At 71.6% G+C, this 57,671-nt stretch carries 50 protein-coding genes (2 of these 50 only partly in view); 35 read left to right on the top strand and 15 right to left on the bottom strand.

Translation table 11 applies throughout. The features are described 5' to 3' along the window. Both ACFYPR_RS19795 and ACFYPR_RS19800 read right to left on the bottom strand, forming a co-directional pair. Positions 1-21, bottom strand: the start of a protein-coding gene (locus ACFYPR_RS19795; RefSeq protein ID WP_387261413.1) for a response regulator transcription factor. Its footprint begins 639 nt before the window's first position; only the first 21 of its 660 coding nucleotides appear in the window; the start codon lies at positions 19-21; its stop codon lies beyond the left edge, outside the window. Positions 22-322: 301 nt separating this feature from the next. Next, positions 323-3,586, bottom strand: a complete 3,264-nt coding sequence (locus ACFYPR_RS19800) for a BTAD domain-containing putative transcriptional regulator (RefSeq protein ID WP_387261415.1) — start codon at positions 3,584-3,586, stop codon at positions 323-325. Between the two features lie 555 nt (positions 3,587-4,141). Here ACFYPR_RS19800 and ACFYPR_RS19805 point away from each other — a divergent pair. The 7 genes from ACFYPR_RS19805 (at position 4,142) to ACFYPR_RS19835 (ending at position 8,751) form a co-directional block, all read left to right on the top strand. Beyond that, the gene (locus tag ACFYPR_RS19805) at positions 4,142-4,651 is read left to right on the top strand and encodes a hypothetical protein (protein ID WP_387261418.1); all 510 of its coding nucleotides are present in this window, start codon (positions 4,142-4,144) and stop codon (positions 4,649-4,651) included. 10 nt (positions 4,652-4,661) lie between these two features. Continuing rightward, positions 4,662-5,204 carry a MauE/DoxX family redox-associated membrane protein gene (locus tag ACFYPR_RS19810; RefSeq protein WP_363939740.1) on the top strand — a complete coding sequence of 181 codons (543 nt, stop codon included), beginning with the start codon at positions 4,662-4,664 and terminating at the stop codon, positions 5,202-5,204. After that, complete coding sequence (locus ACFYPR_RS19815) at positions 5,171-5,734, top strand: hypothetical protein (RefSeq protein ID WP_354855524.1); 564 nt, start codon at positions 5,171-5,173, stop codon at positions 5,732-5,734. Before ACFYPR_RS19810 ends, ACFYPR_RS19815 begins: the two co-directional genes overlap by 34 nt. Further along, the gene (locus ACFYPR_RS19820) at positions 5,731-6,090 is read left to right on the top strand and encodes a hypothetical protein (protein WP_354855523.1); all 360 of its coding nucleotides are present in this window, start codon (positions 5,731-5,733) and stop codon (positions 6,088-6,090) included. The genes ACFYPR_RS19815 and ACFYPR_RS19820 overlap by 4 nt, the downstream gene beginning before the upstream one ends. A 92-nt stretch (positions 6,091-6,182) precedes the next feature. After that, positions 6,183-6,755, top strand: coding sequence for a hypothetical protein (locus ACFYPR_RS19825; RefSeq protein WP_354855522.1), 573 nt, complete (start codon positions 6,183-6,185; stop codon positions 6,753-6,755). A gap of 215 nt (positions 6,756-6,970) precedes the next feature. After that, positions 6,971-7,681, top strand: coding sequence for a ThuA domain-containing protein (locus tag ACFYPR_RS19830; protein WP_354855521.1), 711 nt, complete (start codon positions 6,971-6,973; stop codon positions 7,679-7,681). Further along, positions 7,651-8,751, top strand: a complete 1,101-nt coding sequence (locus ACFYPR_RS19835; RefSeq protein WP_387261423.1) for a Gfo/Idh/MocA family protein — start codon at positions 7,651-7,653, stop codon at positions 8,749-8,751. The genes ACFYPR_RS19830 and ACFYPR_RS19835 overlap by 31 nt, the downstream gene beginning before the upstream one ends. Before the next feature lie 63 nt (positions 8,752-8,814). Here the strand turns inward: ACFYPR_RS19835 and ACFYPR_RS19840 are convergent, their stop codons facing one another. The 4 genes from ACFYPR_RS19840 to ACFYPR_RS19855 form a co-directional block, all read right to left on the bottom strand. Continuing rightward, positions 8,815-11,169 carry an AbfB domain-containing protein gene (locus tag ACFYPR_RS19840; protein WP_355066553.1) on the bottom strand — a complete coding sequence of 785 codons (2,355 nt, stop codon included), beginning with the start codon at positions 11,167-11,169 and terminating at the stop codon, positions 8,815-8,817. 313 nt (positions 11,170-11,482) lie between these two features. Further along, complete coding sequence (locus ACFYPR_RS19845; RefSeq protein ID WP_354855518.1) at positions 11,483-11,941, bottom strand: peptidoglycan-binding domain-containing protein; 459 nt, start codon at positions 11,939-11,941, stop codon at positions 11,483-11,485. Positions 11,942-12,070: 129 nt separating this feature from the next. Continuing rightward, a complete protein-coding gene (locus ACFYPR_RS19850; protein ID WP_387261427.1) occupies positions 12,071-14,308 on the bottom strand; it encodes an ATP-binding protein in 2,238 nt (745 codons plus the stop codon). 293 nt (positions 14,309-14,601) lie between these two features. Continuing rightward, positions 14,602-15,585: an NAD(P)-dependent alcohol dehydrogenase gene (locus ACFYPR_RS19855; RefSeq protein WP_387261430.1), complete on the bottom strand. Its 984-nt coding sequence runs from the start codon at positions 15,583-15,585 to the stop codon at positions 14,602-14,604. A gap of 102 nt (positions 15,586-15,687) precedes the next feature. On the opposite strand from ACFYPR_RS19855, the gene ACFYPR_RS19860 reads away from it, so the two are divergent. From ACFYPR_RS19860 to ACFYPR_RS19890, 7 genes are all read left to right on the top strand, one after another. Further along, a complete protein-coding gene (locus tag ACFYPR_RS19860) occupies positions 15,688-16,404 on the top strand; it encodes a TetR/AcrR family transcriptional regulator C-terminal domain-containing protein (protein WP_354855515.1) in 717 nt (238 codons plus the stop codon). A 154-nt stretch (positions 16,405-16,558) separates the two neighbouring features. Further along, on the top strand, positions 16,559-18,013 hold the full coding sequence (locus tag ACFYPR_RS19865; protein ID WP_387261434.1) for an alkaline phosphatase PhoX: 1,455 nt from the start codon (positions 16,559-16,561) through the stop codon (positions 18,011-18,013). Between the two features lie 76 nt (positions 18,014-18,089). Beyond that, complete coding sequence (locus tag ACFYPR_RS19870) at positions 18,090-18,437, top strand: DNA polymerase ligase N-terminal domain-containing protein (RefSeq protein ID WP_387261436.1); 348 nt, start codon at positions 18,090-18,092, stop codon at positions 18,435-18,437. 485 nt (positions 18,438-18,922) lie between these two features. Next, on the top strand, positions 18,923-21,520 hold the full coding sequence (gene lanKC, locus ACFYPR_RS19875) for a class III lanthionine synthetase LanKC (RefSeq protein ID WP_387261439.1): 2,598 nt from the start codon (positions 18,923-18,925) through the stop codon (positions 21,518-21,520). Positions 21,521-21,525: 5 nt separating this feature from the next. Beyond that, a complete protein-coding gene (locus tag ACFYPR_RS19880; RefSeq protein ID WP_013734295.1) occupies positions 21,526-21,645 on the top strand; it encodes a SapB/AmfS family lanthipeptide in 120 nt (39 codons plus the stop codon). Positions 21,646-21,720: 75 nt separating this feature from the next. Further along, a complete protein-coding gene (locus ACFYPR_RS19885) occupies positions 21,721-23,448 on the top strand; it encodes an ABC transporter ATP-binding protein (RefSeq protein ID WP_387261442.1) in 1,728 nt (575 codons plus the stop codon). Next, positions 23,445-25,220 (top strand): ABC transporter ATP-binding protein, encoded by a 1,776-nt coding sequence (locus ACFYPR_RS19890; protein ID WP_355066545.1) that lies wholly within the window; start codon positions 23,445-23,447, stop codon positions 25,218-25,220. The genes ACFYPR_RS19885 and ACFYPR_RS19890 overlap by 4 nt, the downstream gene beginning before the upstream one ends. A gap of 27 nt (positions 25,221-25,247) precedes the next feature. On the opposite strand, the gene ACFYPR_RS19895 is transcribed toward ACFYPR_RS19890, so the two are convergent. The 3 genes from ACFYPR_RS19895 to ACFYPR_RS19905 all read right to left on the bottom strand — a co-directional run bounded on the left by ACFYPR_RS19895 (position 25,248) and on the right by ACFYPR_RS19905 (position 27,268). After that, positions 25,248-25,832, bottom strand: a complete 585-nt coding sequence (locus ACFYPR_RS19895; RefSeq protein ID WP_354855509.1) for a response regulator transcription factor — start codon at positions 25,830-25,832, stop codon at positions 25,248-25,250. A gap of 120 nt (positions 25,833-25,952) precedes the next feature. Further along, positions 25,953-26,558, bottom strand: a complete 606-nt coding sequence (locus ACFYPR_RS19900; RefSeq protein ID WP_354855508.1) for a response regulator transcription factor — start codon at positions 26,556-26,558, stop codon at positions 25,953-25,955. Positions 26,559-26,758: 200 nt separating this feature from the next. Further along, positions 26,759-27,268, bottom strand: coding sequence for a hypothetical protein (locus tag ACFYPR_RS19905; protein ID WP_355066544.1), 510 nt, complete (start codon positions 27,266-27,268; stop codon positions 26,759-26,761). A gap of 909 nt (positions 27,269-28,177) precedes the next feature. Between ACFYPR_RS19905 and ACFYPR_RS19910 the strand changes: the two genes are divergently transcribed. Together ACFYPR_RS19910 and ACFYPR_RS19915 are read left to right on the top strand one after the other, a co-directional pair. After that, the gene (locus tag ACFYPR_RS19910; protein WP_354855506.1) at positions 28,178-28,762 is read left to right on the top strand and encodes a winged helix-turn-helix domain-containing protein; all 585 of its coding nucleotides are present in this window, start codon (positions 28,178-28,180) and stop codon (positions 28,760-28,762) included. 1 nt (position 28,763) lies between these two features. Beyond that, positions 28,764-30,050 (top strand): MFS transporter, encoded by a 1,287-nt coding sequence (locus ACFYPR_RS19915; protein WP_387261446.1) that lies wholly within the window; start codon positions 28,764-28,766, stop codon positions 30,048-30,050. A gap of 206 nt (positions 30,051-30,256) precedes the next feature. Here ACFYPR_RS19915 and ACFYPR_RS19920 read toward each other — a convergent pair whose 3' ends face one another. Next, a complete protein-coding gene (locus ACFYPR_RS19920) occupies positions 30,257-31,342 on the bottom strand; it encodes a hypothetical protein (RefSeq protein WP_363939415.1) in 1,086 nt (361 codons plus the stop codon). 187 nt (positions 31,343-31,529) lie between these two features. Next, positions 31,530-33,023 carry a DUF1996 domain-containing protein gene (locus ACFYPR_RS19925; RefSeq protein WP_387261449.1) on the bottom strand — a complete coding sequence of 498 codons (1,494 nt, stop codon included), beginning with the start codon at positions 33,021-33,023 and terminating at the stop codon, positions 31,530-31,532. A gap of 257 nt (positions 33,024-33,280) precedes the next feature. On the opposite strand from ACFYPR_RS19925, the gene ACFYPR_RS19930 reads away from it, so the two are divergent. From ACFYPR_RS19930 to ACFYPR_RS19950, 5 genes are all read left to right on the top strand, one after another. Next, positions 33,281-33,931, top strand: coding sequence for a TMEM175 family protein (locus tag ACFYPR_RS19930; RefSeq protein WP_354855502.1), 651 nt, complete (start codon positions 33,281-33,283; stop codon positions 33,929-33,931). A 152-nt stretch (positions 33,932-34,083) separates the two neighbouring features. Further along, entirely contained in the window at positions 34,084-34,497 is a 414-nt protein-coding gene (locus ACFYPR_RS19935; RefSeq protein WP_355066540.1) for a DUF6069 family protein, read from the top strand. Positions 34,498-34,534: 37 nt separating this feature from the next. Continuing rightward, positions 34,535-34,888: a YciI family protein gene (locus ACFYPR_RS19940; RefSeq protein WP_354855500.1), complete on the top strand. Its 354-nt coding sequence runs from the start codon at positions 34,535-34,537 to the stop codon at positions 34,886-34,888. 20 nt (positions 34,889-34,908) lie between these two features. Beyond that, on the top strand, positions 34,909-36,108 hold the full coding sequence (locus ACFYPR_RS19945) for an RNA polymerase sigma factor (protein WP_354855499.1): 1,200 nt from the start codon (positions 34,909-34,911) through the stop codon (positions 36,106-36,108). After that, positions 36,105-36,683 (top strand): dihydrofolate reductase family protein, encoded by a 579-nt coding sequence (locus ACFYPR_RS19950; protein WP_387261452.1) that lies wholly within the window; start codon positions 36,105-36,107, stop codon positions 36,681-36,683. The genes ACFYPR_RS19945 and ACFYPR_RS19950 overlap by 4 nt, the downstream gene beginning before the upstream one ends. 88 nt (positions 36,684-36,771) lie before the next feature. Here ACFYPR_RS19950 and ACFYPR_RS19955 read toward each other — a convergent pair whose 3' ends face one another. Next, a complete protein-coding gene (locus ACFYPR_RS19955; RefSeq protein ID WP_355066537.1) occupies positions 36,772-37,188 on the bottom strand; it encodes a hypothetical protein in 417 nt (138 codons plus the stop codon). Between the two features lie 137 nt (positions 37,189-37,325). Between ACFYPR_RS19955 and ACFYPR_RS19960 the strand changes: the two genes are divergently transcribed. The 10 genes from ACFYPR_RS19960 (at position 37,326) to ACFYPR_RS20005 (ending at position 47,414) form a co-directional block, all read left to right on the top strand. Further along, positions 37,326-38,249 (top strand): NBR1-Ig-like domain-containing protein, encoded by a 924-nt coding sequence (locus tag ACFYPR_RS19960; protein ID WP_387261455.1) that lies wholly within the window; start codon positions 37,326-37,328, stop codon positions 38,247-38,249. 199 nt (positions 38,250-38,448) lie between these two features. After that, positions 38,449-39,306, top strand: a complete 858-nt coding sequence (locus ACFYPR_RS19965; protein ID WP_387261458.1) for a peptidoglycan-binding protein — start codon at positions 38,449-38,451, stop codon at positions 39,304-39,306. 33 nt (positions 39,307-39,339) lie between these two features. After that, positions 39,340-40,224 carry a peptidase inhibitor family I36 protein gene (locus ACFYPR_RS19970; protein ID WP_387261461.1) on the top strand — a complete coding sequence of 295 codons (885 nt, stop codon included), beginning with the start codon at positions 39,340-39,342 and terminating at the stop codon, positions 40,222-40,224. A gap of 6 nt (positions 40,225-40,230) precedes the next feature. Beyond that, positions 40,231-41,154, top strand: coding sequence for a peptidase inhibitor family I36 protein (locus tag ACFYPR_RS19975; protein WP_387261464.1), 924 nt, complete (start codon positions 40,231-40,233; stop codon positions 41,152-41,154). Between the two features lie 151 nt (positions 41,155-41,305). After that, positions 41,306-41,962, top strand: a complete 657-nt coding sequence (locus ACFYPR_RS19980) for a GntR family transcriptional regulator (protein ID WP_355066601.1) — start codon at positions 41,306-41,308, stop codon at positions 41,960-41,962. 84 nt (positions 41,963-42,046) lie between these two features. Beyond that, positions 42,047-43,849, top strand: a complete 1,803-nt coding sequence (gene atzF, locus ACFYPR_RS19985; RefSeq protein WP_387261467.1) for an allophanate hydrolase — start codon at positions 42,047-42,049, stop codon at positions 43,847-43,849. 38 nt (positions 43,850-43,887) lie between these two features. Then, the gene (locus ACFYPR_RS19990) at positions 43,888-44,577 is read left to right on the top strand and encodes a cysteine hydrolase family protein (RefSeq protein ID WP_387261470.1); all 690 of its coding nucleotides are present in this window, start codon (positions 43,888-43,890) and stop codon (positions 44,575-44,577) included. Between the two features lie 9 nt (positions 44,578-44,586). After that, complete coding sequence (locus tag ACFYPR_RS19995) at positions 44,587-45,276, top strand: cysteine hydrolase (RefSeq protein WP_355138460.1); 690 nt, start codon at positions 44,587-44,589, stop codon at positions 45,274-45,276. A gap of 12 nt (positions 45,277-45,288) precedes the next feature. Further along, positions 45,289-46,926 (top strand): regulator, encoded by a 1,638-nt coding sequence (locus ACFYPR_RS20000; RefSeq protein WP_355066529.1) that lies wholly within the window; start codon positions 45,289-45,291, stop codon positions 46,924-46,926. Positions 46,927-47,027: 101 nt separating this feature from the next. Continuing rightward, positions 47,028-47,414, top strand: a complete 387-nt coding sequence (locus ACFYPR_RS20005; protein ID WP_354855488.1) for an AtzH-like domain-containing protein — start codon at positions 47,028-47,030, stop codon at positions 47,412-47,414. A 79-nt stretch (positions 47,415-47,493) separates the two neighbouring features. Here the strand turns inward: ACFYPR_RS20005 and ACFYPR_RS20010 are convergent, their stop codons facing one another. After that, positions 47,494-47,775: a hypothetical protein gene (locus tag ACFYPR_RS20010; protein WP_387261474.1), complete on the bottom strand. Its 282-nt coding sequence runs from the start codon at positions 47,773-47,775 to the stop codon at positions 47,494-47,496. Between the two features lie 1,447 nt (positions 47,776-49,222). On the opposite strand from ACFYPR_RS20010, the gene ACFYPR_RS20015 reads away from it, so the two are divergent. The 3 genes from ACFYPR_RS20015 (at position 49,223) to ACFYPR_RS20025 (ending at position 53,782) form a co-directional block, all read left to right on the top strand. Then, positions 49,223-50,689, top strand: coding sequence for an endo-1,4-beta-xylanase (locus ACFYPR_RS20015; RefSeq protein WP_354855486.1), 1,467 nt, complete (start codon positions 49,223-49,225; stop codon positions 50,687-50,689). 171 nt (positions 50,690-50,860) lie between these two features. Then, positions 50,861-52,645 (top strand): hypothetical protein, encoded by a 1,785-nt coding sequence (locus ACFYPR_RS20020; protein ID WP_387261477.1) that lies wholly within the window; start codon positions 50,861-50,863, stop codon positions 52,643-52,645. Between the two features lie 54 nt (positions 52,646-52,699). Then, complete coding sequence (locus tag ACFYPR_RS20025) at positions 52,700-53,782, top strand: glycosyltransferase family 2 protein (protein WP_355138472.1); 1,083 nt, start codon at positions 52,700-52,702, stop codon at positions 53,780-53,782. 42 nt (positions 53,783-53,824) lie between these two features. Here the strand turns inward: ACFYPR_RS20025 and ACFYPR_RS20030 are convergent, their stop codons facing one another. Then, entirely contained in the window at positions 53,825-54,760 is a 936-nt protein-coding gene (locus tag ACFYPR_RS20030) for a hypothetical protein (protein WP_387261480.1), read from the bottom strand. A gap of 168 nt (positions 54,761-54,928) precedes the next feature. Between ACFYPR_RS20030 and ACFYPR_RS20035 the strand changes: the two genes are divergently transcribed. Continuing rightward, positions 54,929-55,957, top strand: a complete 1,029-nt coding sequence (locus tag ACFYPR_RS20035; RefSeq protein ID WP_387261483.1) for a DUF1731 domain-containing protein — start codon at positions 54,929-54,931, stop codon at positions 55,955-55,957. Here ACFYPR_RS20035 and ACFYPR_RS20040 read toward each other — a convergent pair. After that, positions 55,947-57,671, bottom strand: the 3' portion of a protein-coding gene (locus ACFYPR_RS20040) for a cellulose binding domain-containing protein (RefSeq protein ID WP_387261486.1). The gene runs 9 nt beyond the window's last position; 1,725 of the gene's 1,734 nt are visible here — the last part of the coding sequence; the start codon falls outside the window, past its right edge; its stop codon occupies positions 55,947-55,949. The genes ACFYPR_RS20035 and ACFYPR_RS20040 overlap by 11 nt on opposite strands.

Genomic DNA, 57,671 nt, shown 5'->3' on the forward strand with positions numbered 1-57,671 from the left:
CTCCACGAGCAAGATCCGCATCGCCCCGCCTGTCGTCGTCACGGCGCCCACCCGGCGCGGGGCGAGAGCGGGATCGCCGGCGGCCAGGGCGGCCGGCGACGTCGTCGACGCACCTCGTCAGTCCCGAACGACGGGGGGACGTTCCGCCGCGAATAACAGCCGACAGCGCTGAGCCGGCGCTGATTTCTGGCTGAGGCGGTGATCGGACGGGCGGACGTCGAGCGCGCGAGGCATGGTTGCTCCGCCCGGAATACTGGTCCTTGAGGGACTCGCAGTCGAGGCGTCGCGATCGAACTTGAGAGAGTCTTGACCGGCGTCCCGGCTAGCCGAGCGGTGCCGCCTCGGCGGCGCCGATCTCCCGGAACAGCTCGTGTGCCGCCCGCCATCGGGTCTGAGCCGCCGACGGACGGCCCAGCGCCGCGTACGCGCCGCCGACGGTCATCAACGTGCGGGCGTACGCGAGACGTTGCCCTGCCCGGCGTTGGACGCGCAGCGCCGGACGGCCCTCGACGAGGCACCCCGCGGGATCGCCGAGGCCCAGTCTCGCGGCGGCGAGGCGGCTGCGCGCCTGACCGGCCACCAGCCGGTACCCACCGGCGCGGGCCGCCGCCATCGCACCGGTGGCGTGCTCGTGGGCGCTGTCGAACTCCTTGCGGGCCGCGCTGAGATCGGAGAGCAGCATCAGCGCCTCGACCCGGGCGCGCTCGTTGCCGGTCCGATCCGCCAGGTCAAGCACCAGATCGAGCCGGCGGCCCGCCTCTGCCAGTCGGCTCTGCCGCAGCAGTACCTCGGCGAGCGCGGTCTGGGTGACCACCTCCAGTCGGCCGTCCGCCAGTCCCTGGACGATGTCGAGGCCGAGGTGGAGCACCTCCTCGGCCTCCGCGTAGCGTCCCGCGTCACCGTGCACGCGGCCGAGCGTGGTGAGCGAAGCGGCCTCCTCGTGCCGGGCGCCGATCGTCCGGCCGACGCGCACCGCCTCCTCCGCTGCCGTCCGCGCCTCGTCGAGCCGGCCGAGCTCCCGGGCCACCAGCGCGAGGTTCTCGCTGGCCACGGCGGCGCCCAGATGTTGGCCGGTCGCCCGCAGCAACCCCATCGCCAGTTCGCCGTGCCGTGCGGCCGCGGCCAGCTCGCCCACCTCCTCGCAGGCGGCCGCCAGGTTTGCCAGGGTGCCGGCCTCGGCTCGGCGGTCGCCGATCTCCCGATCGATGACGAGAGCCTGCTCGAACCGGCTGATCGCGGCCCGGGGCCGGCCCAGCTGAGCCAGTGCGATACCGATGCTGCAGTGTGCCGCCGAGGCGCCGACCTGCCAATCGGCTCGGGCGGCGAGCGCCGCGACCGCCTCGTACTCGGCGCGGGCGGCGCGCAGATCGCCGGTACGCCAGTTCAGCAGTCCCAGGCTTTGTCGCATCACGGCCTCGCCGCGCAGGTCGCCGTCGCGGCGGGCCGCCTTGAGCCCGGTCCGGGCGATCGACCGCCACTGGCTCAGCGGCGTCCGCATGCGGAGGAAGTCGTACAGGGCGTGGGCGAGTTGCCACGCCATCCGGTCTCGGCCGTCGGCAGCCGCGTGTTCCAGCGCCGCCACCAGGTTCGCCGTTTCCGCACCGAGCCATTCGCGGGCGGGTGCCTGATCGTCGAGCTCAGGGATCCGTACGCCGGTTGGCGGTGGATCCGGCGGCAGCCGTAGCCGCGACGGGCCGTTCAGCGCGGCGCTGGCCCGGGCGACAGCATGCAGGTAGAAGTGCAGCAGCCGGTGCACGGCGGCGGCATTGTCGGCCGCGTCGCCATGTTCGGCGGCGAGCTGCGCTCCGTACTCGAGCAGCAGGTCGTGGCTGACGATCCGGGCTGCCCGGGTGATTCGGATCAGGTGCAATCGGGCGAGGGTGTCGATGAGCGGTTCGAGATCGTCGCAGGGCAGGCCGGTCAACGCCGCGGCCGCGGGTACGGCGAGGCCGGACGGTGCCGGCACCAGTCCGAGCAGCCGGAACACCCGACCCGCTGGGGCCGGGAGCGCCTGGTACGACAGCTCGAACGCGGCCCGGACGGCGGTGCTGTCGTCACCCTCGACCCGCAGCTGCGCGACCCGGCCCCGCGCGATCAGCTCGTCGAGGTGCCTGCGCACGCTCACGTGCGCCCGGTCGGCCAGGCGGGCGCCGGCGATGCGCAGGGCCAGCGGCAGGTGCCCGCAGATTTCGGCCAACTCCCGAGCAGCGGCCGGGTCGGCGTTGATCCGCTCGGCCCCCGCGGTGCCGACGAGCAGTTCCACCGCGTCGGCGGCAGGTAGGACGTCGAGAGTGAGCCGAGCGGCACCGTCCCGGGCGACCAGGCCGCTGAGCCGGTCCCGGCTGGTCACCACCACCAGGCAGTCCGGGCCGCCCGGAATGAGTGGCCGCACCTGGTCGGCGTCGGCGACGTTGTCCAGTACGAGCAGAACGCGCCGACCGGCGAGCGTCGAACGGTACAGCGCGACCTGCGCGTCCGGCTCGGCCGGTATCCGGTCGGCGGTGACGCCCAGCGCGTCCAGCAGCAGCGGCAGCGCCTCACCGGGGGTCCGGCGTGGACGACTGTGGAACCCGCGCATGTCCACGAACAGATGTCCGTCGGGGAAATGGTGGTGGACGTCGTGCGCCCACCGCACCGCCAGGCTGGTCTTCCCTGCCCCCGCTGGGCCGCAGACGACGGCGACCGGTGCCGCCCGCTCCTTCAGCACCTCGTCGAGGAGGGCCAGTTCGCGTCGGCGGCCGACGAAGCCGGGTGTGGCCGCCGGCAGTTGCCGCGGCACCACGCCCGTCGGTTCCCGCACCCGCTGCCCCGCGGGTTCCGCGGCGGGCTCGGCGCCGACGAGCATTGCGCGATAGGCCCGCTGGAGCTCCTCGCCCGGCTCGATGCCGAGCCTCTCGACCAGGTTCTCGCGGACCCGACGGAACAGGGTCAGCGCGTCGACCCGACGGCCGCACCGGTGCAGCGCGATGAGCACAGCCAGCGCCAGACGCTCCCGGGCCGGGTTGTCGGCTATGAGGTCGGACAGATCGTCGACGATGTCACCGTACCGGCCCAGCCGGAGATCGAGGTCGGCTCGCAGCTCAACCGCCGCGAACCGCTCCTCGTTCAGCTGCGGGGCGACGAGTTCGTCCAGCCACGGGCCGGCGACGTCCGCCAACGCCGGCCCCCGCCATCGACGCAGAGCGCGGTCGACCAGCTCACGAGCCTGCTGCGGCTCGCACGTGCGCGCGGACCGCAGTAGATCCCGAAAGTCGTGCAGATCCACCGCGGACCGGTCGACGGCGAGCCGATAGCCGGTCCCCACCCCCACCAGCTCGGCTGTGCGTGGCGGCGGGTCAACCGAGTTGAGCAGGGCCCGTAGTCGGGAGACGCAGCCCTGTACCGCGTTACGAGCCGATGCGGGCGGTGCCGTGCCCCACAGTGCCGTCACCAGGCGGTCGATGGGAACGATGTTTCCGCACTCCAACGCCAGCATGGCCAGCACGGTGCGTTGCTGCGCGGCCGACGGGCCCAGCCAACGGGTGCCGTGCCACACGCCGACCGGACCCAGCAGCCGGATCTGCAGGCCGTCCTCCGCTTGGTCCACGCCCGGTCCGATCCGTAGGAATCCACGACGCTGGAAATGATCTCACCATCGACACGCAGCCGACGGCCCATCGACGCCCACCCCTGAATCAGCCGTCCGTGTCGTCGGTCACGCTCCTGCCGAGGCGTCTCAACGCCCTTCGGGACCTGGAGTCCACAACGGACAAGCCCGGCGCGGTGCGGCCGCCACTTGTCGTGGCTGCTTCGGTCAAGATCTGTTCAAGAACATCGCTGGGACCTGGACCCCTGAATTGTTCTCTTGAAACGGTGATGGGAGTGATCCAGAGCAGCGTCGATGTCCGGAGACACATCGATGCTCCCCATCGTCCGGACGCCATCGTCACCACCTCGGGAGGCACCGTCGTGTCAGGACCATTCGGAGCGCACTGGGGGCGCGCCGGGGGTCGATCAGCAGCACGGTCGAGGCGACCCCCGCGGGGTGGTCGACCGAGCAGCCCCAGTCCGCCGCGGCGTCGCTCCGGACCCGCGGGTTCTCGCTCGATTCGGGCGCCGATACCGGTAGATCGTCCTCAGGGACCAGATCCGAGGAGTACGCATGAATCAGGAAAAGGGACTATCGCGGCGGCAGATCCTCCGCGTTGGTGCCGTGGTGGGATCGACCGTCGCCGTGGTGGCCGTCTCGGGCGAGTCGGCATCGGCCGACCCGGGGACGGATGCGGCACAGGCCGGCTCGCGCGGTGAGCTGGCCCGCGTGTCAGCGGTGGCGGCCGGCGGCGCCGTGGTGGGTACGCCGAAGGTGGCGAACCGCACCGCGATCCGGGCGGCGGAGCGTGTTCCGTTCGCCGGCTTCCCGGACGGGATCGCCCCACGACCGGGTGACCTGGTCACCGTGACCGACCTGTGGCCCGGCCTCGCCGTGGCCGCCGTGCCGGTGGTGCACTGGGTGACCGGAGTGCCGAAGCGCGACGGCAGCGGCTATGCGGTCGCGGGCCAGCGGCTGGCCGCCTCGCCGTTGCTCGACAAGCGGACCGCACGGCGGGTGCGGGTCTGCGTCCTGGACACGGAACTGGCCGACGCCCAGGTCCTCGCGGTCGTCCCGGCCTGAGCTGGTGCCGATGATCGACGCAACGGTGCGGATCGTCGCGGCAGCTGTCCTGCTCTACACCGCGGGTCAGAAGCTCGCCGCGCCCATCGCCTTCCGTCGCACGCTCGTCGCGCTCAGGATGCCGCGTCCGCGCGTGCTGGCACTGCTGGTCAGCGGCGCGGAGCTGGTCACCGCGGTCCTCCTGCTGACCGCACCGCGCGCCTGGGTGACAGCGGGCCTCGTGATCGCGCTCGGCGCGTCGTTCGCAGGTGCGGCGTCGATCGCTCTGGCACGGGGCGCCTCGGTGCGCTGTGCCTGCTTCGGCGGCACGTCCGAGGCGAAGCTGGGTTGGACGCAGCTCGCGCTGCTCCCGATCTGGCTCGCCGTCGCCTGGACGGCGCACCGCGACTCATCGGATCTGCTCGTCGGTCCGGACGCCGTCGCGGTGACGGCGCTGGTGCTGTGCCTGGCGACCGTCGTCCGTCAGCTGTTGCCTCTGGCCCTGCGGAGCTGGAGCTACCTCAAAGTGTTGGAGAGTCAATGGGCTTCCTCTGGGTCGTCGTCGCCGCATTGAGCGTGCTGATGGGGATCTGCGTGTTGGCGCTGATCGACCAATATCAAACCCTCGAACTGATCCGTACGTCCCTCAAGCTCGAAGACAACCCGTCGCCGATCCCGATCCCGATGGACGACTCGATCAGGCCCTCCCTGGTCGGGCTCCCGGCACGGCTCGACGCGCAGCCGCATCTCGCGCTGCTCTTCCTGTCCGTGTCCTGCACGACCTGCCGGTCAATCGCGGAGGGCCTGCGCCGCAAGGACCTGGAACTGGTGTGGATCGTCCTGCAGCAGGCGCATTCCGAGCAGGAGGGCCGCGCCTGGCTCGAAGGACTGAACATACCAATCGACCGGGCGACCATCGACGTCGAGGAAAACGTCGCGCGGGCGATCGGCATCGACACCGTCCCGTCGGTGGTCCTCTACCGCTCGGGTGAGGCCTTCCTGGCCCAGACACTGCCGTCATTCCGGCAACTGCAACCGCTGTTGAACGCCCGCACCGTCCCGTCCCGCCTGCCCGTCGCCAAGGAAGGAACCGTACGGCTATGACCAATCAGATGGAGTGCGTGACACCGACCGAGACGGCGGTGCTCACCGACCGCCGTCGTAGCCGCCGATTCGCGCTCATGGGCGCGGCGTCCGCGGTCGTCGCCGGCCTGGCCACCGTACTGAAGGCATCCCCGGCGGTGGCCGACTGCCTGGGATCGCCCTGCTGCTCGCTGGCCAGCTGCACCCGGTGCCACTACGCGGTCGAACCCGATCGCTACACCTGCCCGTCGGGCTATTACCGCACGTTCTGGACCTGCACCAGCGGCAGCCGCACGTACGGCTGCGGTGAGTGCAGCAAGAGCAAGACCTCGTGCTGGTCCGGTCCGTTCGCCTGCTCGATCTGGTACGTATGGTAGTTCTGTGGACGATCGTGCTCGCCGTGGTGGCGGGCTTCGCCCAGCTCTTCAGCCCTTGAGGCCAATCCTTCATCGGAGTCATCCGCCCCTTCGTGCAAGGGGACTCGTCCCGTCTCGTCCGAAGCGGTCTGCGCTTCGTCGCCGTACTGTCCGTCGCGCACATCGCCATGGCGGGCTTCGTCACCGCGTCGCTGTACCAGGTCGGCACCCTGTTCGCCGGGCGGCTCGATGCCCAGCTCACCGTGGGGCTGTGTCTCGTGGCGGCACTGGTGGCGGCGGCCTTCGACGTACACGCGATCCGGACGGATTCGTACGCCCCCGGGCTGCGCCGACAGACGTCCAAGGAACTGGGCCATCGGGAGAACATCCCGTGGTGGGTTCCGCCGATGATCTGGGGTCTGGACACCGGGCTCATGTGGAGCACGTTCCGGGTGTCGGCGACGACCTGGGTGCTGCTGGTGGCGGCGCTGCTCAACGTCGCTCCGCAGTGGAGTGGTCTGGTGTTCGGTGGCGCGTTCACCGGTCCACTGGTCGTGGCGATTCTCGCCGGTCATGGAAGCGTGAGTGACCTGGGGCGTCCCGGGCCACGGCGGCTGGTGCAGTCCGCGGCGGTCGCCACGGCGTTGCTGCCGGCCATGGTGGTGGTCGTGTCGTCCGTGATCTGAGGTTCGGCCGGGGCCCGACGTGGGCCCCGGCCGAACCGGCGCGACCCCGATGACGGTGCGTCCGCCCGTCCGCCCCCCGCGACTGCTCCGCTACTCCGGCCCCGGCCCGCGACCACGGGTACGGTTTCTGTGCTCGACAGGTACGGGCACCGACGGCATGTCGCCGGGGCGGGAACGTCCGGCCCGGTGGCGACGGAGCGTGGAGGGGAGCGAGGGTGGCGCAGCCGAGAGCACTCGTGGTTCGGGGCGGCTGGGAGGGGCACCAGCCGGTCAAGGCGACGGAGTTGTTCATTCCCTTCCTCGAACGCAGCGGCTATGCCGTACGGGTCGAGGAGTCGACCCAGATCTACGCCGATGCCGCCGAGATGGCCGACACCGACCTGGTCGTGCAGTGCATGACGATGTCGGAGATCACCGCTGACCAGGTGGCGGGCCTGAGCGCCGCGGTCATCGCCGGTACGGGTTTCACCGGCTGGCACGGCGGGATCGTGGACGCGTTCCGCGCGTCGTCGGAGTACCTGCATCTGGTGGGCGGCCAGTTCGCGACCCACCCGGGTAAGGAGCCGTGCGAGCGCCACGGCGGCCCGGAGGACAACTTCCTGCCGCACACGGTGCGCATCACCGACCTCGGCCGGGAGCACCCGATCACCGCGGGGATCGAGGACTTCGACCTGGTCACCGAGCAGTACTGGGTGCTGCACGACGACCTGATCGACATCCTGGCCGTCACCACCCATCCCACGCAGGCGTGGCATCCATGGCACCGGCCGGTCACCTCGCCGGCGATCTGGACGCGACGCTGGGGTGCCGGGCGCATCGTCGTGACGACACCGGGGCACAGCCTCGACGTGCTGGAGGACGCGAACGTCCGTACCGTCATCGAGAGGGGGATGGTGTGGGCGACCCGCACCGCGTCGGCATCGTAGGTCTCGGGGTCATCTCCCGTGCGTACCTCGACACCCTCGCGAACCACCCCGCGGTGAGCATCGTCGCGCTGGCCGACCTCGACGCCTCCCGGTCGGCCGCGGTCGCGGCCACGATCCCCGGCAGCGAGGCGTTGAGCGTCGAGGGTCTGCTCGCCCGTCCGGAGGTGCAGACGGTTCTCAATCTCACGATCCCCGCGGCGCACGCCGAGATCTCACTCGGCGCGATCGAGGCGGGCAGGAACGTGTACGTCGAGAAGCCGCTGGCCGTGACGTTTCCGGACGGCCGCTCGATCATCGAACGGGCCTCCTCGGCTGGCGTCCACGTCGGGTGCGCGCCGGACACCGTCCTCGGCACAGGTACGCAGACGGCACGGGCGGCGATCGACGGCGGGCTCATCGGACGCCCGCTGTCGGCGACGGCCGTCATGGTCACACCGGGACACGAGCGCTGGCATCCCCACCCCGACTTCTACTACGCCCCGGGCGGCGGCCCGTTGCTGGACATGGGGCCGTACTACATCTCAGCGCTCGTCCACCTGCTGGGGCCGGTTCGCGCGGTCGTCGGAGCCGCCAGCCGCCTGCGCGCCGAGCGTGTCATCGGCTCGGGCCCGCGAAACGGCCAGCGCGTCCCGGCGGAGGTGGACACCCACGTGACCGGTGTGCTTGAGCATGCCAACGGTGCTCTCTCCACCATCACCACGAGCTTCGACGGCGTCGCGACGACGGCCGCGCCGATCGAGGTGCACGGGGAGACCGGCACGCTCGCCGTACCCGATCCGAACATGTTCGACGGGGACGTTCGCGTCTTTCCGCTGGGCGGCACCGAATGGCGCGTTCTTGAACCACTGGCCGGTTACGTCGAGGGCTCCCGCGGCATCGGGCTGATCGACCTGGTCACCGCCGACGGCCAGCGCCCGCCCCGCGCCGGCGGCGACGTCGCGCTGCACGTACTCGAAACGATGACCTCGCTGCTCGCCTCGGCGGCCGAGGGCCGGCGGGTCGAGCTGACGACTGTGGCGCAGCGGCCGGCACCGGTTCCGCTCACTCCGGTCAACGACTGGAAGAAGTGACCCGGTGCGGGCCGGCGGCTCTCCGCCGGCCCGCACCGTTGGTCAGAGCACGGTCCGCCGCCGTCAGGGGGCCCAGGGGGCGGCGATGTTCCAGGTGCTGTCGGCGGCCCAGAGGGTGGGCCGGTTGTAGGCGTCACCGCCCGTGCCGTTGCTGAGCCAGACCTCCGAGTTGTAGTGCCGGAGGTACTTCCCGCGGAAGTTGTACGACTCCAGCGAGACGCCGCTTCCGGTCAGCCCCACCCGGGCGCACCAGGTGGCGTCGGCCCGCAGGAGCGCTGACCCGTCGTTCGGCGAGTTGCGGACCCGGGAGTCCTGGTGCCGCAGGTACTGACCGGGATAGTTGACCGACTCGAAGGAGTAGCAGGCGCCGTCGGCCAGGCCGGGCCGGATGGTGTACGTCGCGTCGTTCTTGAGCAGCGCCGAGCTGCCCGCGTCGACCACCTCGGTGTACGCCAGGCTGTTCTGGTGCCGCAGGTACCGGTTGGTGTAGCCGGGGGTGGTCACCTGCAGTGAACGCCGGGTGTTGACCGGCAGGGCGACGGGGGCGGAGCTGCCGATCGTCCGGGAGGCGTTGACGAGGGCGGTGTTGGCCGCGCGGACGCGGGCCTGGTCCATCTTGACCACCTGCCGGTCGTAGGTGAGGAAGCCGTTCAACTCCCCCTCCTGGTCAGCGATCTCGGTGTAGATCGAGGCGCTGAGTCCCTTGCCGAGCATCAGGTTCTGCGCACCCTCCACCAGCCCCACGTACCGGTCGGTGAGCGCAGCGGAGGTGGGTTGCCACTCGTAGGCGAAGAACTGCCCGTTCGGGCTGTACTCGTGGCCCGGGGTGCGCAGGCCCAGGCCGCCGAACTCGCCGAGCACCGCGATCCGGCCGCTCGATGGCGAGGGTGAGTCCGGACCCAGGTAGACGTGCCAGTCGTCGATGTCGCCGTTGCCGGGGTCACCGAGGGACTGGCAGCAGTTGTGCCCGCTGTGCGGGTTGACCAGCCGGGTGGGGTCCTGATTCTTGATGTTCTGCGCCACGCGGCGGGTGTCGGCCAGGGCGCGCTCGCCCCAGCCCTCGTTGTAGGGCGTGTAGGCGACGACCGCGGGGGAGCTGCGGTGCTCGTCGACGATCTCGCGTGCCTCGCTCTCGAACTGCGCCTGCTGGGCATCGGTGGGGTCGATGTTCTGCGCGGTCAGCGACGGGATGTCCTGCCAGACCAGCAGGCCGAGCCGGTCGGCGTGGTAGAACCAGCGCTGCGGTTCGACCTTGATGTGCTTGCGCACCATGTTGAAGCCCAGGTCCTTGTGCTTCTGCAGGTCGAAGGCGAGAGCGGCGTCGGTCGGCGCGGTGTACAGGCCGTCCGGCCAGAAGCCCTGGTCGAGGGTGCCGACCTGGAAGACGAACTGGCCGTTGAGCTTCGGTCGCAGCACCCCGTTGACCATGCCGGTGGTGATCTCCCGCATGCCGAAGTAGTGGACGGTCTGGTCGACCGTCGCGCCGCCGGCGTTGCGTAGGCGTACCCGCAGGTTGTAGAGGAACGGGTCGTCGGGTGACCAGCGGCGGGCGTTCGGCACCGGGACGCTGAAGTCGGTGAAGCCGCCGGTGGCGGAGCCGACAACCGTAGCGCCGTCGAGCGCCTCGGCGAGCACGCTGTGCCCGCTCACGTCGCCCCGGGTGAAGACCCGGATCCGCAGGGTGTTGGTGCCCAGGTTCGGGTAGACGTCCACGCTGCTGATCGACGCCGCGGGCACCGGCTCCATCCACACCGTCTGCCAGATTCCGGAGCTGGGCGTGTAGAAGATCCCGCCGGGCTGCTTGGTCTGCTTGCCGATCGGGGGCAGGCTGCCGTTCTGCCGGGTGTCGGTCGGGTCCCACACCTTCACCACGATCTCGTTCACGCCGCCGTTGAGCTGCGGGGTCACGTCGAAGGTGAAGGCGTCGTAGCCGCCGGTGTGCGCGCCGACCCGTACGCCGTTGACCCAGACCGTGCTCTGCCAGTCCACGGCGCCGAAGTGCAGCAGGGTCCGCCGGCCGGACCAGTTCGGCGGGACGGTGACGGTGCGTCGGTAGAACAGGTAGTTGCGGTTGTCGTTGGCGGCCCGCTGGACACCGGAGAGGGCGCTCTCCACGGGAAACGGCACGTTGACCCGCTCGGGCAGGTCGGTGTTGAACTGCGGGGCGTCGTCGGTGCCGGACTGGCGCAGCTGCCACTCCCCGTTGAGGTTGAGCCAGTCCGGTCGGGTCATCTGCGGTCGCGGGTACTCCGGCAGGGGCGTCCCGGCCAGCGCCTGGCTGGTCCACGGGGTGGTCAGTGGCGGCGTCTTGGCCGGTGCGGCCCGCACCGGTCGGGTCGGTGCGGCGAACACGCCGACGACGAGGGCGAGGATGAGCAGTAGGGGCAGGGCGGGGCGGGCGGGGACCTGACGTGTCATGCCGTCTCCGAGGGGCGGGTCGCCGCGGGCCGTACAGCTGAGCCCGCAGCGCGCGGGCGGTGGGCATCGGGTGGCTTCTCGAACGCGGACGGCGGATGTCGGCGGGATTTCCACCCACAGGCGATGGTGATCTGATCGACATCCATCACCACCCGTACAACGTTATAGAGGCACCCTGGACTCTCAGTCAATTGCTGATCGTCAATGCTCGCGGTTTCGATCCCGATCGTCGTACCTCGGCCACGGCGACCGCCCCGGCTCCGAGCCGGGGCGGTCGGTCGCGGTGCGCCCCCGTGGCGCGCCCCGCGCGTCCTCAGTGGTTGTTGTTGAGCCAGATGCAGGAGTTGTCGCTGCCCGTCCACCGCCAGCAGAGGTGGTCGCGGGTCTGTGGCCCGTACTCGCCGTCGGCGGAGATTCTGAGGTCGGCCTGGACGCTGCGCAACGCGCTCTGGGTGTAGCCGCCGAAGTCGTTGTCGACTCCGTTGGGGCCGAGGTACCTCCCGTAGATCCCCGTCAACGTCCGCTGGAGTTCACCGACGCCGGAGCTGTGGTCGCCGCGGATCAGCAGGCAGTTGAAGTTGATGGTGCTGCTGACGTACGCCGGGATCCAGGCCGTCGCCCCGCGGGCGCCGGACCAGGTGGAGGTGTAGACGCCCGCGCCGTTGCAGTGCGGCAGGGCGGCCTGGGCGGGCGAGGAGATCGCCACCGCGCCGCCCACGGTGGTGACGGCGAGCATGGCGGCGAGGCCGAGGCGAGAAAGACGTCGGAGCATGGGAACCCCCAGGTCGAGGTGTGGGTCGCACGCGCAACGCTGCGGTGCGCGGCTTGCCTCACCATCGTTTCGTCCGCGGCAGTGCCCGGACAGGAGCCGGACCGGAGATTGACCGGCACTTCGGGCCCCTCAGCGCAGCGAGGCGAGCTTGGCCTCGATCGCGCCGGTGTCGGCCTCCCGCAGCGACACGAGGATGTCCAGCGCCTGCTGCCAGGCCACGCGGGCCGAACCGGCGTCGCCTGCGGCCAGGTGAGCGTCGCCGAGGCTCACCAACGCGTCCGCCTCCAACCGTCGATGACCGATCTCGCGACGCAGACGGACGGCGTGCTGGTGGCAGGTGACCGCCTCCGTGAAGGCGTCGAGCTGCAGGTGGGCGTGCCCGAGACTGGCCCACGTGATCGCCTGGCCGAGGACGTTGTCGACCGACGTGAAGAGGGTCAGTGCCTGCTCGCAGCTCTCGATCGCGGCGTGGTGGTCACCGAGCTGGCTGTGGGACCAGCCGACCGCGTTCAGCGCGAAGGCCTGGCCGGTGACGTGTCCGGCCTGCCGGTGCAGGCGCAGCGCCTCCAGGGCGTGGGCGAGGGCCTGCTCGGGCTGCCCGGTCCGGTCGCAGATCCACCCGAGGTTGAGTTCGACCCGGGCCTGCCCGGCAAGGTCGCCCAGCCGCCGGTACCTGTCGTACGCCAGCTCCAGGTGGCGCTGCGCGTCGGCGTACTGCGCAAGCGCGATGTCGGCGAAGCCGAGCACCCCGTGGGCGTACGCCTCGGCCCGGTCGTCGGCCAGCCGGACGGCCGCCGACAGCGCCGTCCGCAGGCTGCTGGTCCAGTCCTGGAAGTAGCCGCGCTGGTTGAGGTAGGTGGTGATCGCCCAGGCGAGGTGACACGTGTGGCGGTCGAACCCGTGGCTGGCCGCCAGCCGCAGGGCCGAGAGCAGCACCGGGTGCTCGTCGGTGAACCACCACAGGGCCGCGTCGCGATCGGCCAGCGCCACCGGCGCGACCCCGGGCCCCGGTGGGTCGATCGGCAGCCGGTCCCGCTGCGGATAGACCAGCTCGTCGGCGGCGTACGCGACCAGGAGGTAGTGGTCGAGCAGGCGGGACCGGGCGGCGTGACGGCTCGCGTCGCTGTCCTCCGCCGCCGTCAGCTCAGCGGCGTACGCGCGCAGCAGATCGTGGTACGTGTACCGCCCGGGACGGTGTTCGGTGAGCAGGTGTGCCCGAGTCAGCTCGGCCAGGTGGCGGTGGGCCTGCGCGAGCGTGATCCCCGCGAGGCTGGCCGCCGCCGCGACGGCGAAGTCCGGGCCCGGATGGACGCTCAGCAGACGGAACAGCCGGGCGGTGGGCCCCTCGAGGGTCCGGTACGACCACGACATGACCAGCCGCAGGTCGGTGACCGGTTCGCCGCCGTCGAAGGCATCCAGGCGCCCGGCCACCGGGCGCAGACTCGCCGCCAGGTCCATCAGGCGGAACCCACTGTGGATGGCCGCCCGGGCGGCGACGACGGACAGCGCCAGGGGCAGCCCGGCGGAGGCGCTGACGATGGCGTCGACGGCCTCGGGCTCGGCGGTGACGCGTTCCGCGCCGAGGCGTCGGGTCAGCAGTTCACGGGAGTCGGCCCCGGACATGACGTCCAGGGTGATCGGATCAGCGCCGTTCACGCTGACCAGGCCCAGGAACTGTTCCCGACTGGTGACGAGGACGAAGCAGCCCGGCGCGCCCGGCAGCAGCGGGCGTACCTGGTCGGCGTCGCCGGCGTTGTCGAGGACGACAAGCACCCGCCGGCCGCCCAGCAGACTGCGATATCGAGCGACCTGCTCATCCAGTGCGGTCGGCGGACGGGCGCCCGGTCCCGCGAGCGCGTTGACGAATCCGGCGAGCGCGGTGCTCGGGCTGACCGGGACGCCGCCCGGGTCGAAGCCGCGCAGGTTGACGTAGAGCTGGCCGTCGGGAAAGTGCGCGGCGACGCGATGAGCCCAGTGCACCGCGAGCGCGGTCTTGCCCACCCCGGCGGTGCCGGAGACGATCGCGAGACCCATCGCGGTCGGCTGATCCGCCGCTCGGACCAGGATCCCGTCGAGGCGGGCCAGCGCGTCGGCGCGACCGACGAAGCCGAAGCCGTCCGCGGGCAGCTGCGCCGGAACACCGTTCGAGGCGACGGGCGTCGGTGCCCCGGCGAGGAACCGGTCCCGCTTCGCCCCCTGCAGGCCGAAGGCGTCGGCCAGCAACAGCATCGTCGCGGGTCGCGGCCGCGCGATCCGCCCCGCCTCCAGATCCCGGAGATGCCGAACCGACAGCCCTGTCTTCGCGGCCAGATCCTCCTGCGTCAGCGCGCTGTGACGCCGAAGCTCCTGTACGGCCTCCCCGAACACGGGGATCACGGTATAGGCGGCGGTCACTGCGGACAATCGGGCACACGACGCAAGAGAACCGTCAGTGGTGACAGCGGAGGAACTACTGCGGTCCGGCTACGGCGTAACCGCGGGGCTGGCCGGGGGACGGGCCATGGTCGGGGCGGACCCGCCACTGTGGCGCAGCCGCGTGTCCACGGCGAGCAGCGTGAGGGCGGCCAGCGTCAGCAATCCACCGATGAGTGCCAGCGGGCGTGCCCCCGAGGTGGGCAGGAGGGCGCCGCCGAGCAGCGATCCGCCGGCGATGCCGGCCGTCAGATGGTGATGACGACCTTTGCCCGCGCGTGCTCGCCTTCGAGATACCGGATGGCCGCGGGCACCTCGTGGAGGGGATACGTACGGTCGATGACCGGGGTGAGACGGCCGGCCTCGACGTGGCCGCGGAGCGTGTCGAGGTGTTGCCGGCCCGGTGTCGTCGTGAGCGTGACGATGCGGTGTCGGACCAGCGGGGCCAGCAGCCGTCCGCGCGCGATCAGCCTGACCGGTCCGAGGAGGCTGCCGCCGTCGTACACGCCGCCACCGGAGAGCACCAGCGTCCCGGTCGGTGTCAGCGCCCGCCGCAGCTCGCTGAGTGAGCGGTTGCCGACCAGGTCGAACACGACGTCGTGGCGGTCTGTGCCGCGGGTGAAGTCGTCGCGGTGGTAGTCGACGACGTGGTCGGCGCCGAGTGAGCGGACCAGGTCGACGTTGCGGGTGCTGCACACCCCGGTCACGGTGGCGCCGAGCGCCTTGGCCAGTTGCACGGCGAGAGTGCCGACGCCGCCCGAGGCGCCGTTGATGAGGACGCGGTGGCCGGGCTCGACGCCCCCGGCGTCGCGCAGCCCCATGAGCGCCGTGATGCCAGCCAGCGGCAGGGCCGCCGCCTGCTGCGGGGTCAGGTTCGCCGGCATCGCCGCGACCAACGTCTCGGGCACGCACACGTACTCGGCGAACGCCCCGTTGGCCTCGCCGAGGTCGCCGAACACCGCGTCGCCCGGCCGTACCTGCCGGACGTCGGCACCGACGGCCTCGACCCGGCCCGCGAAGTCGCGGCCACGGATGCGCGCCCGGGGCCGCGTCCGGCCCATCGCCAACCGCGCCATCCGGGGATCACCCCGCATGGCATGCCAGTCGTACGCGTTGAGCGAGGCCGCCTCGACCCGTACGAGCACCTCGTCGGGGGCGGGCGTCGGCGTGGCGACCTCGGCGAGCGCGAGGGTTTCCGGTGGGCCGTATCGGTCCTGAACGATCGCCTTCATGATCCCTCCCGAGGGTGTACGGCGTACACTGACGGTAGGTGTACGCCGTACACCTGTCAAGGCGGTTATGGTTCAACAACCGCCGGACAGGACGAGGACGAGATGGCTGAGCAGGCTGAGACGCTGCGCCGGACGCCGCTGAGCAGGGATCGCGTCCTGCGTGCCGCCGTGGCGCTCGCCGACGAGGCCGGCATCGAATCGCTCAGCATGCGCAACCTCGCCCAGGATCTGGGCGTCGTGCCGATGGCGCTCTACAAGCACGTGGCCAACAAGGACGAACTCCTCGACGGCATGATCGACGTGATCGTCAGCCAGATCGACCCGCCCGCGTCCGACACCCACTGGAAGGACGCCATCCGCCGGCGCATCCTCTCGGCGCGGGAGGTGCTGCGCCGGCACCCCTGGGCGCCGCTCGCGATCGAGTCCCGGAGCATGGCGACGCCGGCCGTCCTCGCCTATCTCGACTCGGTGGTCGCGACCTTCAAGGCCGGCGGGTTCTCCGCCAACCTCGCCCACCACGTGATGCACACGATGGGCAGCCGGGTGCTGGGCTTCAGCCAGGAACTGTTCGACGCCTCCCGCCAGGCCGGTCGGTCCGGAGCCACCAGCCCCGAGCCGCCCGCCGCCCTACCGCCGGAGTTCGCCGCCCAGTTCCCGCACCTGGCGGAGATCGCCGGGGCGGCGTCCCACGACGACCAGTCGGTCGTGGGGCAGGGCTGCGATGACCAGTTCGAGTTCGAGTTCGCTTTGGACCTGCTGCTCGACGGCATCGAACGGCTGCACCAGCAGGGCTGGACATCGCCGCGGCGGGCCCGGTAGGGCGAGGGCCCGCACCGTCGGCTCGGCGGGGTTGCGGGCGGCCCTGATTCTTCACTCCGATGTCACCACGCGACCCCCCGGGTGACGTGTCCGTGTCCGTCGGCCGGAGTTGGCTGTCAGCCGTCGCACTTGCCTTGACCAGGAGCTGATCCGCGTGCCTTCCTCCCGTCGTACCTTCCTCGCTGGCGGCGCCGCCGCCGGTGTGGGCCTTGCCGTCGCCGGTGGCCTGCCGTCCCTGGCGCAGGCCAGCCCCGGTCGGCCGCACTCGCAGGGCTTGGGTGGTCCCGTGCCCTTCCCGCCGCTCGTGGACGACCCCAGGGGGATCCTGGCCCTGCCCGCGGGCTTCAGCTACACCGTGGTCACCCGGACCGGCGTCACCCGACTCGACCGCGGCCAGGGCACGACCCCGTCGGCCCACGACGGCATGGCCGTCTACGACGCCGGCCACGGCCGCTACACCCTGATCCAGAACCACGAGATCGACCCCGGCGCCGAGTTCGGCGTGCCGCACGTCAAGGGAACGGTCTACGACTCGGGCGCCGTCGACGCCGGTGGCTGCACCGTCATCACGACGGACCGTGCGGGCCGCAACCTGGGCGAGTTCGTCGCCCTCTCCGGCACCGTCTCCAACTGCGCCGGCGGGCCGACCCCGTGGGGGACCTGGCTGACCTGCGAGGAGACCGAGGACCGGGCCGGCGATGAGTGGGAGGAGGGCGGCCGCACCGGCGCCTTCCAGAAGGACCACGGGTACGTCTTCGAGGTCTGGGCCGACGGCAGCGCGGACCCGCGGCCGATCAAGTGCCTGGGCCGCTACTCCCACGAGGCCCTGGCGGTCGACAAGGACCGGACCCACGTCTACCTCTCCGAGGACGCGGACGAGCCCAACGGCCTCTTCTACCGCTGGACCGCCCCGGCCGGGGTCAAGCTGGGCCCCGGCGTGCTGACCCGCCTCGCGCCGAACGCCGGCGTCCTCGCCGCGATGCAGATCATCATGGACGACGGCTCCGTCCTGCCGGACGTCGCCTACCTGACCTCCGCGCAGCTGGGCCGCCCCTTCCCGGTGCGGTGGATCGAGGTGCCGGACCGCGACGCGCGCACCACGTCCGTACGCGAGCAGTTCGCCGACGGCCAGGTCACCCGGGGACGCAAGTTCGAGGGCGTGTGGGCCACCGACGAGGGCGCGTACGTGGTCAACTCGTACGCCTGGGACGACGGTGACCTGCCGGCCGACGCCGCGCCGCACGACGGCATGGTCTGGTTCTACAACTACCGGACCCACACCATCCAGCTGGTGACCTACTTCCCGCACCAGACCGCCTCCGAGGAGGGCACGCCGGTCAAGTACACCGACCTCACCTTCGACGGCCCGGACAACGTGACAGTCACCCCGTGGGGAAGCCTGGTGCTCGCCGAGGACGGCGCTGGCGCCTCCCACGTGCTCAGCACGGTTCCGGGCGGGCCGACGTACGCGATCGCCCGCAACCAGCTCAACGATTCGGAATTCTGCGGGCCGACCTTCACCGCCGACGGCAAGGTGCTCTTCGTCAACATGCAGGACCCCGGCCTCACCCTGGCCATCACCGGCCCGTGGGAGAAGTATCTGGGCTGACCTGCGAGGCCTGCACGGTTTCCTGCTCACGGGCGCTTGACCGGCGGCGGGGCCGCAGGTCGTCGACAATGAAAGGGTGGGCCCCGCCTTCGTCCTGCACCACCACCGCAAACCCCGACCGCACTTCGACCTGCGGCTCGAGGAGGACGGTGTGCTGCGCTCGTGGGCGGTTCCCCGTGGTCTGCCGGACAGTCCCGGCGACAACCGGCTCGCGATCGCGGTGCCCGATCACCACCTTGATCACCTCACCTACGAGGATGCCGACAAGTCGATTGCCGACATCGGCACGTGGGAGGAGCACGACCGCACCGACCGCCGGATGCTGTTCACGCTGCACGGGCGTACCGGCCGCCGGCGGTACGCGCTCATCTGCACCGGCGAGAGGTGGCTGCTCCACCTGACGAAGGAGCAGCCACCCGGCTGAGGCTCGCGCGGGTCGCGTGGCCGGGCCCATCAGCGTGCTCGCCCACGTCGAGCGGCCTCGGGCCAGGCGTCGCTACCGAGAGTGACGGTGGCTCCGGTGGCGCTGACCTCTCCGATTTCGATTGAGTGACGTCACTGTTAACCCAGCGATCACCGGGGTCCGGGTTCCGCCCGATCGAGGGGCCAGGAACGAGCACGTCGGTGAGCGGACGAACGCGCTGCCTCACCGATCCAATCGGAATAGTCCCAGGTCAGGGGCTCGTCAAGCCGCAACAGCGCCGACGAGGTTCGCGGGCGGCCTCGGGTGCGGGCCGGTGCGCGGTGATCCGCGGAGCCGGTGCCATGGGCCCTGACTAATGTCATGAGTACCGATGCGCCCTGCATCGAAGTCAGTGACTAAGCGCACTGGGACCCACCGCCTCCCGTCGACGAAACTCGATTCAACGCCGGAACAACAGCCGGCCGAGTTCGAGAGGAGGCGGGACGGTGGACGAACGCTACGACAGCTACTGCGCGGCGGATCGGCTGTTCTACGACTCGCTCGGCAGCGCCGTCGCGCAGCCCGTCTTCCCGGCCGCCGAGCGCCCCATCCCGACCGGCTGGCGCCGCGAGCCGCTCGACGACTGGCTGATCTACGCGCCGGACGGCGGCTCGCTGCCGCAGCAGGGCTGGAAGATCCACGTGTCGGCGGGCCTGGCGAACGCCGAGCGGGTGCTGGACGCCGTCTGGAACTACTGCGTCCCCCGCGGCCTGTCCTTCAAGTTCCTCCGCGGGCCCCGCACGCTGCTGCTGCGCAACTCCAAGTACGCCGCGCGGGCCGCCAGCGGCAAGTTCATCACGGTCTACCCGCGCGACGACGCGGAGCTGGAGCTGGTCTGCAAGGAGCTCGACGAGCTGCTCACCGGCGAGACCGGCCCGTACATCCTCAGCGATCTCCGCTACGGCGACGGCCCGGTCCACGTGCGCTACGGCGGCTTCGCCGCCCGCTACTGCCACTCGCCCGACGGTCAGGTGGTGCCGGCGATCGAGGACGACAACGGCACGCTGGTGCCGGATCGCCGTGAGCCGGTCTTCCATGTACCGGACTGGGTCACCCTGCCCGACTTCCTCGGCCCGCACCTGGCCGCCCGCAACGACACCAGCACCAACCAGGTGCCGTACCGGATCGAGAAGGTGATCCACTTCTCCAACGGCGGTGGGCTGTACGTGGGCCGGGATCTGCGTACCGACACCCAGGTGGTGCTGAAGGAGGCCCGACCGCACGCCGGCCTGGACGCGGACGGCACCGACGCCGTCGCCCGGCTGGCCCGCGAGGCCGAGGCCCTGCGGCAACTGGCCGACCTGCCGCAGGTGCCGCGGGTGCACGACGAGTTCGCCCTCGGCGAGCACCGGTTCCTCGCGCTCGAGTTCATCGAGGGTCGGCCGCTGAACAAGGTGCTGGTCGACCGGTACCCGCTGATCGACGCCGACGCGACCGACGACGACCGGGCGGAGTACGCCCGCTGGGCCCGGCACATCCACGAGCAGGTCGAGTCCCTCGTCGCGGCGATCCACGAGCGCGGCCTGGTCTACGGGGACCTGCACCTGTTCAACATCATGATCCGGCCGGACGACCGGGTCGCCCTGGTCGACTTCGAGGTGGCCGCCCCGATCGCCGGGCACCGCCGGCCCGGGCTGCGCAACCAGGGCTTCGCGGCGCCGCGGGACCGAACCGGGCCGGCCGTCGACCGGTACGCCCTGGCGTGCCTGCGGTTGGCGCTGTTCCTCCCACTGACCCAGCTGGTGCGGCTCGCGCCGGCGAAGGCGGCTCACCTGGCCGACATCATCGCCGCGAACTTCCCGGTGCCGAGGTCCTTCCTCGACCCGGCCGTCGAGGAGATCACCGGTGGCCCCCGGGTCACCGCCGACCCGCACGGGGGTCTCGGCGCGGCTGACTGGCCCACCACGAGGGACCGACTGACCACGGCGACCCTGGCGAGCGCCACCCCCGAGCGCGACGACCGGCTCTTCCCCGGCGACATCGAGCAGTTCCGCAGCGGCGGCCTCAACCTCGCCCACGGGGCGGCCGGAGTGCTGTACGCGCTCGACAGGAGCGGCGCCGGGCGGTGGCCCGAGCACGAGGACTGGCTGGTGCGGCGGGCGACAGCGCCACCGTCCGGCACCCGCTGCGGCTTCTACGACGGCCTGCACGGCGTGGCGTACGCCCTCGATCACCTCGGACGCCGCCAGGACGCGCTGGACGTGCTCGACATCTGCCTGCGCGAGCCCCTGGACGGGCTCGACCACAGCCTGGCGAGCGGGTTGTCCGGGATCGCGCTCAACCTGGCCGAGCTGGCCGGGCGCACCGGGGAGGCGTCGTTGCGCGACGCCGCCTGGCGGGCCGCCGAGCGGGTGATCGGGCAACTGGCCGACGACCCCGGCCCGGACGTCAGCGGCGGACGCAATCCGTACGCCGGGCTGCTGCGCGGCCGGACCGGACCGGCGCTGATGTTGCTGCGGCTCTACGAGCTCAGCGGTGACGACGAACTGCTGGGACACGCCGCCACGGCACTGCGCCAGGATCTGCGCCGGTGTGTGCTGCGGCCGGACGGCGCCCTGGAGGTCAACGAGGGCTGGCGGACGATGCCGTACCTGGCGCACGGCAGCGTCGGTATCGGGCTGGTCCTCGATGCGTACCTGCGCCACCGGGCCGACGACCGGTTCGCCGAGGCCAGCGCGGGGATCCGCCGCGCGGCGCGGTCACCGTTCTACGCACAGTCCGGGCTCTTCGCCGGCCGTGCCGGCATCATCGCCTACCTCGCCGCCTCGGCCCACGATGCCGACCGCAGGGAACTCGCCGCACAGGTGGACCGGCTGGCCTGGCACGCGCTGCCGTACCGGGACGGGACCGCGTTCCCCGGCGAGCAGTTGCTGCGGCTCTCCATGGACTTCGGCACCGGCACCGCCGGCGTGCTCCACGCGCTGGCCTGTGCGCGACACGACGAGCCGCCGGTGCTGCCCTTCCTCGCGCCCCTGTCGGGCGCGCAGAGACTCCCTCGCGACAGCGGGGGCGACCGGATCGACGAACGGATGGAAGGGAGGTGAACGACATGGCGCTTCTGGACCTCCAGGGCCTGGAGATGGCTCCGGCCGACCGCACGGGTGGCGGTAGCCGGGCGAGCCTGCTGCTCTGCGGCGACAGCTCGCTCTCCGTCACGACCTGCAACTGATCCATCGCAGAACGCGGTCGCCCTGGGCGGGCAGACGTGCCCACCCAGGGCGACCGCGTAGCACTGGGAGGACCGATGCCGACGTTCGAGGCGGGGGACCGGCTGCTGAGGCGGACGGTTCTGGCCGGCGGCGGCTGGACCGGTGGACTCGCGGCGGTCGCGCTGCTCGGCGCGGCCGCTGAACTGTTGCTGCCCGCGGCCCTCGGCCGTGCCGTCGACGCCGCCCTCGCCGGCGGCTCCGGCTGGTGGCCGGTGTCCGCCGGTGCCCTGGTCGTCGTCCTCGTCTGCGTCGACACCCTCACCGACCTGGCCAGCGGATTCGGTGCGGCACGCGCCACCGCCGGGCTGCGCCAGCGCCTGCTGCGTCACCTGTTCGCCGTGGATGTGCGCACCACCCGCCGCTATCCGGTGGGTGATCTCGTCGGCCGGTTGGTCGGCCAGGCCGCCGACGCGGGACAGGCCGGCAACGCAGTCGTCCTAGCCATCGTGGCGGTGCTTCCACCACTCGGCAGCGTCGTCGCGCTCGCCATCATGGAACCGGTCCTGGGGATCACCCTGCTCGCCGGCCTCGGCCTGCTCGCCGTCCTCATGCGCGCCTTCGTGGCCGACGCCTCGGCCGCGACCGCCGGATACCAGCGGGTGCTCGGGGCCATCGCCGGCCGACTGCTGGAGTCGCTGACCGGTGCCCGGACCATCGCCGCCGCCGCCACCGTCCACCGTGAGGAGGAGCGGGTGCTGGCGGCCCTGCCGGAGCTGGGCCTGCACGGCCGGCGCGCGTGGGAACTGCTGGCCCGGGCGAGTGCGCGTACCTCCGCCGTGGCGCCGCTGCTGCAGCTGAGCGTCATCGCGGTCGGCGGGTACGCCCTGACCGCGGGCTGGCTCACGCCAGGCCAACTGGTCGCCGCCGTCCGGTACGCGGCCATGGGCGCCGGACTCGGTGGGGTGCTCGCCACCCTGAACCACCTGGTCCGCAGCCGCGCCGGGGCACACCGGGTCGCCGAGCTGCTGGAACAGCCCGCCGCACCAGCGGGCGGGCGACCACTTCCACCCGGCGGCGGGGCCCTGCGACTGCACCGGGTACGCGTGCACGCCGACGACGGCCGGCCCATCCTGGACGGCATCGACCTGGACGTACCGGCCGGCGCGATCGTGGCCGTCGTCGGAGCGTCCGGTGCCGGCAAGTCGACCCTGGCCGCCGTGGCGGGACGGCTGCACGACCCCGACGGCGGTGAGGTGCTACTGGACGGTGTGCCGCTGCGCGACCTCGACGGGGCGGCGCTGCGCCGAGCCGTCGGCTATGCGTTCGACCAGCCGGTGCTGATCGGCGCGACCGTCCACGACGCGATCGGCCTGGCGCTGCCGGTCGAGTCCGCGACGCCGCCGGCCGACGGGAGCCCGGCCACGCCGGCGGTCCTTCGGGGGGCCCGCAGGGCGGCGGTCGCCGACGTGATCGACCGTCTGCCCGACGGCTATCGCACCCCACTGGCGGACACACCGCTCTCCGGAGGCGAGACCCAACGCCTCGGCCTGGCCCGCGCATTCGCCGCCGAGCGGCTGCTCATCCTGGACGACGCGATGTCCAGCCTGGACACCGCGACCGAGCACCGGATCACCGAGGCGGTTCTCGGACGCGGCGGCGAGCGCACCCGACTGGTGGTCACCCACCGGACCGCTGCCGCCGCCGCGGCCGACCTCGTCGCCTGGCTGGACGGCGGTCGGCTGCGCGGCCTCGCGCCGCACCGGCGACTCTGGGCCGACCCGGACTACCGCGCTCTCTTCCAGCCGGCCGGCGGTGGGCCGTGAGCCGTCCCAGCGTACGACGGGTGACCTGGCGGGCGCTGCGGGCCCGCCGGCGTGACCTCGCCCGGCTCTGCGGCTGGTCGCTCGTCGAGTCGCTGCCCGCGCTGCTCGCCGGCCTGCTGGTCGCCCGGGCCGTCGACGACGGTTTCCTGGCCGGGCGGCTCCTCAACGGCCTGGCGTGGCTGGGGGTACTCGCCGTGACCGTGCTGGTCGGCGCGGCGGCGACCGGTCGGACGTACCGCAGCCTCGGCGCGGTGGTCGAGCCGTTCCGTGACGAGGTGGCCGCTCAGGTGGTCCGGGGTGCCCTGCGCGACGCCACCCGGGCGGGTGGCCGCCCGGACAGCGCGGCCGTGACCCGGCTGACCCACCAGATGGAGATCGTCCGCGACACCTTCGCGGGCCTGCTGATGGTGACCCGCGGTTTCCTCTTCTCCGCCGGCGCGGCCCTGCTCGGCCTGCTCGCCCTGGCGCCGGTGGTGGCGGCGCTGGCCGCCGCGCCACTGGTCGCCGGTCTGGCCGTGTTCCTCGCCGCGTTGCCGGCGATGGCCGGGCACCAGCGCGCGTACGTCCGGGCTGGTGAACAGCTCGGCCAGGCGGCGTCGGCCGCGCTGGCCGGTCACCGCGACGTGCTGGCCTGCGGCGCGCAGGCACGCGTCACGGCCGACGTGGAACGGCAGGTGTCGGCACAGGCCGCCGCCGAACGCGCCCTCGCCCGGATGGCGGTGATCCGCAGCCTCAGCCTCGGCATCGGCGGCTGGTTGCCGCTGGTCGTGCTGCTCTCGGCCGCTCCGTGGCTGGTCGAACGCGGATTGACGGCGGGCGCGGTGCTGGGGGCGCTGATCTACGTCTCCACCGGCCTGCAACCGGCCCTGCACACGCTGGTGCAGGGCATCGGCGGCGGCGGGCTGCGGTACGCGGTCACCCTGGAGAACATCCTGCGGGCCGCTGCGGTGTCCGGCGGACCCCACCTGCCCGCCCCCACCACCCGGGCGCCCCGCGCGCGCCCGCCGGCCCGTCCGGTCGACCGCTCACCGGCCGTCGAGGTCCGCGGACTGACCTTCGGCTACGGCCCGCGCGCCCGGCCCGTTCTCCGGAACTTCGCACTGACGCTGGCCGACGGGGATCACCTCGCCGTGGTCGGCCCGAGCGGCGTGGGAAAGTCCACACTGGCCGCCCTGCTCGCCGGTCTGGTGCCGCCGCAGGCGGGCACGGTCCGCCTGGCCGGCGCGGCGGTGGCCGACGCCGAGCCGGCCCACCTGGCCCGGATGAGAGTGCTGGTGCCTCAGGAGGCGTACGTCTTCACCGGCAGCCTCGCCGACAACCTCCGCTACCTGCGGCCGGACGCCGACGACGACCTGCTGGAGGTCACCCTCGCCGCGCTCGGTGCGCGCCCCCTGGCGACGCGCCTGGGCGGTCTGGACGCGCCGGTCGTGCCGGCTCTGCTCTCCGCCGGTGAACGGCAGCTCATCGCGGCGGTCCGGGCCTGGCTGGCGCCCGCCCCGCTGGTGGTCCTCGACGAGGCGACCTGTCACCTGGACCCGGCGCTGGAGGCGACCGTCGAGAGTGCCTTCGCCCGGCGGCACGGCAGTCTCGTGGTGATCGCGCACCGGATCAGTTCCGCGCTGCGGGCCGATCGGGTGCTGGTCCTCGACGGCGACGAGCCCGTGGTGGGAACGCACGAGCAGTTGATGGCCCGATCTGCCACGTACCGGGCCCTCGTCGGTTGCTGGGATGATCCGGTGGCGCTGTCCCGGACGGGGGCCCGGCTGAGCTGACCTCCGCGCCCCGAGCCGACGGCGCCGTCAGATCCAACCTGCCTCGCCTGCCATCCGCACGGCCTCCACCCGGGTGCGCGCACCCGCCTTGCGGGTGATTCGACCGAGGTGGTTGCGGACGGTGCCCCGGCTGAGCCCGAGCGTCGCCGCCACCTCCGCGACCGGCGCCCCGGCCGCTGTCAGCGTCAACACCTCCGTCTCGCGGCTGGTCAGCGGGCTGTCCGAGCGCAGCGCCGCGACGACGAGATCCGCGTCGAGCACCGGCTCCCGGCGAGCGAGCCGGCGGATCCCGTCGATGACCCGCTGGGGGCCGGCGTCACTGCGCAGGATGCCGACCGTCCGGGTCGGGCAGAGCATGCCGCGCAGTCGCCGTGCCCGATGTGGGTGGGCCAGCACCAGGACGGGGCACCGACCGAAGCGGCTCGGGTCGACTCCCTCGACGACGTCGAGGTCGGCCACCACCACGTCGGGGCGTTGGGCGCGGACGGCCGCGGAGACCGCGTCGCCGCGATCCACCTCCGCCACGACGCGGATGTCGTCCTCGGCGGCGAGGACGAATGACAGCGCGCCCAGCACCAGGGCACCGTCCAAAGCGAGCAGGGTACGGATCACGATGAACCTTTCCGCACTCCGAAGGCGATTACACTACGTCGATATTCAAACACGCATCCGTTGGGCCCGCACGGCGACGGGGGCGGGGCCGGACACGTCCACCGGCCCCGCCCCCGACGGCTACAACCAGCCGTTACTCCGCGCGCGCCACACCGCTTCCAACCGGTTGCGCGCACCGGTCTTGCGCAGGATCACCGAGAGGTGATTGCGCACCGTCCCGTGCGCCAGATAGAGGCGGGCCGCGATCTCCTTCAGGGGCAGACCCTCGGCGGCCATCCGCAGCACGTCCATCTCCCGAGGCGTCAACGGGATCTCCGGAGGGCTCAGCACCGCCACCGCGGCGGCCGGATCGATCGCCCGCTCCCCGGCGGCGAGCGCGCGGATCGCCCGCACCAGCTCCACCAGGGAGCTGTCCTTCCCGAGCAGGCCGCGTGCGCCGGCCGCCAGCGCGGCCTCCACCAGGGCGGGGCTCCACCGAGGGCTCATCGCCAGCACGGCGGCGTGCGGCGCCTCGGCGCTGATCCGGGTGACCATCTCCACCGGGTCGGGCGACTCCGGTGTCAGCGCCAGCACCACCACCTGGGGTCTGCACCGGCGTACCACCGTCAACAACTCGCCGACACCCTCGACGTCGGCGACCACCTTCATGTCCTCCTCACCTGACAGCGCGGCGCAGAGCGCACCGCGCAGTAAACCCATGTCCTCGGCGACGACAACGTGGATCACCACGTTTCTCCGATCTCAGGTACGCGTCACACCGGCCACCGATCCCGGAACGTCCACGGGCTGGTCAGGGCGGTCGTGCGCGACGGACGGATAGGCATGGGCCCGCGGCACCGTCACGGCAGACGGGCACGGGCACTGATCGACCAGGCCAGCGGATGGGACCGAGCGTGTCGGCCGGCATCCGGGTCGGTCGACCCGCCTCAGCCCGGGCGGGCGATCGCAGACGGAGCGTGGCTCTCGACGAGGAGTGGCACGAGTTCGCAGGGCACCCCGGAGGCGAGGGGCGACTGCCGGTCGACGGGCCGGATCAGACCCGGCCCCGCCGTCGATCCATTGTCGACGCCGGCGGCCTCCTGGTCGACCGGCGCGACGGGTCGGCCGGGAAGTTCGGCGGCCACCGCCAACGGGGCCGGGCGTGCGGCGAGGTGCCCCTTCGAGGCCGTGGGACGCGTGGGGACGGCGACGGACATCGGCGGCGGCGCGGCGGGAGGCGGCGCTGCCGTGGCACATACGACCACCGGCGCGGCGCGGACGGGCGACACCGCCGAATCCGCCGGTGGTGTCGGCGCGGCCGCCACGGGAGGCGAGTCGGTCATCGGCACGGTGGCCGGCCCGGGCGCTGGGGGAGCGGTCAGCGGAGGTGTCGCCGGAGGGATCACCGCCCTGAGATCGGGCGGTAGAACGGCGTCGGTGACACGGAGAAGCGCCACGATGACAGACTGGATCGGCACTGTCCGTACGATGGCGACGACATGCGGCAGTGGGGCGGTGATCAGGCCCACCGCGAGAGAACCGGCCGGTACGGGCAGCGCGTGTGCCTCGGCCGCGGCGGGGACCGGCCGCGGTGCCGGATCAGCGGCCGGCCGGGACGGGTGCCCATGGCGAGTTGGACGATGAGCCGCGGGCGTTGGGGACGCGGGCCGGAGCCTCGCGCGCTCGGCAGCGCCGGGCGGGACGGCTGCGCCGACTCGAGGCAGCGGCACGGACCCGGGCGACGCGGCCCTGGGCCGGCGAGGCGGCGTCGAGGGTGTCACGTCGCGGGGGGTGACGACGCTACCGATGGCCCCGGCCAGCGGGGCGCGGGGCCGATCAGGACGGGGTTCGTCGGCCCGCACGACGCGCGGGCGTTCACCCGCGGAGCGCTCCGCGACCGTGAGCCGTGCGATCGGCTCGACCAGAGCGCGGATCTGCCGATGAGGCTCGTTGCCGGGGTCGCTGCGTATCCCGTCGGCGGCGGCCGGCCCCTGGAACAGGGCGGCCAGGAGGAAACCGGCCCCGACGGCAGCCGCGATCAGCACCAACCGCCGGGCGAGCCTGCGCAGTCGGCCGGCCACGGGCGCAGCCGACCGGCTCGACGCAGACATCGTCGTGGTTCCGTTGACGGGACTTCGCACGCGGGCACTACCCCCTTCCCTCTGGATTGCTGACCCATAGTAGCGATGCACTCACCTATTCGCATCCGGTGATGCGCGCGGGTCGTCGGCCACGTCATCTCCGCCACGAGGCCGCGCCCTGCTGGCGGCGGACACGGACCCATCGCCGATGCGAAACACTCATTGCGAAAACTGTCTCCAGGGGCGTATAAACGAAAGGAGTCTTTCGATTAGGAGTGTCACTCCATGGAACCGACCGGGTCGGAACGTCGCGTGCGGGTACGCGACGCCACCACGCTGCGCGCGCTCGCCCACCCGCTGCGCCTGCGGTTGCTGCGCTACCTGCTGGCCGCCGGCCCGCGAACCGCCGCCCAGTGCGCCGAGGCTCTCGACGACACGGGCTCGAACTGCAGCTACCACCTGCACCAGCTGGCCCGGCACGGCCTCATCGAACGGGCCCCCGCCGAGGGAACCAACCGACGTGACCGGCCCTGGCGTGCCGCCGCCACCGGGCTCGAATACCTCCCCGACTCCGACGACGCCGACGGACAGCAGGTCAACGACGCGCTGACCGCGCTCGAGTTCGACGAGGTGTTCCGGTCGCTGCAGCGCTACCAGAACCGGCAGCACAAGCTGACAGACGAGTGGCGGGGGAGCGCGACCTTCCACAACTACACGCTGTCGCTCACCCCGGAGGAGTTGCGACACCTCACGCTGACCCTGGACGCCGTCATCCGGCCGTACCTGCGCCCCCTGCGCAACGCGCCCCCGAGCGACGCCCGACCGGTCAGCCTCAGCCTGCAGGCCTACCCCACACCGGAATTCGTCTGACATGGTGACGCTGTTGCGTCACCGCGGATTCGTCGTGATCTGGGCCGCGGGGCTCTGCTCGAGCGTGGCGAGCTGGTTGCTGCTCACCGGGCTGCCGATCTACGTGTTCGGTGTGACCGGGTCGGCGTTCACCACCTCCGCCGTCTTCCTCGTCGAGCTGCTGTGCGGCATCACGCTGGGGTCGTTCGCCGGTGCCCTGGCCGACCGCTACGACAGGTTCCGGCTCATGGGCTGCGCCGCCGTGGCGCAGGCGGCAGCGGTGCTTCCCCTGCTCGCCGAACCCGGCCACCATCTGTGGATCATTTGCCTGATCGCTGGCGCCCAGGCCGTGCTGACCCAGACGTTCGACTCCGCCCGCAACGCGGCGCTGCCCAGCCTCGTCGAGCCCGCGCACCTGGTGAGCGCGAACAGCATGGTGGCACTCAACATCAGTGTGGGACGGCTCATCGGAGGCTCGCTCGGTGGGTTCGCGATCACCCGCGCCGGCACCGGTTACCTCGCCATCGGTGCCGTCGTGGCCTTCACGACCACGGCAACCCTGATCGTCGCCGGCCGCCGGGCCGCGCGTCGCGGCGTCGCGGCGTCGAACCCACCGAAGCGTACGTCGCCGTTCTTCGCCACCTGGCGGTCCGGCCTCGCGGCGATGCTGCGCAACCACACCGTGCGGGTGACGATGCTGAGCGTGGCGCTGGGTGGCATCGCGCAGGGCCTGTTCGTGGTGCTCTTCGTGGTCTTCGTCAGCCGCGCGCTGCATGCCGACGGCACGCTCACCGGCGTGCTCCGTGGCGTACAGGCGATCGGCGGTGTGGCCAGCGGGCTCATCGTCGGCATGCTGGGGACGCGGCTCAGCTCCCGGCTGCTGATGAGCCTCGGCGCCACCACGTTCGGCCTGATCAGCCTGGTCATCTGGAACGGGCCGGCGGTCACCCGTCAACCCGGCTGGTACGTCCTGCTGTTCATCCTGGTCGGCGTGCCGGGCGTCGCCTACGGCAGCGGGGCCTTCGCGCAGATTCAGCAGAGCGTGCCGGACACCGATCTCGGCCGGGCCTTCGGCGCGTACTACGCGATCTACAACGCGGCACAGGGCCTGGGCATGGTGGCGGCCGGTCTGCTCGGCGACGCGCTCAGCGTCGTGCTCGTCCTCAACGTGCAGGCCGCGTTGTACCTGGCCTCCGGTGTGGTCGCCTTCGTGGGCCTGCGCCCTGGTGGCCGCGTCGCTCGGTGGTCGGGCAGAAAGATCCTGGTCAGCAGGGACGAGCGCCGGGAGACCGTCGAGTCTGCTCCGTAGCCGCGGCGATCCGGGACGGCTCGCTCACCCTGGCCCAGGCCACCGCACCGACTGACCAGCGCGGGACCGCACGTCGGGTCAGTCGGAGGCCTCGTTGATGAGGTGGCGCAGGTCGTCGGCGCCGTTGCTCTCCGCCCGGTAGCGGATGGCCGGCTTCATCCTGCCGGCGGCGACCGCGAGCGGCCACCGCCGGCGCGGTTGTGGCGTCAGAGTCGGGAGGTGAAGGTGGCCAGGAAGCGGTGCGGGGTGACGACGCCGGCGTTGTCGAAGCAGATCACGTCGACGTCGGCGTTGGTGGTGTACGTCCACGGTTGGGTGAGGTGGCAGTAGTTGCTGCCCGCGCCCTGCGCCACCACCTGGACGTGGGTCTCCTTGAGCCCGATCTGCGGGAAGGTCGCCAGGTAGCGGCCGGCCGGCACCAGCGGCGCCACCGTGTTCGCCCCGACGCCGAGCACCGAGTTGTCGTTGGTCGGCCCACCGACGGCGGTGCCCAGGTAACCGAAGTACGACGGCGGCGCGAGGGAGCCGATCACCGGCCGCCGGCGGTGGTACGACAGGGCGAAGTCGGTGTTGACGAACGCGCCGGCCTGGTCGTAGCAGAAGACGTACACCTGCACGTCGCTACCGACCGCGGCCCAGGAGTAGACCTTGCACCGGCGGGGGCCGGCGTTGGGCTGTACGGCGGTGACCTGCACGTCGCCGGCGAGCACTCCGGCCAGCCCGACCCCGGGCAGCCGCACCAGGTACTGCCCGACCCCCAGTGGCCCGACCGTGTTCACCACGCCCGTCGAGTTGTACGACTGCACCACGACGCCGCCGCCCCACTGCACGTACGCGTGGGAGGTGCCGGCCGGCAGCACGCCCGAACTGGTCGTCCAGAGCACGGTGAACGGGGTGTCCTCGCGCGTGCCGCCGGGCCGGTGGCACTGCACGTCGACGATCTCGTCGGCGCCGGACTGGAACCAGCGAACCACCTCGCAGTAGTGCCCGGTCCGGTTCACCGGGGTCACGTGCGGCACGCCCCGCGAGCTGGCGCCCACCTGGGGGAAGCGGACCTGGAACCGGCCGGGCGCGAGCTTGACGCCGTCCGCCCAGGCGGCCGGGAACGCGGTCTTCCAGCTACCCCACTGCCGGCTGGTGTCCAGCACGGTCCAGACCGGCACCGTGGGGTCCTGCACGTACGCGAACCCCCAGCGGTCGGCGGTGGCCGCGGCGGCCGGTGCCGCCGGCGTGAGTGCGCCGGCGGCCAGGACGGCGGCCAGCGCGGCGGTGACGAACGATCGGAGACGCATGTGTTCCTCCATTCGACGGGAACATGTCGGGGAAGAGTGTGCTCGTCGTGACGTAATGGTCACAGTCGGCTACCGCGCGCTCCGGTGTCGGGTGTCGGCCACCCGGGCCCGAGCCGATCGGCGCGGTGAACGGTGGACGGCCCCCTCGCCGAGGCGAGAGGGCCGTCCAGGAGCGCGCCGGCGGGGATCAGCCGCCGGCGAACGTCGGTTCCACTCCGCACTTGGCGTTCTGGTTCAGGCAGGACCTCACCAGGGCGCCCAGGTGGTCGGGCTCCCAGGCGTTCATGAAGTCGCCGTGCATCGAGGACGGCTTGCCGGAGGAGAGACTGAGGCCGTCCCCGCCCAGCGACTCGTAGTTGACCATGAAGGAGAGATCGGGCACCGCCACCGGGTACCTGCCGGTGCAGACGCCGTTCACGGGGTCACCCATGTGCGACTTGTGATCGGGCGAGTCGATGTTCCTGCCGTCCCAGCAGTCCTTGAACACCAGCTGGAAGATCAGGTTGCCGCCGGCGGCACAGACCGGCCAGTTGCCGTCTGCGCTGCGGCCGATCTCGGCGCTGCCCGCGCACCAGAACTGGTTACTGCCGCTGCTCTTCGGGGTCTCCACCTGCCGCTTGGCGTCGCCCTCGACGACCCGCAGGCCCGGCGGGAAGGGCTTGACGGTCGACGGGTCCTTGACCCGGGAGCCGTAGTAGACCCGGAAGCTCTTCATCGGTACGGGCTTGCCGTCCTTGCGCAACTCCGGGACCCAGTAGGCGCTCAGGTCACCAGGGGCGTTGCAGGTGGTCTTGGAGGAGAGCAGCTTGTCGGTCGTGGTGAAGGCGTCGACCTTGGGGCCGAAGAACGTGTGCTGGTGCGAGGCGCCCGACAGGCCGGGCAGGACGATGGGGTCGTCCGGGGCGGAGTTGGCGACCTCGCAGTCGGTGTGGAACTCGGGGACGCGGGTGGTGCCCGGCGGCACCGCCTTCGGCTTGATCGCGGTGAAGGCGGCCAACTCCTTGCTCCACGCGGCCTGGTCGACCGGCACCCAGCCGGCCGCCGGCGGGGTGGTCGGCGTGCCGGGAGCGGTCGGCGTCCCCGGCGTCGGCGTCGCCGGGCCGGAACTCGGCGTGGGGGACGCGCTCGGCGTCGTGCCCGTCGCGGGGCCGAACGTGAACCAGTTCAGGTTCACGAAGTCCGAGCGGGAGGCGCTCTTCATGACGGCGAAGACGGTCTGTGGGCCGGTCGGCACGCCGGACGCCCTGGCCGTGGCGGTCGTCCACTTCTGCCAGCCGCCGGTGTGGGCGACCGGGAAACTGGCCAGCAGCGCGCCGGTCTGCGTGCCGAGGCGCAGTTCGACGGCCCCGCCGTCGGTGTTGTGCGCGGCGACCCGGGCCGTCAGCTCCGCGCCGGTTATCGAGACGCCGTCGTACCGCAGCCAGTCGCCGTTGGCGAGCCAGCCGACGTTCCTGCCGCCGTCGGCGTCGCCGGTGCTCTCGGTCTGCGCACCGGACTGCGCCGCGAAGGCTTCCGCCTGGACCCGGCCGGGCACGGCGACCTCCTCGGCCTGGGCGCCGGCGAGGTAGATGCCACTGCCGCCCAACGCGGCGACGACCGCGCAGGCGAGCGTGACGCGGGCGAGTCGACGGCGCTTTCGCGCCTGGTCCGGCGGTGCGACATGCGCGGGGGGAGTCCGCATTACCAGTGGTTTCCTTCGAGTCGGCGATAACGCTCCTGTCGGGTGAAGTATGTGCACGTCCAGAGCCTGCATCAACGTGCGGAAAAAGAATTAAGGAGGGCTGTGGGCAGGTCTCCTGGTAGCCGTCGTCCCGGCTTCGGATAACAGTTTTTCGCCCACGCAGCCTTAATTTTGTTTTAACTCCTTGCCGGCGACCCGGCCCCGCTGATTACGGATTTCGCGGTAACGAATCGTCTTTCGATCGGATACTGGAGGGCATGTCGTCCAGCCCTGGCGCTCCTCGGCTCGCGCGCCGGCCGGGGCGGCTGGTCGCCTTCAGCGACGGTGTCTTCGCGATCGCCGTCACGCTTCTCGTGCTGGAGATCCAACCGCCGAAGGACTTCGGACGGCTCCTGCCGGGCCTCGGGGCGTTGTGGCCGTCGTACCTGGGGTATGCGCTGAGCTTCCTGCTCGTCGGGCAGGTGTGGGTCAATCATCACGTCATGTTCGACCGGGTCCGGCACGTCGACCGTCCGGTCCTGTTCCTCAACACGCTGCTCCTGATGGTCATCGCGTTCCTGCCGTTCTCCACGTCGCTGCTCGCCGCCGCGCTCCGCGCGGAGCAGGGGCTGCGGACGGCGGTCGTCGTCTACGGCACGACACTGTGGTTGGCAGCGGCCCTGTTCAACGTCATCTGGGTCCATCTTCGCCGGGCGAGACTCCTGGACCCCAGTCTCGGCCCCTTCGGCGTCAGGGCCATCGGCCGCCGATTCGCACTCGCGCTGGTCTGGATCGGCGGCGGCATCCTCGTCGGCGCGTTCGTGCCGATCGCGGGCGTCGCCATCATCGCGGCCTTCCTGCCCGCCTACTACCTGCCCATCCGCGGCGAGTACGGCGAGGACGACAAGACCACCGACCGCCCCGGCTGAGCCGGACCGGGTGGCCCGGAGACCGGCTCGGCGTACATCGGCGACGAGGCCGTCGAAATATTGTGGGTGCGGCTGTCGATCGGGACCGGCTCTCTTCGTAGCCATGGTGAGAGCCCGGAATCGAGACGGGCCACACCCCGCTGGAGGGCACGATGACCACCACCGCGCAGACCACCCGCACCACCACGTCGGCCTTCCGCGCGCTGATCGGGGCCGGCGTGATCGCCACGGTCGCCGCGAGCGCCGCCACCATGGCCGTCGCCGCCGTCGGCCACGCGGCCGGAATCAGCCTCGACATGAGCGGCGCTTCGATTCCGGTCACGGGGTTCGGCGTGCTGACCGCCGTCTTCTCGTCGATCGGCGTGCTCCTCGCCGTGCTGCTGTCCCGCTTCGCGCGGCGTCCGCGGCGCGCGTTCGTCCGTACGACTGTGGTGCTGACGGTCCTGTCCCTGGTGCCGGACGTGCTCGCCGACGCCGGGACGGCCACCAAGGCGCTGCTGATGCTCACCCACCTGGTCGCGGCCGCGATCGTGATCCCGGCCGTCGCGCGCCGCCTGGCCGCCTGAGCTGTTCCACCCATCGTCGAGCTATCGGAGGATCATCATGAAGCAGTACCTGCTGTCCGTGCACTTCGTCGAGGGCGCGCCGACGCCGTCGGACGAGGAGATGGAGATCATGTTCCGGGAGACCGGGCGGATCAACGACGACATGCAGGCCGCGGGCGCCTGGGTCTTCGCCGGGGGGCTCACGTCACCCGACAGCGCCACAGTCGTCCGGGTCGAGAACGGCGCCACCTCCATGAGCGACGGGCCGTTCGCCGAGACGAAGGAACACATCGTCGGATTCTGGGTGATCAAGTGCGCGGACCTGGACCAGGCATTGGCCTGGGCCGAGAGGTGCGCGGCGGCCTGCGGCGCGGTCGAGGTGCGCCCGTTCGACGATCTGTCCCAGGCCTGAGCGGGCAGCCGTCGCCCGACATGGACCTGGCGAGCGTCTACCGCGCGGAGTACGGCCGCTGCGTCGCCACCCTGGCCCGCCTCCTCGGTGACATCAACCTCGCCGAGGAGGCGGTCCAGGACGCCTTCACCACGGCGCTGCAGAAGTGGCAGACCCTGCCACCCAACCCCGGCGCGTGGATCGTGACGACCGCACGCAACCGGGCCATCGATCGGCTCCGCCGGGAGTCGACCCGCGAGGCCCGGCACGCCCAGGCCCTGCTGCTGCACCAACAGGACGAGCCCCAGGAGGTGGGACCGGTGAAGGACGACCAGCTACGACTCATCTTCATCTGCTGTCACCCGGCGCTCGCCCCGGACGCGCGGACGGCCCTCACGCTCCGCCTGCTCGGCGGTCTCGAGGTACCGGAGATCGCCCGAGCCTACCTGGTTCAGGAAACGACAATCGCGCAGCGGATCGTGCGCGCGAAGAAGAAGATCCGGGATGCCCGCATCCCGTACCGGGTACCCGCTGAACACGAGCTGCCGGACCGGCTGCCGCCCGTGCTCACCGTGCTCTACCTGATGTTCAACGAGGGCTACGCCTCCACCGCCGGGCCACTGATCAGAACGGACCTGTGCGCCGAGGCGATCCGGCTCGCCCGCGAGCTGGCCGCGTTGATGCCCGACGAACCCGAGGTCCTGGGCCTGCTCGCCCTGCTGCTGCTGACCGAGGCGCGCCGGCCGGCCCGGCTCGGCCCGACCGGCGAACTGGTGCTCCTCGCCGACCAGGACCGGTCACTGTGGAGCCGGGCACTCATCGCCGAGGGCCACGATCTGGTCCGGCGCTGCCTGCGGCGTAACCGGCCCGGCCCGTACCAGATCCAGGCCGCGATCGGCGCGGTGCACACCGATGGCGCGGCCACCGACTGGCCGCAGGTTCTGGCGCTGTACGACCAGCTCTTCTCGCTCGCGCCGACTCCCGTCGTCGCGCTCAACCGTGCCGTCGCGGTCGCCGAGGTGCACGGGCCGGCGGCGGCCCTCGCCGCGTTGGCGGACGTCGACCTCCCGGGCTACCACCGGCTGCCCGCCACCCGGGCCGAGCTGCTGGCCCGGCTCGGACGCGACTCCGAGGCCCGCGCCGCCTACGACCAGGCTATCGCGCTGACCAGCAACGAGACCGAGCGTGCCTTCCTGCGGACGCGTCGTACCGAACTCACCCACCCGAGGAGACCATCGTGACCGCCACCTACACCTTCGACGTCTTCGCCAGCCTCGACGGCTTCGGCGCCAGCACTGGCAACTGGGGCGGCTACTGGGGTAAGCAGGGGCCGGAGCTGCTGGAGCGCCGACTCGCCACGTACGACGAGGACCAGCGCATGGTCTTCGGCGGCGGCACCTACCGGGTGTTCGTGGGAATGCTGGCCGACAGCACCGAGGAGTCCGAGGTCCGGGACGCGTGGGTCACCCGCATGGTCAACCTTCCGGCGACGATCGTGTCGAACACGGTGCAGGGCCCCCTCGACTGGCCGGACGGGACCATCGTGCGCGGTGACGCCGTCGACGTCGTCGCCCGGCTCAAGGAGGAGTCCGAGGTGCCGTTGCGGTCACACGGCAGCCTCTCGATGAACCGGGCACTGCTGGCCGCCGGTCTGGTCGACTTCGTTCAGGTGACGCTCTTTCCGGTGCTCACCGGTGAGACCGGAACGGAGCCGATCTTCCACGGGATGGCCGACTACGACCTGGAGCTGATCGAGAGCCGGACGCTGGACTGCCGCTCCCAGGAACTCATCTACCGACCCACCCTGCACAGCTGAGTCGTCCCTGCCCACCCGACGGTGGCGCGGTGCCGCCGGCCGGGCCTGGTGATCCCCGGCGGCGGCACCGGACACCCACCCGTGCCGGTCAGCAGCGCACCTCGGTCTCCTTCTGCGCCACGTCGGAGATCCCACCGAGGGCCCGGGTGCACACCGTCAGCGTGTTGGCGCCCAGCGACCAGACGTCCGGGCCGCTCGAGCACTGCAGGTCGCGAAGCGTGCTTCCGGTGACGATCGAGGTGCAGACCTGGTAGGAGCCGTGGCTGGCCCGGTACTGCTGCCACACGTACGTGTAGGCGTAGTTCTTGCCGCAGCCCTTGTACTGCTTGACCGAGGCGGCGGTCTGCCCGCCGACGGTGACGTACGCCGTCGCGCCGATCTGCACCGAGCTCGCGCAGCGCGGGTTCGTCTCGGCGTGGGCGGGGCCGGCGAACGCCAACGTCGCGGGCACAGCCAGCCCAGCGGCCGCGAGGATGCGTACGCCGCGTCGGGAAAGGCTCTTCATCGATGACCTCCTTCAATGCACCGGGACCGTCGATCCCCGTGTCGTCGATGCACCACATTGATGGTCACCGTGGCCCGTTCGGTAGCCTCTGACACGCCTTGACAACGTCTGACGGAGTCGTCTGACATGGGGGACTGATGAAGGACCAGCGTGCCGCCGCGGAGTCGAGTCAGGACGGACGGGCCGCCGAGAGGTTCGCCGAGCAGTTGCGGACACTGCGCAGCGCCGCGGGAGACCCGTCGTTCCGCAAGATGGCGGGGCGGTCGGGTCGGATCTCGCACACGACCCTGCACGAGGCCGCCGCCGGGACCAGGTTTCCCTCGTGGGAGACCACGCGGGAGTTCGTCCGAGCCTGCGAGGCGGACGAGGCCCAGTGGCGGCGCCGATGGGAGGACGCGCAGCGCCCGGGGATGGCCCAGCCCAGCGGGGACGGTGACCTCGCGCCGGTCGTCGCCGCGTCCGCGCCGACGGAGCAGGGCGCGTTGCAGGTCGTGGAGTATCCGCGGGCCGCGGATGGCGTCGCGAGTACGCGGCGGCGTCGCCTGCCGTGGCTCAACGCCGCCGCGGTGGTGCTGGTGGTGGCGGTGGCCGCCGTCCTGGGCCTGAGCGTTCGTGGCCGGTCGGGCCCCGACGACTCCGGCACCCCGACCGCGTCACCGTCATCGGTGGCGTCGCCGTCCACGACGGCGTTCTCGGACTCGCTGATTCCCGGGGACTCGAGCAGGTTCGTCGCCGACGTCACCATCCCCGACGGCACCCAGGTGAAGGTGAACACCCAGTTCGACAAGGTGTGGGCACTCGCGAACGTGGGAAGGGTCGACTGGCACCACCGGTACCTGGCGCGTACGGAGCCCACCGCCGACGGTGACGGTTGCCAGACACCGAATCGGGTGCCGATCGGTGACACGCCGCCCGGTGAGCAGGTGATGATCCGCGTTCGGGTCACCGCGCCGAGCCGCCCCGGCAGGTGCTGGGTCAGTTGGAAGATGGTCGACGAGACCGGGCGGGAGTACTTCCCCACCCGGCGGCCGGTGTACTTCATGGTCACCGTGACCGCCTGACGAATCGCCCCGAGCGGCGTGCGGATGCGCACGCTCGATGTCAGGCGCGGGCTCGACCCAAGCTGACAACACCGCGTTCATCGAGGTCGGTGACGGCCTGACGGATCTGACAGGACACCGGGGGTACCGAACAGCGGGGCGCTTCTCGCAGGGTGATGTCGCACCGAGATCGACTCACCAGCTACGAGGAGGACCCATCTTGCGCCGTCCCTGGTTAACCGTCGGGCTCGCCGCGCTCTGTGTGGCCGTCGGCGTCCCGGCCCACGCGGCGGCATCCGGCGCCACAGCGCAGCCGACCGCCGCCACGGCCGCGCGGCCGGTCGTGGACATGGAGGCCACCGTCCTGGCCGCCCAGATCGACCCCCGCCGTGCCGACAACACACTGACTCCGGGTGCGAAGAACTCCGTGCTCGCCGTGGAGCAGGCGTTGCAGGCGCAGGGCCTGTTGAACGCGCAGTGGGTCGACGGCTACTTCGGCACGGTGACCGTCTCGGCGTACGCGGCGTACCAACGCTCACTCGGCTACACCGGGCTGGCCGCGAACGGGCTGCCCGGCACGACGTCGCTGACGAAGCTCGGGCTGAACCGCTACACCGTCGGCAACACGATCGGTCCGGGCGCGAAGGTCCCGCGCGACGGGTACGTCGTCAACGCCCGTACCCAGGCGATGCTGGCCGAGGCCCAGCGTCTGCTCGGTTACACCCTGGTGCTCGACCAGGGCTCGTACAACCCCGGGGGCGACCCCACCTCGGCCGGTACGCACGACGGCGGGGGTGTGGTGGACATCGCGGTCACCGGCATGACCGCGGCCAGGCGCACCGCCGTCGCCCGGGCCCTGCGCCAGGTCGGCTTCGCCGCCTGGGTCCGCAACCCGAACCAGGGCGACTGGCCATGGCACATCCACGCCACGGCGATCAACGACACGGACCTGTCCAGTCAGGCGCAGCACCAGGTCGGCGACTACTACCTCGGCATGAACGGCCTGGCCAACCAGGGACCGGACGACGGCCCCCAGATCCCGATCAAGACCTGGGAGCAGTACCAGCGCGGGCAGTGACCCGCACCCCCTCACCGTTTCTGAAAGGACACCATGAACATCCGTAAGAGCCTCGCCGCCGCCGGCGTCGCGCTGGCCGCGACCACCTCGATCCTCAGCGTCGCATCGCCCGCGTCGGCGGCGGCCCGAGACGGGGTCTGCGACAGCGGCGAATTCTGCTACTACTACAACAGCGACAACGCGGGATCGATCTCGGACTTCACCGGTTCGCTCGACGACTACGGCACCGAGCAGCCCTCGTGCTACGACTTCAAGGGCGCTGGCGCTGGCAAGGGCCTGTGCATCAAGAACGAGGCCGCCTCGGTCTGGAACCGCAGCACCAAGACCGTCCGCGTCTACTACAACAGCGGCTACGCCGGTTCTTACCAGGACTTCGCGGCCGGCGCGAAGGGCAACCTCAACGCCACGCTGAAGAACAACAACGCCTCGCACCAGTTCTCGCCGTCGACGCGCACGAACCTGTCGTACGCCCTGTACCAGGCCAGCGGCGGCACGGTCACGTGCGGCTTCGACGGTTACACCACCACGCCCGGCCGGCACGAGGGCATCGACATCGCCCGCAGCGTCGGCTCGGACGTGCGCGCCCTGGTCTCCGGAACGGTCATCTACGTCGCGCAGGGCAGCACCGGCAGCGGCGGCCTGTCCACGATCTCCGTCTACAACTCCTCGCTCAACAAGACGGTGATCTACCTGCACACCGCGCCCAGGTCCGGGGTGAGCGTGGGCGACGCCATCAGCAAGGGCGAGATCATCGCCGATGAGTCGTGGCACGGAGTGTCCTCCAGCTCGGGCGCGCACACCCACGTCGAGGTCCGGGCCGGCCGGCAGACCCACGCGGCCGTCAGCGTCGGCGACCCCACCCTGGACAACGCCGACCCGACCGCGTTCTGGAACTCCCAGGGCTACAACGAGAGGTAGGACGCCATGAATATCCGCAAGGGCCTCGCCGTCGTCGGCGCCGTCCTCGCCATGTCCACCTCCATCCTGAGTGTCGCCTCGCCGGCAGCGGCGGCCGAACGGGACGGAACCTGCGACAGCGGCGAGTTCTGCTACTACTACAACAGCAACCAGGCCGGCTCGGTCTCCGACTTCACCGACTCGCTGGACGACTACGGCACGACCCAGCCGACCTGCTACGACTTCAAGGGCGCGGGTTCCGGCAAGGGCCTGTGCGTGAAGAACAACGCGGCGTCGGTGTGGAACCGGACCGGCAAGACCGTGCGGGTCTACTTCAACAGCAACTTCGCCGGCGCCACCCAGGACTTCGCATCCGGGGCGAAGGGCAACCTCAACGCCACGCTGAAGAACAACAACGCCTCGCACGAGCTGTTGAGCGGACCGACGGGCTGTAGCACCGACGGCACCAACAGCAAGCTGCCGAGCACCATCCTCGTCTACCGGGTCAGTCTCGGACGAGTCGATCGGGTCGACTTCAAGACGTACGTCAAGAACGTCCTCCCGAACGAGTGGGTGACGAGCTGGCCGGCCGCCTCGCTGGATGCCGGTGCGATGGCCGTGAAGAGCTACGGCTGGTACTGGGCGCTGCACTCGACCCGGAAGACGTCCGGCGGCCAGTGCTACGACGTTCGGGACGACACCGGCGACCAGGTCTACCGGCCGTCGTCGGCGCAGACGTCGACGTCGGCGGCGGTGGACCGGACCTGGTCGACCCGGATGACCCGGAGCGGCAACATCCTGCGGGCGCACTACTGCGCGACCAGCACCGCGTGCGGTGGCTGGGTGGACGGGGACTGGCTGTCGCAGTACGGCTCGCGTGACCTCGCCAACTCGGGCAGCAGCTACCAGGCGATCCTGCGCTACTACTACCGCGACGTGGTCATCTCCTGACGTCACGCGCCGACCGTGCCGCCCGCCGCACCTCCGCGGCGGGCGGCACGCGCGTGGGGAGCCCGGCGCGGCCGGGTCGGCCGCCGGGCCGACAGGACGCGTCCGCGCCGGTCGTACGGCGACGGGTGGCAGACTCGTCGGCGTGAACGACATGGCCGCATCGACGGTGGACGGCGAGCTGGAGAGCGTCAGTCTGGTGGACCTCGCCGTCTCCCGGCTGACCCGGGAGATCCTCAGCGGCAAGAGCGACCCGGGTGAACGCCTCGTCGAGGAGCAGTTGACCCGCCGGCTGGGGATCAGCCGGGCTCCGCTGCGGGAGGCGCTGCGGTTGCTGGCCCAGCAGGGCCTGGTCGAGCACGTGCCCCGGCGCGGAGTCCGGGTGGCCACCCTGTCCGACCGCGACGTGCGGGAGCTGTACGAGCTGCGGGACGTGCTGGAACGATTCTCGGTGCGAGCGGGGATCCCGGTCGGCCGGGAGAGCGACCTGGCGGGGTTGCGGGCGACGCTGGACCAGATGCGGGAGGCGACCCGGGCCGGCGACCGGATGACGGTCGCGGAGTCGCACCGGGCGTTCCACGTCGCGCTGGTGGCGCTCGCCGGCAACCGTCAACTCTCCGCCGTGTACGGCTCGATCCTGGTGAAGTTGCAGCTCTACATGGCGATCAACCTGCGCCGCGAGGCGGAGGTGGCGCAGCCGCTGGACGGGGTCCACCGGCACGAGCGGCTGTTCGAGGCGGTCGTCGGGGGAGACCCCGAGGAGGTTCTCGCCGTGCTCTCCGCGCACGGGGCGCGTTCGTACCTCGACTAGGCCCCCGGCCGGGGTACGCGTGCCGTCATGTCCTCGTTACAGAGCGCGTGATTCGCTGTAACAGAACGGTCGACAATCGACAGTATGCCAGAACGTGTGGAGTCCATCTCGGAGCTTCGGACGGCGTACCGCGAGGGTGGCCGGACCCCCGTCGACCAGGCCGAGCGCATCCTGGACGGCCTGGCCGGGCGCGACGGCGAGCCGGTCTGGATCAGCACCGTCCCGGCCGACCGCCTGCGCGAACGGGCCGAGTCGCTGACCCGCCACGGTGATCCGGCACTGCCGCTGTACGGGATCCCGTTCGCGGTCAAGGACAACATCGACGTCGCCGGCATGGTCACCACGGCCGGCTGCCCCGACTTCGGATACCTGGCCGCCGAGGACGCTCCGGTGGTGCGCCGACTGCTCGACGGCGGCGCGCTGCTCGTCGGCAAGACCAACCTGGACCAGTTCGCCACCGGCCTCACGGGGGCCCGCTCGCCGTACGGCAGTTGCCAGAGCGTCTTCGGCGGCGGCCTCATCTCCGGCGGCTCCAGCTCCGGCTCCGCTGTCGCGGTCGCCGCGGGCCAGGTCAGCTTCGCCCTGGGTACGGACACCGCCGGCTCCGGCCGGGTGCCCGCGGCGCTCAACGGGATCGTCGGCCTCAAGCCCACCCGGGGTCTGCTCAGCACGGCCGGCGTGGTGCCGGCCTGCCGTTCGCTGGACTGCGTGTCGGTCTTCGCCCCTGACGTGGCCGGCGCCCTCGACGTGCTGCACGCGGCCCGTGCCGTCACCTCGGCCGACCCGTGGGGACGTCCGTTGCCGGCCGAGCGGGTGGTTCCCCGCATGCCGGGGACCCTACGCCTCGGGGTGCCGCGGGCAGAAGACCTCGAATTCTTCGGCGACACCGGGCAGGAGGCCCGGTTCGCCGCCGGCGTGCAACTGCTGCGTACCCTCGTCGGGTCCCCGCGGTCGGTGCCGCTCGGCCCCTTCTTCGCGGCGGGGGACCTGCTCTACCAGGGGCCCTGGGTGGCCGAGCGGCTCGTCGCGCTGGGCGGTTTCCTGCGGTCGCACCCGGAGTCGGTCCTCGCGGTCACCCGGGCCGTGCTGGAGACCGGGTGGCGCTACGACGCGATCGACGCCTTCCGGGGCCAGCACCGGCTGCGCGAGCTGCGCGCGCAGGTCGACCAGCTCTGGCAGGACGTCGACGTGCTGGTCGTGCCCACCGTCGGCACCACGTTCACGCTCGACGAGATCGCCGAGGACCCGATCGGGCGCAACGCCATGCTCGGCCGCTACACCCAGTTCGCCAACCTGCTCGACCTGGCCGCCGTGACCGTACCCAACGGGTTCACCGCCGCCGGCCGGCCGGCGAGCCTGACCCTGCTCGGCCCGGCGTTCAGCGACACCACACTGGCCCGGCTGGCCGCCACTCTCACCGAGGGCGGTCCACCGACCGGGGCGGTCGAGGCCAGCTCACCGCCGGCGCAGCGCCCGGCGGACGTGCTGATCGCCGTGGTCGGCCGGCACCTGGCCGGCGAGTCCCGCAACGGCGAGCTGCTCGGGCACGGCGCGGTCCTCGCCGGCACCGCCCGCACCGCGCCGCTCTACCGGCTCTACCGCATGGACACGTCCGACGGCGAGGGACTGCCCGGTCTGGTCCGGATCGCCCCGGACGGGCCGTCGGGCCATCCCATCGAGGTCGAGCTGTGGCGGTTGCCCAGCGCCGCGGTCGGTGGGCTGCTGACCGGCGTGCCCGCACCCCTCTCGCTCGGGTGGGTCCGCCTGCACGACGGGCGGGACGTGCTCGGTTTCCTCTGCGAAGCGTATGCCGCGGGCCCGCCGGCCGAGGACATCAGCGCCAGCGGTGGGTGGCGGGCCTACCGCCGTTCCGCCGTCCGGCGCTGACGCGGGCGGCACCAGCGATCATGACAGGAGGCGAGAGGATGGGCAGCATCGGGCCGGTACCGGCCAACCCCTACCCGTGGCCGTACGACGGCGCGGCCGACACCGCGCGTACCGCAGTGCTCTGCATCGACTGGCAGACCGACTTCTGCGGGCCGGGCGGCTACGTCGACGCGATGGGTTACGACATCGGCCTCACCCGGGCCGGCCTGCCGGCCACCGCCCGGCTGCTGGAGCACGCCCGATCGCTCGGGATGCTCGTCGTGCACACCCGGGAGGGGCACGACCCGCAACTGTCCGACCTGCCGGCGAACAAGCGGTGGCGCTCGGCGCGCATCGGCGCCGAGATCGGGGCGGCCGGCCCGGCCGGCCGGATCCTGGTCCGGGGCGAGCCCGGCTGGGAGATCGTGCCCGAGGTCGCCCCGGTGGCCGGCGAGGTGATCATCGACAAGCCGGGCAAGGGCGCCTTCTACGCCACCAACCTCGACCTGGTGCTCCGCACCCGGGGCATCACCCACCTGATCCTCACCGGCATCACCACCGACGTCTGCGTGCACACCACCATGCGCGAGGCGAACGACCGGGGTTACGAGTGCCTGATCCTCTCCGACTGCACCGGCGCCACCGACAAGGCCAACCACGACGCCGCGCTGCACATGGTGACCATGCAGGGCGGCGTCTTCGGCTGCGTCACCACATCCGAGGACGTCATCGCCGCCACGGCGAAGTGAGGTGCGCCCATGTTGACCATCGCCGCACGACCCGGCCCGTACTCCTTCGACCTCCCGAGCACCGCGCTGCTCGTCATCGACATGCAGCGCGACTTCCTGGAGCCCGGCGGCTTCGGTGCGAGCCTGGGCAACGACGTCAGCCAGTTACGCACGACGATCGCGCCGCTCGCGGCGCTGCTGGCCGACGCCCGCGCCGTCGGCCTGACCATCGTGCACACCCGCGAGGGGCACCTGCCCGACCTGTCCGACTGCCCGCCCGCCAAGCTCCACCGGGGCGCGCCGAGCAAGCGGATCGGTGACCCCGGCCCCAAGGGCCGGATCCTGATCCGCGGCGAGTACGGCCACGACATCGTCGACGAGCTGGCGCCGCTGCCCGGCGAGCCGGTCATCGACAAGCCCGGCAAGGGCGCCTTCCACGCCACCGATCTGGACGCCCTGCTCGCCGAGCGGGGCATCCGCAGCCTCCTGGTCACCGGGGTCACCACCGAGGTGTGCGTGCACACCAGCGTCCGGGAGGCCAACGACCGCGGGTACGAGTGCCTCGTGCTCGCCGACTGTGTCGGGTCCTACTTCCCCGAGTTCCAGCGGGTCGGGCTCGACATGATCGCCGCCCAGGGCGGGATCTTCGGGTGGGTCGCCGACTCGGCGCAGGTGCGCGCCGCGCTGCCCACCACGTCCGCGTTGCAGCCCTCCTCCTGACCGGGAGCAGCCATGGTCCCCACGAAGCCCACAGTCGTCCCGCTCCCGTACTGGGTGCGCGGCGACACCAACGCGTTCTTCGGTTTCGGCGTCAACGTCCTGGTCAACGTCCTCACTCTGACCGGGCTCTGCATCGCCGTGGTGAACCTTCCCGAGGGGGAGGTGTTCGGCACCATCCTGCCGGCGCTCGGCATCGCCCTGGTCGCGGGCAACGTCTACTACACCTTCCTGGCCCGCCGCCTCGCCCGCCGGGAGAACCGTGCCGACGTGACGGCCCTGCCGTACGGGCCGAGCGTGCCGCACATGTTCATCGTCATCTTCGTCATCATGCTCCCGATCTACCTGCGCACCCAGGATCCGGTGCGGGCCTGGGAGGCCGGGCTGGCGTGGGCCTTCATCATCGGCGTGATCGTGCTGATCGGCGCGTTCGTCGGGCCCTACATCCGCCGGTACGCGCCCCGGGCCGCGCTGCTCGGCACCCTCGCGGGGATCTCGATCACCTTCATCTCGATGAACCCGGCTGGGCAGATGTGGCGCATGGCCTGGGTCGCCCTGCCGGTCTTCGCGTTGCTGCTGATCGGTCTGCTCACCGACGTGAAGCTGCCGTTCAACTTCCCGATCGGGCTCGCGGCGCTGCTCGTGGGCACCGCGATCGGCTGGGCCGGCGGGGCGATGTCGGTGCCCGACGTCACGGCGGCCGCGCGGGACATCGCGGTCGCCGTACCCTCGCTCAAGCTGGACCTGCTGGTCACCGGGCTGGCCGACATGGCGCCGTTGCTGGCGACGGCGATTCCGCTCGGCGTCTACAACTTCACCGAGGGCATGACCAACGTGGAGAGCGCGGCGACCGCCGGGGACAACTACAACCTGCGCAGTGTGCTGCTGGCCGACGGCGCGGGCGCGGTGATCGGTGCGGCGCTCGGGTCGCCGTTCCCGCCCGCCGTCTACGTCGGCCACCCGGGCTGGAAGGCGGCGGGTGGACGCAGCGGCTACTCGATGGCGACCGGCGTGGTGATCGCGGTGCTCTGCTTCCTCGGCATGTTCGGGCTGCTCGCGGCGATCTTCCCGACGGCGGCCATCGTGCCGATCCTGCTCTACATCGGTCTGCTGATCGGGGCGCAGGCGTTCCAGGCGACCCCACGGGCGCACGCCGCAGCCGTGGTCGCCGCGCTGATCCCCAACATCGCGGCCTGGGCGACCGGGCAGATCGACAACGCGTTGGCGGCGGCCGGCACCAGCGCCGCCGCGGTCGGCGACGACGCGCTCAACGGCGCCGGCGTGGTGTACGACGGGCTGCTGGTGCTCGGCCGGGGAGCCATCCTCGCCGGCCTGGTGCTCGGCGCGGTGGTGGTCTTCATCATCGACAAGCGGTTCGTCCGGGCGGCGATCTTCGCCGGCGCCGGCGCGGTGCTCTCGTTCATCGGGCTGATCCACGGCGAACGGATCGAGTGGAACGCCAACGGACAGGTGGCGCTCGGCTACCTCTTCGTCGCGGCGATCTGCGTGATCGTCGCGCTCGGTCGGCCCACACCGCGCGATCCCGACCCGGAGGAGGCCGAGCTGGACCGGCCGCCCAATCCGGCCGCGTCCACCAGCCCCGCCGCCGATCGAGCGGAAGACGAGCAGAAGACGTCGGCCCTGAGCGGCTGAGCCGGCCGGCCCGGTGGGGATGCCGACGGGCCGGCCAAGTGCCGACGCTTTCCCACCGGGCCGGCCAGGTGCCGACCCGACGGATCGAGAGGACGTACCGCGTGGAGATCGATCGGACGGACGTGGTCGCCGAGGTGGCGGCGGCCTTCGCCGGCTACGAGCGGGCGCTGGTCGACGGCGACGCCGAGGGGATCTGCGGGTACTTCTGGGACTCCGACCGGACCGTGCGGTTCGGCCTCGCCGACCACCAGTACGGGTTGGACGAGCAGCGCAAGTGGCGGGCCGCGCAGCCACCGCTGCCGGCCGGCCGCCGGCTGGTCGACCCGATGATCAGCACGTTCGGCGCGGACCTCGCGGTCGTGACGACCCGCTTCGGGTACGCCGGCGCCGCCGCCACCGGGCGGCAGACCCAGACCTGGGTACGCCTGCCCGTCGGCTGGCGGATCGTCACCGCCCACGTCTCCGAACCGGCCGCGGACCCCGGCTGAATGGACCCGACGGCTCGTCGGCTTCGAATGAGGGCTCGACGAAGCACCCCGTCCGGCATGGACGGGGTGCTTCGTCGGTTCAGCCGACGTCTGTGCCGGGCACCGGTCGGGCCTCGTCGGCGCTCGACGCCGGGGCGGCCACCTCGATCCGGGGCGACCGGTCCGGCGGAAGATGAGCGCGGTCGGCGATCACGACCACGTCCACCTCCCCGTCGATCATCTTCTGTTCGACGGCCTCCCACGGTGCCCGCATGATCCCGTTCAGTCGGTAGTCATGCTGGCGGAGGTGGGTCAGACACGTCGCGATGGCGTGCTCCGACGGCTCGATGTCGGCGGGTACCCAGATAACGGCTAGTTCCATGATCTCTCCTGATCAACGTCGTGGACGCGGGTGGAAGATCAGGAGCTGCCGTGGCGGTGGGGGACCCCGCTCCACGGGCCGACCGGCCGCGTGGCTGTCGAAGGGGAGGACGGCACGCCCCCGGTGCAGCGGTGCGATGGACGGCGGCCCGCCGGTCGCCGACGCCTTCTGGTCGAGCCCACTGGCGCCGGCGCCGGCGGGTGCGGACACGAATGCCGGCACCAGCGCCGGTTGCCCCGGTAGGGGCCCGACGGGAGGGGGCGGTGCCGACAGCGGTTGCGCGGTCCTCGTCGCCAGCGTTCGAGCCGGCGTGCCGCCGTTGACGATGCGGGGGAGGTTGGCCCGGGACGCCATCGCTGTCACGTGGGTCGGCGGCGGTGGCGACGGTGGCACGGTGGTGCGTGCGGCCGGCGAGGCCGCCGCCGAAGGAACGCGCGCGGCCGGCGGCGGGGACGACTGTCGCGCACGAGGTGGTCGGGTTGCCGCGGCGGTCGACGGTACGACCGACAGCGCAGCGGTGACGGTCGGCAGGGGCCGGGGGACGGCTGTCGGCACGGGCCGTGGGAGGGCCGTGGGCACGGGTCGGGGGAGGGCTGTCGGCAGGGGCAGGCCGACGTCCAGCGGCGTCTCGTCCACGTCGTGTAGCAGCGCCCCGACGATCCCCGGTGCGGTGGCGTCTTCCGCCGGTGCACGGGTGGTCGGCGACGGTGACGGCAACGGGGCGGCGTGTGCGGGCTCGGCGCCCAGGGCCGCGCCGAGGGCTGCCGCCCCCAGCGCTGCCGCTCCGAACGCCGCCGCGCCGAGCGCCGCCGGCGGCGAACACCGCGTCGGCCGCCTCACGCCGTCCCATCCATGCGCGGACTTTTGCCCCCGGGCAACTCGGGCTACACCTGTCGCGGGCCGATCCGCGGCCACCGCGCCGGTCCGGCTTCGCCGGGCGCGAGCGGCGCGCGGATTCCCGCCCGGCGCCCCTGCGGTACGCGCGGCAGGTGACCTGGACTGTGAGCGATAACAAGGCCATTGCCCGGTGCGCCCACAGCGTCGAGGCCGCATGGATCGTCGACCCGTTCCCGTACGGACGTCGACAGGTGGCAATGAGGCACGCTCCGCGAACCGATTCGGTCGGGCGGCTATGTGGCCGGCTCGTTACGTCTTGACGAACAGCATGTTATCGCTCACTCTCGATGCAGAGGTCGGCGGCGTCGGTGGCTCACCGGGCGAGTCCCGCGGTCGCGCCTCGAAGCACGGCGTCCCCGGGCAGCGGACGTCGTCTCAGGACTCGCGTGGTTGCCGGCGAGCGCCGGCCAGGCTGCGTGCGCCGGTGCGCAGTGCCCAGGATGACCGTTGCGGATTCCTCGGCTCACGCCGGCGTCCGCCACCGGGATCAGTCCGTCCTGAGTGAAGTGGCACATCACCACCACCGATGCAACCACTGAGAAGGAACGACATGAGACCCAAGAAAGCTCTGCTGGCGACGGCGACCCTCGCGGTCGCACTGACCGCGGGTATGACGGTGGCGCTGGCGCCCATGGCCAGCGCCGGAACGACGTTGCGGGCGTCGGCGGCCGAGAAGGGCCGCTACTTCGGCGCCGCCGTCGCGACGGGCAAGCTCTCCAACAGCCAGTACGTCGGCATCCTCAACAGCGAGTTCAACAGCGTCACCCCCGAGAACGAGATGAAGTGGGACGCCACCGAGCCGTCCCAGGGCCAGTTCAGCTACACCGGTGGTGATCGTCTCGTCAGCCACGCGCAGGCCAACGGCATGAGCGTGCGGGGGCACGCGCTGTTGTGGCACGCCCAGCAGCCGGGTTGGGCGCAGGGCATGTCCGGCACCGCGCTGCGCAACGCCGCCATCAACCACGTCACCCAGGTCGCCACCCACTTCCGGGGCAAGATCTACGCCTGGGACGTGGTGAACGAGGCGTTCGCCGACGGTGGCAGCGGCGGCCGACGGGACTCGAACCTTCAGCGCACCGGCAACGACTGGATCGAGGCGGCGTTCCGCGCCGCCCGCGCCGCCGACCCCGGCGCCAAGCTCTGCTACAACGACTACAACACCGACGGCATCAACGCGAAGTCCACAGGGATCTACAACATGGTGCGCGACTTCAAGTCCCGCGGCGTGCCGATCGACTGCGTCGGCTTCCAGTCCCACCTCGGCACCACGTTGGCCAGTGACTACCAGGCCAACCTGCAGCGCTTCGCCGACCTCGGCGTCGACGTGCAGATCACCGAGCTCGACGTGATGACCGGCTCCAACCAGGCCAACATCTACGCCTCGGTGACCCGCGCCTGCCTGGCCGTCGCCCGCTGCGCCGGCATCACGACCTGGGGCGTCCGGGACAGCGACTCCTGGCGCGGGTCCGACAACGCGCTGCTGTTCGATGGATCGGGCAACAAGAAGCCCGCGTACACCTCAGTCCTCAACGCCCTCAACGGGGGCAGCACCTCACCCACCACGCCCCCGCCGAGCACCGGGGTGGACACCACCGCCTGGTACGTGCTGGTCAACCGCAACAGCGGTAAGGCGCTCGACGTGTACGGACGGGCGACCACCGACGGCGCGCGGATCGACCAGTGGGCCCGCAACGACGGCGCGTGGCAGCAGTGGCAGTTCGTGGACTCCGGTGGCGGCTACTACCGACTGAAGTCCCGCAACTCCGGCAAGGTGCTGGACGTCTACAACTTCTCCACCGCTGACTCCGCGGCGATCGTGCAGTGGAGCGACGGCAACGGCACGAACCAGCAGTTCCGGCTGGCCGAGTCCTCCGGCGGCTACCTGCGCCTGATCAACCGCAACAGCGGCAAGGCCGTCGAGGTGCAGGGCGCGTCGACCGCCGACGGCGGGAACATCGTGCAGTATGCCGACTGGGGCGGCAACAACCAGCAGTGGCAACTGGTCCGTGTCGGCTAGCCACCTGACCCGCTGAACCGGCAGCGCGGTGGCGCGGACGCACCTCGTCCGCGCCGCCGTCGCCGCTGACCGCGACGCTTAGCGGTACGCGACCGTTGAACCCGGTGCCTGCACATCCACGCTTCGGACAGCGGATGGACAAGCCCAGGACTATTGGAGAGCATCTATTTCATGATTATCCGGTCCGCCACCCCGCCACCGACCACGGAGAACGCGACGCCCGAGCCGACCTCCGACGACCGGCCACCGGCCGATTGGGGTCGATGGCGCTGGGCCCGTTCCGAATGGACCGTGGCGGTACTGGCGAGCCTGCTGCTGGCGGCGGTGCTGACCTGGCCGACGCTGCGGCATCCGGCGAGCACGATCCCCGGCGACCTGGGCGACCCGCTGTTGCAGGCCTGGCAGGTCGCCTGGTCGGGGCACGCTCTGCTCAGCAACCCGGCCGACCTCTGGCACTCCAACACGTTCTACCCCGAGAAGTACACGTACGCCTACAGCGACACCCTGCTCGGCTACGCGCCGATCGGGATGCTCGGGTCCGGCTTCGAGGCCGCCGTGGTCCGGTACAACGTGCTGTACGTGCTGCTGCACGCCTTGGCGTCCCTCGGGGCGTACGCCCTGGCGCGGCAGCTCGGCGCGAACCGGTGGGGCGGGGCCGTCGCCGCGATCGCGTGGGCGTACGCGCCCTGGCGGTTGGCGCATTCCGGGCACCTGAACATCCTGTCCAGCGCGGGAATCGCGCTGTCGCTGGCCATGCTGGCCCGTGGTCACGGCTGGTCGCTGCGCCACGGGTACCGGCCCGAGCTCCGCCGGCCGGGCTGGGCGTTGGCCGGGTGGCTGGTCGCCGCCTGGCAGATCAGCCTCGGCTTCGGCATCGGCCTGCCGCTGGTGTACTTCCTGCTGGGCGCGGTGCTGGTGGCGGCGGGTTGCTACGGCTGGTCCTGGTGGCGGCGGCGGGAGCGCCCGCCGTTCGGCCGGCGGCTGCTGCTCGCGGATCTGCTTGGTGGAGGTGCGTTCGGCGCGGTGACGCTGCTGCTGGGCATGGTCTACCTGCGCGTCGTCGATCTCAACCCGCAGGCCGAGCGGACGCTGGACTGGACGAAGATGTTCTCGCCTCCGCTGATCGGGTTCGTCACCGCGCCGGCGGACTCGTGGTTGTGGGGCGAGCGGCACGCCGCCGCACGCGAACAGTTGTCCTGGCCGCCGGAGATGGCGCTGCTGCCGGGGATGATGCTGATCGGGCTGGCCGCGGCGGGGCTGTTCCTCTCGGTGTATCCGCTGCGCCACCGGGTCGTGCTGGGGCTCGGCGTGCTCGGCACGGTGCTGCTGGGCCTGGGCGCCACCCTCGGCGGTGACGGCGACCCGGGCTACCTGACACTGTCCACGCTCCTGCCGGGCTGGGACGCGTTGCGCACCCCCGGGCGGATGATGCACTGGACGAGCCTGCTGCTGGCGGTGCTGGCCGCCGGCGCGGTGACGGCGCTTGCCGAATCGCTGCGCGAGTCCTCGCCCCGCCAGTGGACGCGGATCCTCACGCCGCTGGTCCTGCTGGTGCCGTTGACCATGGTCACCCTGGAGGGCGTCAACCGGACACCCCACCCGACCGTGCCACAGCCACCGGCGGCGATGCGGACGGTGCAGGACCCGATCCTGGTGCTGCCGGCCGGCAGCGTGGGCGATCTGACGTACATGTTGTGGACGACCGACGGGTTCCCCCGGGTGACCAACGGTCTGGCCGGCTTCGAGCCGGTCAGCCAGGCGCAGACCCGGACCGCGGTGGCGTCGTTCCCCGACGCGGGCAGCGTGGCGTACCTGCGGGGGATAGGCGTGCGGTCGGTGGTGTTCGTGCCGAGCCGCGCCGTGGGGACGCCGTGGGAGGGCATCGCGGCCCGGCCCGTCGACGGGCTGGGTATCACCCGGGAGGATCTTGATGGCACGCTGGTCTACCACCTCTGACCGCGCGGGCGACGGACCGGCCGGCGGCGGATGCCCGGGTACGGGCGGGGCGGGGTGACGACGGTGCGATTGTCAGTCGTGGTGCCCTGCTTCAACGAGGAAGCGTCGGTGGAGCGGTTGCACGAGACCGTGTGCGCCGCCCTCGCCGAGCTGCCCGACGTGGACGTCGAGGTGGTGTACGTCGACGACGGCAGCGAGGACGGCACCCTCGCGGCGCTGCGCCGGCTCGCCGCCGCGGACCCCGCTGTCTGCTACACGTCGCTCAGCCGCAACTTCGGCAAGGAGGCGGCGATGCTCGCCGGGTTGCAGCGGGCCACCGGCGACGCGGTAGTCATCATGGACGCCGACCTGCAGCATCCGCCGCGGTTGCTGCCCGAGATGGTGATGCTGTATCAGCAGGGCTTCGACCAGGTGATCGCCCGTCGGGACCGGCGTGGCGACCGGTTCGTACGGATGGTCGCCTCACGGTCCTTCTACCGCGTGATCAACTGGTGGATCGACGTGCGCCTGCAGGACGGGGCGGGTGACTTCCGTCTGCTGTCCCGACTGGCGGTGGACGCGATCCTGGCCATGCCGGAATACAACCGCTTCTCCAAGGGACTGTTCTCCTGGATCGGCTTCCGGACGGCGGTGGTGGCCCACCCCAACGAGACCCGGCAGTCGGGGCGGAGCAGGTGGACGTTCGGCAAGCTCTTCAACTACGCGTTCGACGGCCTGCTGTCGTTCAACAACCGGCCACTGCGCCTGGCGATCTACGGCGGCCTGTTCCTCACCCTCATCGCGCTGGTCTACATGGCCTGGGTGGTCGCGGACGCCGTCGAGAAGGGCATCGACGTTCCCGGCTACACCACCATCATCGTCAGCGTGATCGGGCTCGGCGGCATCCAGATGACGATCCTGGGCGTGATCGGGGAGTACATCGGCCGGATCTACTACGAGACCAAGCGCCGACCCCACTACCTGGTGCAGGAGACCGAGCACCTGCTCGCGGAGAACGGCGGGGCGCCACGGCTGCCGGTCTCGCCCGCGCCACGCTCGGCCGCGCGCGGCCCGCGGACGGTACCGGCCCGGGAGGAGTCCCTCGGCCGGACTCCCGCACCCCACCGGCGGGAGGCCCACGACCGCGACACCGGCTGACCGGGGCAGGCGGGTGTCTGGCGTCCGCCGGAGTGGAGTCGGTCAGCGACCGCAGGACCGGCACGCGCTGCGGGTGCGCAGGTGGTAATCGCTGGACGCGGCGAGGAGGCCGAGCCCCAGGAGGCAGTACGCCGACATGGCCACCCAGAGGAACAGGTCAGAGAACTCGCCGGCCGGTCCCGATGCCACCTGCGTCAGCCCCATTCCGAAGTAGGCCACGACGCTCGCCCCGAGCCCGAAGCCGGGCACCAGCAACAACCGTCGGGGGATCGTGCGGCCGGCGAGCAGCGGCACCCATCCCGGCCAAACCTCACCCCAGTGCCGCACCAGTGCCAGCGGCAGCAGCACCCCGGCCAGCACCAGACCGATCTCCAACCCGATCACCGAGGCGTCCTGCGTGAGACCGTCGAAGCCCACCACCGCCTGGGCCGCGAACCGGGTCACGAGGCCGGCCACCGCCACGTACGCGGCCCAGCGTGCCCACGGTGCGGGTGCCGAGCGCCGCTGGCCGGGTCGGACGGTCCGGCAGCAGTCCGGGCAGTCGCCCCGGGTGCGCCGCTGGTAGCGGGCGGTGGCCAGGCCGAGCAGGGCCGCTCCGGTGACGCACCCGACCCGGCTCGCGAACGCCACCGGATCGAAGGACGGGCCACGGGCGAACAGCAGGAGGCTCACCAGCTCCGGCAGCAGGATCGCGGCGGCCGCGACCAGCGCCCCGCCGAGGGCCCAGGCGAATCCCGCGAGCATCGGCCGCCAGGTCGTCGCCCGGTCCAGCGCCACCGCCGCCGCGCCTGCGGCCAGGCACAACACCACCGACCGCCAGCCGGTGAAGCCGAGCAGGTCGGATCCGAACGGGCCGAACTCCGGCGCCTCTCCGACCGTCCACGCCAGACGTACGCCGCCATAGGCCACGGTCCAGGCGAGTACGGCGTACGTCAGGCGGTTGCCGCTCCTGCGCGCGATCGCTGTCGGTGTCGTCATGCGTCCGATCCTCGCGGGGCTCCGACCGGAGCGGTCCCCTCCTGTCGGGGAAGGCGCTCCCCGCAGGGAGGGAGTCGTGGTGATCGATCTTGATCCGGCGGCCGTTCCGCCGTACGCTCGGAGCATGGTTGAACATGTTCAAAAACCGGTGCCGGCCGAGGATCGACCGTGAAGATCGTCATTCCGGGCGGCACCGGCCAGGTTGGCGCGATCCTGGACCGGGCGTTGACCGCGCAGGGTCACGACGTGGTGTTGTTGACCCGCTCGCCGAGGGGTGCGCGTCAGGTTCGCTGGGACGGCGCCACGCTCGGCGACTGGGCCCGGCAGATCAACGGCAGCGATGTGGTCATCAATCTGGCCGGGCGCAGTGTGAACTGTCGGTACACCCCGGAGAACCTCGACGCCATGATGCGCTCACGGGTGGAGTCGGCGCGGGTCGTCGGCGAGGCCATCGCCGCGGCCGACCGGCCGCCCAGGGTGTGGATGCAGATGAGCACCGCGACCATCTACGCGCACCGTTTCGACGCCGCCAACGACGAGCGCGACGGCGTGCTCGGTGGCGGCGAGCACGGTGTGCCCGGGTACTGGTCGTACAGCGTCAGGATCGCCCAGAACTGGGAGGCCGCGCAGGAGCGGGCGGCGACTCCCCACACGCGCAAGGTCGCGCTGCGCTCGGCCTTGGTGATGAGCCCCGACCGCGGTGGTGTGTTCGATGTGCTGAGCTGGCTCGCGCGGCTCGGGCTCGGCGGCTCGGTCGCCGGCGGTGGGCAGTACGTCTCGTGGATCCACGACCAGGATTTCGTCCGCGCGGTGTGCTTTCTCATTGACCGCGACGACCTCGCCGGGCCCGTGAACCTGGCCGCGCCCGGCGCGGTGCCACAGCGGGAATTCATGCGGGCGCTGCGGTCGGCCTGGCGGATTCCGGTCGGCCTGCCGGCCACCCGGTTGATGGCGGAGGTCGGCGCGTTCGTGCTCCGGTCGGACACCGAACTGCTGTTGAAGAGCCGGCGCGTCGCCCCGGGCCGGCTCTCCGCCGCGGGCTTCATGTTCGACCATCCGGGGTGGCCCGACGCCGCCGTGGACCTGGCCCTGCGACGCCGGCACGCTGGCGCGGTGGGGCGTGGGGGAGCGCACGGTCGCTCGCACCCCCACGCCCGGTCGCCTTGCGACCGACTCCCGGGAGCGGTCAGAGAGTGAACACGACTGTCGAGATGCTGCGTGCGCCGACGTTGATGGTGGCCTGTCCTCCGTTCACGCTGGTCGGCTGGCTGGCCGCGTTGGCGTTCTGCGAGGTGAGGTAGTACTCGGCCCTGCTGACGTTCTGCGGGGCCTGGATCACGGCGTTGTTGACCGCGCTGTTCGACCGGTTGAGGATCACCAGCGTGATCTTGCCGTCGCCCTGGTAGGCGGTCACCTCCAGCGGCGAGGCCTTGGAGCTCTTGGTCAGGGCCACCCGTTGATAGCCCGGCCGGACGTACTTCGCGTACTGGGAGAACGCGTACCCGCGCTTGAGCGGAGCGCCCGCGGTGGTGCCGTAGGCCGCCTCGCCGTCGCCGATGAAGGAGTAGTAACGCTTGCCGTACCACCAGATGTAGGCGCTCCAGTTCGACTCCATCGACTTGTGCACCGTGCGCATGATGTCGTCGAGCGTCTCGTTCCAGACCGCCAGGTTGGCGGGGTTACCCCAGATGTTGGAACCGCCGCCGTCCGCCTCGTGGTAGTTCCACTCGGTCATCCACACCGGCTTGTTGTACTGGGCGGCCAGGGAGTACGGCGCCAGCCGACCCGCGGCCTCGGTGCCGTACAGGTGGCCGCCGATGTAGCCGATGTTGTTCCGGGCGGTCGCGTCGTTCAGGGTCGGATCGGTGTAGCCGTAGTTCATGTTGACCGCCTCGGCGACCATCAGCTTGCTGTTCTGCACCTTCGTGCCCTGATCACGGACGAAGTTGCGCAGCTCGGTGCCGCTCCAGTCCATCGAGTCGTAGTCCGGGTGCCAGTCCGGCTCGTTCTGCACCGACGTGACGTCGATGGTCACGCCCTGGCCGCGCATGTACTGGACATAGCTGTTCAGATGGTTCGCGTAGTCGTCGTAGTAGTCGGTCTTCAACTTGCCGCCGTTGGTTCGGCTGTTGTTGGTCTTCCACGCCGCCGGCGCCGTCCACGGTGAGGCGAGGATCTTCACACCGGACCCGTACGACTTCGCCGTCTTCAACGAGTTCACGTGGGTCGACCATTCACTGGACACCGGTGAGAGGCCGGTGCGCACGATGGACAGCCCGAGCTGGTTGGCACCCATCCCGACCAGCGTCTGGGTGTCGGTCGTCGACCAGGCGCTGCCCCAGATGGACTGGGCGGCCCCGAACCCGTCGATCGTCTGGTACCGGGTGGCGCTGTTCACCGTGATGTCCGCCGGCCCGGTGGGTGGCGGAGTGGTGGGTGGCGGCGTGGTCGGCGGCGGTGTCGTCGGGGGTGCCGAGGTCGGCGGCGGTGTGGTCGGCGTCGTGCCGCCGGTGCAGGTCACACCGTTCAACGCGAAGCTGGACGGATCGGGATTGCTGCCCGTCCACGAGCCGTTGAACCCGAACGATGTCGTGCCGTTGGTGGGGATGGCCCCGTTGTAGCTGACGTTCTTGGCGGTGACCGCGGCGCCGCTCTGGGTCAGAGTCGTGTTCCACGCCTGCGTGACGGTCTGGCCAGCGCTGTAGGACCAGGTCAGCGTCCAACTGCTGACCGCGTCGCCGAGGTTGGTGATGGTGACGTTCGCGCCGAAGCCGCCCTGCCACTGCGACGACACGGCATAGTTCACCGCACAGCCGGCGGCTGCGGCACCGGCCGGCGCCGCCAGGGCGACCGCCGTCGACGCCAGCAGGACGGCACCGGCCGAGACCAGGGCGGCATTGGTCACTCTTCG

The sequence above is a fragment of the Micromonospora sp. NPDC005254 genome (genome assembly GCF_042872525.1).
Taxonomy (GTDB): domain Bacteria; phylum Actinomycetota; class Actinomycetes; order Mycobacteriales; family Micromonosporaceae; genus Micromonospora.

Bases quoted from the DNA above. Each gene is read 5' to 3' on its own strand.
- ACFYPR_RS19805 (WP_387261418.1), top strand. From the start codon at position 4,142: ATGAATCAGGAAAAGGGACTATCGCGGCGGCAGATCCTCCGCGTTGGT.
- ACFYPR_RS19810 (WP_363939740.1), top strand. From the start codon at position 4,662: ATGATCGACGCAACGGTGCGGATCGTCGCGGCAGCTGTCCTGCTCTAC.
- ACFYPR_RS19815 (WP_354855524.1), top strand. From the start codon at position 5,171: ATGGGCTTCCTCTGGGTCGTCGTCGCCGCATTGAGCGTGCTGATGGGG.
- ACFYPR_RS19820 (WP_354855523.1), top strand. From the start codon at position 5,731: ATGACCAATCAGATGGAGTGCGTGACACCGACCGAGACGGCGGTGCTC.
- ACFYPR_RS19840 (WP_355066553.1), bottom strand. From the start codon at position 11,169: ATGACACGTCAGGTCCCCGCCCGCCCCGCCCTGCCCCTACTGCTCATC.
- ACFYPR_RS19845 (WP_354855518.1), bottom strand. From the start codon at position 11,941: ATGCTCCGACGTCTTTCTCGCCTCGGCCTCGCCGCCATGCTCGCCGTC.
- ACFYPR_RS19855 (WP_387261430.1), bottom strand. From the start codon at position 15,585: ATGAAGGCGATCGTTCAGGACCGATACGGCCCACCGGAAACCCTCGCG.
- ACFYPR_RS19860 (WP_354855515.1), top strand. From the start codon at position 15,688: ATGGCTGAGCAGGCTGAGACGCTGCGCCGGACGCCGCTGAGCAGGGAT.
- ACFYPR_RS19880 (WP_013734295.1), top strand. From the start codon at position 21,526: ATGGCGCTTCTGGACCTCCAGGGCCTGGAGATGGCTCCGGCCGACCGC.
- ACFYPR_RS19885 (WP_387261442.1), top strand. From the start codon at position 21,721: ATGCCGACGTTCGAGGCGGGGGACCGGCTGCTGAGGCGGACGGTTCTG.
- ACFYPR_RS19910 (WP_354855506.1), top strand. From the start codon at position 28,178: ATGGAACCGACCGGGTCGGAACGTCGCGTGCGGGTACGCGACGCCACC.
- ACFYPR_RS19915 (WP_387261446.1), top strand. From the start codon at position 28,764: ATGGTGACGCTGTTGCGTCACCGCGGATTCGTCGTGATCTGGGCCGCG.
- ACFYPR_RS19920 (WP_363939415.1), bottom strand. From the start codon at position 31,342: ATGCGTCTCCGATCGTTCGTCACCGCCGCGCTGGCCGCCGTCCTGGCC.
- ACFYPR_RS19925 (WP_387261449.1), bottom strand. From the start codon at position 33,023: ATGCGGACTCCCCCCGCGCATGTCGCACCGCCGGACCAGGCGCGAAAG.
- ACFYPR_RS19930 (WP_354855502.1), top strand. From the start codon at position 33,281: ATGTCGTCCAGCCCTGGCGCTCCTCGGCTCGCGCGCCGGCCGGGGCGG.
- ACFYPR_RS19935 (WP_355066540.1), top strand. From the start codon at position 34,084: ATGACCACCACCGCGCAGACCACCCGCACCACCACGTCGGCCTTCCGC.
- ACFYPR_RS19940 (WP_354855500.1), top strand. From the start codon at position 34,535: ATGAAGCAGTACCTGCTGTCCGTGCACTTCGTCGAGGGCGCGCCGACG.
- ACFYPR_RS19945 (WP_354855499.1), top strand. From the start codon at position 34,909: ATGGACCTGGCGAGCGTCTACCGCGCGGAGTACGGCCGCTGCGTCGCC.
- ACFYPR_RS19955 (WP_355066537.1), bottom strand. From the start codon at position 37,188: ATGAAGAGCCTTTCCCGACGCGGCGTACGCATCCTCGCGGCCGCTGGG.
- ACFYPR_RS19960 (WP_387261455.1), top strand. From the start codon at position 37,326: ATGAAGGACCAGCGTGCCGCCGCGGAGTCGAGTCAGGACGGACGGGCC.
- ACFYPR_RS19970 (WP_387261461.1), top strand. From the start codon at position 39,340: ATGAACATCCGTAAGAGCCTCGCCGCCGCCGGCGTCGCGCTGGCCGCG.
- ACFYPR_RS19975 (WP_387261464.1), top strand. From the start codon at position 40,231: ATGAATATCCGCAAGGGCCTCGCCGTCGTCGGCGCCGTCCTCGCCATG.
- ACFYPR_RS19980 (WP_355066601.1), top strand. From the start codon at position 41,306: ATGGCCGCATCGACGGTGGACGGCGAGCTGGAGAGCGTCAGTCTGGTG.
- atzF (WP_387261467.1), top strand. From the start codon at position 42,047: ATGCCAGAACGTGTGGAGTCCATCTCGGAGCTTCGGACGGCGTACCGC.
- ACFYPR_RS19990 (WP_387261470.1), top strand. From the start codon at position 43,888: ATGGGCAGCATCGGGCCGGTACCGGCCAACCCCTACCCGTGGCCGTAC.
- ACFYPR_RS19995 (WP_355138460.1), top strand. From the start codon at position 44,587: ATGTTGACCATCGCCGCACGACCCGGCCCGTACTCCTTCGACCTCCCG.
- ACFYPR_RS20000 (WP_355066529.1), top strand. From the start codon at position 45,289: ATGGTCCCCACGAAGCCCACAGTCGTCCCGCTCCCGTACTGGGTGCGC.
- ACFYPR_RS20010 (WP_387261474.1), bottom strand. From the start codon at position 47,775: ATGGAACTAGCCGTTATCTGGGTACCCGCCGACATCGAGCCGTCGGAG.
- ACFYPR_RS20015 (WP_354855486.1), top strand. From the start codon at position 49,223: ATGAGACCCAAGAAAGCTCTGCTGGCGACGGCGACCCTCGCGGTCGCA.
- ACFYPR_RS20020 (WP_387261477.1), top strand. From the start codon at position 50,861: ATGATTATCCGGTCCGCCACCCCGCCACCGACCACGGAGAACGCGACG.
- ACFYPR_RS20030 (WP_387261480.1), bottom strand. From the start codon at position 54,760: ATGACGACACCGACAGCGATCGCGCGCAGGAGCGGCAACCGCCTGACG.